Genomic DNA, 56,383 nt, shown 5'->3' with positions numbered 1-56,383 from the left:
CACCGCGTGAACGACCAGTGGCAGATCATGGCCGAGGTCACGCGCACGGCGTGGAGCAAGTTCGACCAGGTCACCGTCGACTATGACTCCAACCAGCCGGACAGCGTGCTGCCGTTCCACTACCGCGACACCACCTTCGCGTCGATCGGTACCGATTTCCGCGTGAACGACAAGCTGACCCTGCGTGGCGGCCTGGCCTACGACCAGACCCCGACCACCGACGCCCACCGTGACGTGCGCGTGCCGGACACCACCCGCAAGTGGCTGTCGCTGGGCCTGACCTACGCCGCTTCGGACAAGATGGAATACAGCGTGGGTTACACCCACCTGTTCACCAAGGATCCGAACATCACCTCGACCTCGGCCACTGCCAACACCGTGACCGGCAAGTACAAGGTGAGCGGCGACGTGCTGGCGGCGTCGATGCAGTACAAGTTCTGATTCGGGCGATTGCCTGAAGCAGTACACGGAAGGCCCCGCGTAAGCGGGGCTTTCTTTTTGCGGAGGGTATCCACGCATGGCATGGATCTGCTGGTCCGACGACGCAGGGCGCGGATCTACGCGACAATGGTGCGATGAATCTGTCCGACCCGAGCTTCCAGCTGGAGCTGGCCGCCAACATCGCCGTCGCCGGCTCGATCCTGCTGGCCGGCCGCAACAACGTGCACACCTGGTGGCTGGGCATCGTCGGCTGCGCATTGTTTGCTGCGGTGTTCGAGCGCTCGCACCTGTATGCGGACATGGTGCTGCAGTTCTTCTTCATCGCCATCAGCGTGCTGGGCTGGTGGCAGTGGCTGCGTGGCGACCATGGCGCGCCGCTGCCGATCACTGCGCTGCGGCCGCGTGCATGGGCCTGGCTGGCGCCGCTGGCGCTGGTGGCCACGTTCGGCTACGGCTGGATGTTGACCCGTCTGACCAACGCCTATGCGCCTTACATCGATTCGGCGGTGCTGGTGCTGAGCGTGATCGCGCAGATCCTGATGATGCGGCGCAAGCTGGAATCGTGGTGGGTGTGGCTGCTGGTGAACACCGTGGCGGTGCCGCTGTACTACAGCCGTGGCCTGCATCTGACCTCGATCCTGTACGTGGGCTTCTGGATCAACGCGCTGGTGGCACTGCGCCATTGGCGGCACCTGATGCGGGACGAGGCCAGGGCGGCCGATGCCGCTGCCTGAGCGTGTCGAGCGCGGCCTGGTGGTGGGCAAGTTCTGCCCGCTGCATCTCGGTCACGAACGCCTGATCGACTTCGCCGCCACGCGCTGCACGCAGCTGCTGGTGATCGGCTGGTCACAGCCAGGCTTTGCCGGCTACAGCGCTGCTCGCCGCGAACGCTGGTTGCGTGCGCGCTTCCCCCGGGCAACGGTGGCGGTGCTGGATGATGCGCGGCTGGCGGCCCTGTGTGCCGAACATGGCGTGCCGCCACGCGTGTTGCCGCACGACAGCAACAGCGAGCAAGTGCAGCGCATGTTCACCGCCTGGCTGTGCCAGCACCTGTTCGGTGGCCCGGTGCAGGCGGTATTCACCGGCGAGGACTACGGTGACGGCTTCGCGCAGGCGCTGGCCACGCACTTCGGTGCGCCGGTACGCCATGAGCGGCTCGAACGCGCATTGGACGCCGGGCAGGCGTGCGGCACCCAGCTGCGCGCCGATCCGCATGCGCACCGCCATGGTCTCGCACCGGAGGTGTACGCCGGATACGTGCAGCGCGTGGCCTTCATTGGTGGCGAGTCCAGTGGCAAGACCACGCTGGCGCGGGTGATGGCCGAGCGCCTGCAGACCGCCTGGGTGCCGGAGTATGGCCGCACGCTCTGGGAGCAGCAGGGCGGCGACCTGATGCCGGACGATCTGCTTCGTATCGCGATGACCCAGCCGCGGCATGAAGAAGAGGCTGCGCGGCGGGCACATCGCTGGCTGTTCTGCGATACCACGCCGCTGGTGACGCTGGGCTACAGCGGCTGGATGTCTGGTACGGCGCCGGAGGCACTGCGGCAGGCTGCATTGCGGCCATATGATCTGCTGTTCCTGTGCGCGCCGGATATTCCGTTCGACCAGGACGGCACACGGGTGGGGGAAGCATTCCGTGCGCAGCAGCATGCGTGGTACGTGCGCGAGCTGCAGGCGCGGGGCGTCGACCATGTGCTGCTGGAAGGCGATCTGGAGACGCGCATCGCGCGCGTACAGCGCGAGCTGGCTAAGCGTGCGGACAACCGGTTCAGTGTCGCCCTGCCTCTGTAGCGCCGAGCCCATGCTCGGCTGCGCCAGGAAAGCCGAGCGTGGGCTCGGCTCTACAGGAAGCAAAGCACAAGAAACCCCGCTTTCGCGGGGTTTTTCGTTCACTGCATGAGGCTGACGATCAGTCGCCCAGGGTCAGCAGCGAGGCGTTGCCGCCGGCGGCGGTGGTGTTCACCGTCACCGTCTTTTCGGTGGCAAAGCGCAGCAGGTAGTGCGGGCCGCCGGCCTTCGGGCCGGTGCCGGACAGGCCCTGGCCACCGAACGGCTGCACGCCGACCACTGCACCGATCTGGTTGCGGTTGACGTACACATTGCCGACGTGGACGCCGTTGCTGATGCGGTCAACGGTTTCGTCGATGCGCGAATGCACGCCCAGGGTCAGGCCGTAGCCAGTGGCGTTGATCTGGTCGATCACCGCGTCGAGCTGGTCGCCCTTCCAGCGGATCACGTGCAGGACCGGACCGAAGACTTCCTTGTGCAGCTGGCCCAGGTCCTTCAGTTCATACGCGCGCGGTGCGAAGAAGGTGCCGTTGGCGGCTTCAGCGGACAGCTCGGCGGCGGCGATCAGGCGCGCTTCGCGGTCCATGCGTTCGGCGTGTTCCTGCAGGATCTTCAGCGCGTCGGCGTCGATCACCGGGCCGACGTCGGTAGACAGCAGGCCCGGGTTGCCGACCTTCAGTTCCTTCATCGCGCCGGCCAGCATGGTCATCACCTTGTCGGCGATGTCGTCCTGCACGAACAGCACGCGCGCGGCCGAGCAACGCTGGCCGGCGGAGGTGAAGGCCGAACCGATCGCGTCCTTGACCAGCTGTTCCGGCAGTGCCGAGGAGTCGGCGATGAAGGCGTTCTGGCCACCGGTCTCGGCGATCAGCACGCCGATGGCGGCGTCACGCGCGGCCATCGCACGGTTGATCGCACGGGCGGTCTCGGTGGAGCCGGTGAAGGCCACGCCGGCCACGCGCGGGTCGGCGGTCAGCGCTGCACCCACGGTGGCGCCGTCGCCCGGCAGGAACTGCACCACCTCGGCCGGCACGCCGGCATCGTGCAGCAGCTTCACCGCGTAGTAGCCGATCAGGTTGGTCTGCTCGGCCGGCTTGGCGATGACGCTGTTGCCGGCGGCCAGTGCGGCGGCGACCTGGCCCAGGAAGATCGCCAGCGGGAAGTTCCACGGGCTGATGCAGACGAACACGCCGCGGCCGTGCAGCTGCAGCTCGTTGGATTCACCGGTCGGGCTGGGCAGCTTCTCGGCGTGGCTGAACTGCTCGCGCGCCTGCTTGGCGTAGTAGCGCAGGAAATCCACGGCTTCGCGCACTTCGGCGATGCTGTCGGGCAGGCTCTTGCCGGCTTCCTTCACGCACAGCGCCATGAACTCCGGCATGCGCGCTTCCAGCTGGTCAGCGGCGTGTTCGAGGATGGCGGCGCGGCTGGCGGCCGGGGTGCGGTTCCAGGCCGGTTGTGCGGCCACGGCGTTGGCCAGGGCCTTCTGCACGGTGGCGGCATCGGCGGCCAGCCACTGGCCGACCACTTCGCGGGTGTCGGCCGGGTTGGTCACCGGCAGCGCGGCGCCGGCCGGGTTGGCACCCGGTACCAGCGGCGAGGCCTGCCACGGCTTCACGGCGGCGTTGAGCTGCTCGGCCAGGGCGCGCAGTTCGTTGTCGTTGGCGAGGTTGGCGCCCATGGAGTTCTTCCTGTCGTGGTTCTGGCTGCGCAGCAGGTCAACCGGCAGCGGGATCTTGGGATGCGGAATCGATTCGAACGAGGCGACCATCTCGACCGGATCGCGGATCAGGTCGGCGATCGGCACGCGCTCGTCGGTGATGCGGTTGACGAAGCTGGAGTTGGCACCGTTTTCCAGCAGGCGGCGCACCAGGTACGGCAGCAGGTCTTCGTGCGAACCGACCGGGGCGTACACGCGGCAGGGCAGGTTCAAGCGATCGGCCGGCACCACTTCGGCGTACAGGTCGTCGCCCATGCCGTGCAGCTTCTGGTGCTCGTACACGCCGCCGTTGGCGATGCTGCGCACGGCCGCGATGGTGTGCGCGTTGTGCGTGGCGAACATCGGGTAGATCGCGTCCGCATGGGTGAACAGCCGCTTGGCGCAGGCCAGGTAGGACACATCGGTGTTCTGCTTGCGGGTGAACACCGGGTAGCCCGGGTAGCCTTCGATCTGCGCGCGCTTGATCTCGGCATCCCAGTAGGCGCCCTTGACCAGGCGCACCTGCAGGCGGCGACCGGCACGGCGTGCCATGTCGGCCAGGTGGTCGATCGTGTACGGCGTGCGCTTCTGGTAGGCCTGCACGACCACGCCGAAGCCATCCCAGCCAGCCAGCGAGGCGTCGGAGAACACCTGCTCGATGATGTCCAGCGACAGTTCCAGGCGGTCGGACTCTTCGGCGTCGACGGTGCAGCCGATGCCGTAGCTCTTGGCCAGCTGTGCCAGTTCCAGCACGCCCGGCACCAGGTCCTTCAGCACGCGCTCGCGCTTGGCGTGCTCGTAGCGCGGGTACAGCGCCGACAGCTTGATCGAGATGCCCGGCGCGTTGTTGACGTCGCCGTCCGGACGGCCACCGCGGGCCTTGTGATCGCCGCCGATGGCGTGGATCGCACGACGGTAGTCTTCCAGGTAGCGCAGCGCGTCCTTCATGGTCAGCGCGCCTTCGCCGAGCATGTCGAACGAGTAGCGGTAGCTGGCGTTGTCGCCCTTGTGCGAGCGCGCCAGCGCTTCGCTGATGGTGCGGCCCATGACGAACTGGTGGCCCATGATCTTCATCGCCTGGCGCACGGCCAGGCGCACCACCGGCTCACCGACGCGGCCGACCAGGCGCTTGAATGCGCTGGGCGCATCGGCGCGCGTGGCGTCGTTCATCTGCACCAGCTTGCCGGTCAGCATCAGGCCCCAGGTGGAGGCATTGACCAGCACCGAGTCGCTGCCGCCCAGGTGCTTTTCCCAGTCGGCATCGGCCAGCTTGTCGCGGATCAGCTTGTCGGCGGTGTCCTGGTCCGGAATACGCAGCAGCGCTTCGGCCACGCACATCAGCAGCACGCCTTCCTCGCTGCCCAGGTCGTACTGGCGCATGAAGGCTTCGATCGCGCCCTGGTCCTTGGCACGCACGCGCACGCGGCCGACCAGGTCGGCGGCCAGCGCCTGCACCCTGGCCTGTTCCTCGGCGGGCAGGCGCGCCTGCGCCAGCAGCTCGCGGACGTGGCTGGCCTCGTCCTTCAACCAGGCATCGGTGATGGCCTGGCGGAACGGGTTGGGGGGCGCCGGCAGTTCCGGCGACAGCAGCGCGCCCGGACGCGGGGCGTCGTGGGCGGCAGGGGAGGAGGAAGGTGCGTTCATGCCGGTCCGGCCAGTGGAAAACTTGGCGATTTTAATCATTTTTGAGGCCTTCGGAAGTGCCACGCAGACACCTTCATGAAGGGCTGATAGCCGCTAACGGTGGTGGATTCGGCGTGTTCAGCAAACCCGGCGATGTTTGTGCTGAATTCGTCATCCGTGCCGCCGACCGCATGCTGTGTTGCAGCATCGGAAAAAGTGTGAATGCACCCTTGCTACCGGCGAGAGGGCGGGGCTACCATCGAGACGTTTCCTGCGGCAGGAACGCGGTTGCGACATGATCGAGGTGCTTCCAGCTCCGGATGGGTCAGGTACGCAGCTGCGGCTGCGTCCCCCACGGGCGCTCGATGCCCGGCAGTTCGTCCTGTTGTTCACCGTGTTGTCGGGTGCGATGTGGCTGGTGTCCGCCCTCGGGTGGTGGGCCGGCAATGCATTCGCCCCCCTGTTCGCGCTGCTGTACAGCCTGGTGCTGGCGGCGGCGCTGCGTGCCTTGTGGCGCAGCGGTGAACGACAGGAGGAGATCCGGGTAGTGCCGGCGTACGTGGAGGTCATTCCCGTACCCGGTGGATCGCCGGTGTTCCGGGCCCACCCGCATTGGGTGCGCCTGCTCACCGACGATGAGAGGGTCCGGCTGGCATCCAGCGGCCGGCAGGTGGAGGTGGGGAGTTTCCTCGCGCCGGCCGAACGTCAGACGCTCGCAGAGACACTTGAAAGCTTGCTCGCCGCCAGCGATGGCGGCAACCGACGACGCTAAGGGTCTAGGCAATGAAGCAAAGCAGCAGGTGGGGCACGAAGTGCGTGAACGCGGTTGCCGCAGTGCTGGCGACCGGGGGACTGATGCCGGCGTTGGCCTGGGCCCAGGCGGCCGATCCCAAGCCGTGGCAGCTGAACATGGGCAAGGGGGTGACCCAGACCTCGCGCCTGGCCTGGGAATCGAACAACCTTTCGTTGATCATCTGCACGGTGATCGGCGTCATCGTGTTCGGCGCGATGGCCTACGCCATCTTCAAGTTCCGCAAATCCAAGGGCGCGGTCGCCGCCACCTTCAGCCATAACACCAAGGCCGAGATCATCTGGACGGTGATCCCGGTGATCATCCTGATCGTGATGGCGTGGCCGGCCACGGCCAACCTGATCAAGATGTACGACACCCGCGATGCCGAGATGACGGTCAAGGTCACCGGCTACCAGTGGATGTGGAAGTACGAATACCTCGGGGAGAACGTCACCTTCACCAGCCGCCTGGACCGCGAATCCGACCGCGTGCGGCAAAGTGGCATCGTGCCGACCCGCGAAAGCCATCCGCACTACCTGCTGGACGTCGACAACCGGCTGGTGTTGCCGGTCGATACCAAGGTCCGCTTCGTCATCACTTCCGATGATGTGATCCACGCCTGGTGGGTGCCTGCGCTGGGCTGGAAGCAGGACGCGATCCCCGGTTTCATCAATGAAGCCTGGACCAGCATCGAGCAGCCCGGGGTGTATCGCGGCCAGTGCGCCGAGCTGTGCGGCAAGGACCACGGCTTCATGCCGATCGTGGTCGAGGCGGTGTCCAAGGAGGACTTCAAGCAGTGGCTGGCGCAGCGCAAGCCTGCACCGCCGGCCGAGCCCGCCCCCCCTGCGGCACCTGCAGAACCGGCTGCCCCTGCGGGCGAAGCACCGGCGGCACCTGCTGCTGCCGAAGCCGGCAATGCACCTGCGGTTGCGGCCAGCGGCGCGTGATGTAAAGCCCGCGGCCGCTCGCGGCCGTGGTGACAACCGATTCTGAGAGGTGTTTTGCAATGGCGCACTCGGCAGTTGGGCACGACGATCACCATCACCACCAGAGTTTCTTCGAGCGTTGGTTCTTCTCGACCAACCACAAGGACATCGGCACGCTGTACCTGGGTTTCAGCTTCATCATGTTCATCATCGGCGCGGCGATGAGCGTGGTGATCCGCGCCGAGCTGGCGCAGCCGGGCCTGCAGTTCGTCAAGCCCGAGTTCTTCAACCAGATGACGACCGTGCATGCGCTGGTGATGATCTTCGGCGGCGTGATGCCGGCGTTTGTCGGCCTTGCCAACTGGATGATCCCGCTGCAGATCGGTGCGCCGGACATGGCGCTGCCGCGCATGAACAACTGGTCGTTCTGGCTGCTGCCGGTGGCCTTCAGCCTGCTGCTGCTGACGCTGTTCCTGCCCGGTGGTGCACCGGCCGGTGGCTGGACGCTGTATCCGCCGCTGTCGCTGCAGGGCGGCTACAACGTGGCCTTCAGCGTGTTCGCCATCCACGTGGCCGGCATCAGTTCGATCATGGGTGCGATCAACATCATCGCCACCGTGCTCAACATGCGCGCGCCGGGCATCGACCTGCTGAAGATGCCGATCTTCTGCTGGGCGTGGCTGATCACCGCCTTCCTGCTGATCGCGGTGATGCCGGTGCTGGCCGGTGCGGTGACCATGCTGCTGACCGACAAGTTCTTCGGCACCAGCTTCTTCAATGCCGCCGGTGGCGGTGACCCGGTGATGTACCAGCACATCTTCTGGTTCTTCGGCCATCCCGAGGTCTACATCATGATCCTGCCCGCCTTCGGCGTGGTCAGCGAGATCATCCCGACCTTCAGCCGCAAGCCGCTGTTCGGCTACCAGGCGATGGTGTACGCCACCGCCGCGATCGCGTTCCTGTCGTTCATCGTCTGGGCCCACCACATGTTCACCGTGGGCATGCCGCTGGGCGGCGAGATCTACTTCATGTTCGCCACAATGCTGATCTCGATCCCGACCGGGGTGAAGGTGTTCAACTGGGTCAGCACCATGTGGCGGGGGTCGCTGACGTTCGAGGCGCCGATGCTGTGGTCGGTGGCCTTCGTCATCCTGTTCACCATCGGTGGCTTCTCCGGCCTGATGCTGGCCATCGTGGCGGCCGACTTCCAGTACCACGACACCTACTTCGTGGTTGCGCATTTCCACTACGTGCTGGTGACCGGCGCGGTGTTCGCGCTGATTGCAGCGGTGTACTACTGGTGGCCGAAGTGGACGGGGCGGATGTACAGCGAGAAGTGGGCCAAGGTGCACTTCTGGTGGTCGATCGTGTTCGTCAACCTGCTGTTCTTCCCGCAGCACTTCCTCGGCCTGGCCGGCATGCCGCGCCGCATTCCGGACTACAGCGTAGCGTTTGCCGACTGGAACCTGATCAGCTCGATCGGTGCGTTCGGCATGTTCGTCACGCCGTTCATGATGGCCGCGATCCTGCTGTCCTCGCTGCGCAATGGCGAGAAGGCCGAGGCCCGTAGCTGGGAAGGCGCGCGCGGGCTGGAGTGGACGCTGCCGTCGCCGGCACCGGCGCATACCTTCACCACGCCGCCGACCATCCGCCCGGGCGATCTGGCGCATGACGACATCACGCATTGAGGTGGGGCATGCATAACGAGAGCCCACTGCAGACCTGTAGAGCCGAGCCATGCTCGGCTGACGTGGAGCAGCCGAGCATGGCTCGGCTCTACAACAGCCCGGGCGACGCCCCGGAAAACGGCATCGAACAGCAACGCCAGCGTGCCCGGCGCACGGCGATGTGGGTCGGCGCCATCGCGGTGCTGGTCTACGTCGGCTTCATCCTCAGCGGGGTGATCGGCCGATGAGCGAGGCACCGGCCAGCACGCGGTCACCCAGTGCCGGGCTGCCGCGCCTGATCGGCGTGGCAGTGGCGGTGTTCCTGCTGACCTTCTCGCTGGTGCCGCTGTACCGCATTGCCTGCGAGAAGGTATTCGGCGTGCGCCTGGAACGCGGCCCGGGTGGTGAAGCCAGTACGGGTGCCGCAGCTGGCAAGCGCACCGTGCGGGTGGAGTTCGATGGCGGCGTCAATTCGCGCCTGCCGTGGTCGTTCCATCCCGAGCAGCTGACCATGGATGTGGTGCCCGGCGAACTCAACGAGGCGCTGTACTTCGCCCGCAACGACAGCCAGCAGGCGGTGGTCGGCAGTGCGGTGCCTTCGGTGGCGCCGGCGCGTGCCTCGGGCTTCTTCAGCAAGACCGAATGTTTCTGTTTCACCGCGCAGACGCTGCAGGCCGGCGAGAAGCGCGACATGCCGGTGCGTTTCATCGTCGATCCGGACCTGCCGCCGGAGATCAAGACGATCACCTTGTCCTACACCTTCTACCGCAACGACGCGCTGTCCGATCGGCTGGCCCCGGCCGCCACCTCGGACGGCGCGCACGCCGCACCCTGACCCGGATACCGACATGGCCCAGACACCAACCGACGCCAACGTGTACTTCGTCCCGGCCCAGAGCAAATGGCCCTTCGTGGGGTCCATCGCGATGATGGTGACCATGGTGGGCGTGGCCAGCTGGCTCAACGATGCCAGCTGGGGGCGCTGGACGTTCTACATCGGCATCGCGATGCTGGTGTTGACCCTGTTCTGGTGGTTCAGCGACGTGGTGCGCGAATCGCAGGCCGGCAACTACAACCACCAGGTCGATGGCTCGTTCCGGATGGGGATGATCTGGTTCATCTTCTCCGAGGTGATGTTCTTCGGCGCCTTCTTCGGCGCGCTGTTCTACACCCGCAACCTGGGCCTGTCGTGGCTCAGTGGCGAAGGCCGCGGGGTGATGACCAACGAGCTGCTCTGGCAGGGCTACTCCGCCGGATGGCCGACCAATGGCCCGGCGGCGATCGGTGGTGCCTTCCAGACCATCCCGGCGTGGGGCCTGCCGCTGATCAATACGCTGATCCTGCTCACCTCAGGCGTGACCCTGACCATCGCCCATCACGCGTTGAAGGCCGGCAACCGCCGCCAGTTGCTGATCTGGCTGGGCCTGACCGTGGTGCTCGGCCTCGGTTTCCTGACCCTGCAGGCGGAAGAGTACATCCACGCCTACAAGGAGCTGAACCTGACGCTGGGCTCGGGCATCTACGGTTCGACGTTCTTCATGCTGACCGGCTTCCACGGTGCGCACGTGCTGCTGGGCACGATCATGTTGATCGTGATGTGGCTGCGTTCGGCCAAGGGACACTTCACCCGCGACAACCATTTCGGTTTTGAAGCGGCCGCGTGGTACTGGCACTTCGTCGACGTGGTGTGGCTGATGCTGTTCCTGTTCGTCTACGTGCTTTGACCACGCACGCATCGGTGGCCTCAGCCGCCGACGCCGTGCGGCTTGATCCAGCCCATGTAGATGCTCACGATCACCAGTACGATCAACGCCACCGACACCGCGATGCGACGTGTCAGTGCGTTGACCGTGCGCTTGGTCTGCCCGCGGTCGACCAGCAGGTAATACAGGCCGGCGCCCAGGTTCCAGACGATGACGATCAGAAACGCGATTACCAGCAGGGTCTTCAGCGAATCACTCATGCGCGGCTCGAGGGCAGGGTGGATGTGCCTATCTGACCGCGTTTGCGTGGACTTGTCATGATGCGCCAGCACACGCGCGTGCTCGGATGGCTGCTGGCCGTGCTGGCGATGGCCGGTTTCACTGCATTGGGGCTGTGGCAGCTGCAGCGCATGCATGCCAAACAGTCAATGTTGGATGCGCAGGGGCCAGCGGTGGCACAGGCGCTGCCGCTGGCCCAGGCTCTGGCAGCCCCCGGTGCGTTGCACGGTGTGGCCGATCACGGTCGCTTCCTGCCTGGCGTGGTGCTGCTGGACAACCAGACCCGGCATGGCCGTGCCGGCGTAAAGATCTATCGCCCGTTCCGCAGTGACGAAGGCAGCGTGCTGCTGGTCGATCTTGGCTGGCGCGCGCTGCCGCCGGATCGCACGCTGCCGGACATACCGGCGCCGCCTTCGCCGGTGGTGGTGCGCGGGTTGCTGGCGCCACCGCCTTCGGCGGGGCTGGTACTGGGTCCGCCGTTCTCGGCCACCGGTGAGGCGGGGCGCTGGCTGGCCAGCCGCTTGCCGGCCGAGGGCCTCGCCGCAGCGCTGGGCCTGCCAACACTGCCCGAGCGGGTCCTGCGACTGGACCCGGCGCTGCCCTTCGGCGACGAGCGTGACATGGACCTGCTGCCAAATACGCTGCCACCGCAGCGACACCTGGGCTACGCCGTGCAGTGGTTCGGCCTGGCCCTGACCGTGCTGGTGGTGGCGCTGGTGCTGGAGCGGCGCAGGAGACGGCCCATCGCCGGGTAGTGCCGGCCGCTGGCGGGCACGCACTCGGATTCCTGGATGCCGGCCAGCGGCCGGCACTACCGGCATCGTTTACCCAACCATGAGAAAATGCCCCACATGAACACTGCTACGTCCCCGCAGGCGCGCGGCTCCGGCCGCCGGACCCTGGTGCTGCTGTTTGCCGTGTTCTTCGGGGCGATGGCGCTGGCCGCGGTATTGCGCTTCTCCGGCTGGCAGCCCACCGGCCACCGCAATGCGGGACAGCTGCTGAAGCCGCCGGTCGATCTGCGCCAGCAGACGCCGACCCTGGCCAGCGGCCAGCCCTATCCCTGGAACCCCGAGGCCCGCACCTGGCGCCTGCTGGTGGCACCGGCCGGTGCCTGTGAGGCGCAGTGCGTCACTTTGTCGCAGGGACTGGGCAAGGTGTGGCAGCTGTTCGGCCATAACGCCGATAATGTCGAGATCCTGTGGCTGGGTACGCCACCGGCGTCGATCGCCTCGCTGCCCGCGCTGCGGCCGCTGGCTCCGTCGCCAGCCCTGCGCGCGGCGTTGCCGGGCGTCGATGATCCGGCGGGACTGCCGGTCTACGTGATCGATCCGAACGGCTTCGTGATCATGCGCCATGCCCCGGGTTCCGACCTGGGTGGCCTGCGCAAGGACATGGCCACGTTGCTGAAACTGAAGTGAGTCCCGTTTGATGAGCCTTTCCGCGCGTCCGGCGCTGCACCGCAATTTCCACCGCCTGGCGTGGTTCGCCATGATCATGACCGCGAGCACGATCATGTTCGGCGCGTTCGTACGCCTGTCCGATGCCGGCCTGAGCTGTCCGGACTGGCCGACCTGCTATGGCCAGGCCACCTGGCCGCAGCACGTGGAAGAGACCATCGGCCACCCGGCGGCGGAGATCCGCCCGCTGGAGACCCACAAGGCCTGGCGTGAGCAGGTGCACCGCTTCCTGGCCGGCGCGCTGGGCATCGAGATCCTGACCCTGGCCCTGCTGGCCACGCGCAAGCGCCGCTTTGGAACCACGGCAGTGGTGACCGCCTGCGTGCTGGTGGCCGCTGGCATACCGCTGTACATGATGGGCTGGCATGGCACCGCCAGCGCATTGGCTCTGGTCGGCGAGGCGATCCTGCTGATCGCCGCGCTGCGCTGGAGCAACATCGACCTGGCACGCGCTGCACTGCTGACCCTGGCGGTGGTGATCTTCCAGGCCCTGCTGGGCATGTGGACGGTGACCCTGCTGCTCAAACCCATCGTGGTGATGGGCCATCTGCTGGGCGGCATGCTGATGTTCGCGCTGCTGGCCTGGATGGCCTGGCGTGCGACGCACATGCCGATCACTCTGGCCGAGGCACCGAAGCTGAAGTGGCTGCTGCGCATCGGCCTGGCGGTGCTGGTCACCCAGATCGCACTGGGCGGCTGGGTCAGTGCCAACTACGCGGCGCTGGCCTGCGGCGGCGGCAGTGCATCGCTGGACAACTTCCCGCGCTGTGCCAACCAGTGGTGGCCGCAGCACAACTTCGTCGAAGGCTTCACCCTGTGGCGTGGCATCGGCGTGGACTACGAAGGCGGCGTGCTGGATGGCGCCTCGCGTATCGCCATCCAGATGGCGCACCGCCTGTTCGCGGCGGTGGTGGCCATCTACCTGCTGTGGCTGGGCGGGCGCCTGTTCCGGTTGCCGAGCATGCGCGGCTGGGCCAGCGCGCTGATCGCGCTGCTGGTGCTGCAGGTCACCCTCGGCATCCTCAATGTGAAGCTGGCGCTGCCACTGGAAGTGGCCGTGGCCCACAACGGCGTGGCCGTTGCCCTGTTGTTCGTGCTGGTCAGCCTGCTGGCCCGCCTGCGCGCCCCGGACTGATTCCATGTTTTCCAACTACCGCCAGTACTGGGACCTGACCAAGCCCAAGGTTGTCGCCCTCATTGTCTTCACTGCCCTGGTCGGCATGGTCCTGGCTGTCCCGGGCGTGCCCAGCTGGGAGCAGGTGCGCGCCGGCCTGCTCGGCTTCCTCGGCATCTGGCTGGCCGCTTCGGCGGCCGCTGCGATCAACCAGTTGCTGGATGCGCACATCGATGCGCAGATGGCACGCACGTCGTGGCGCCCGCTGGTGGTCGGCAAGGTCAAGCCATGGCAGGTGCTGGTGTTCGCCGGCGTGCTGATCGTGCTGTCGATGACCATCCTGGTGCTGTGGGTGAACCTGATCACTGCGGTGCTGACCTTCGCCTCGCTGATCGGCTACGCGGTGATCTACACCGTGTACCTGAAGCGTGCGACCTCGCAGAACATCGTCATCGGTGGCCTGGCCGGCGCGATGCCGCCGATGCTGGGCTGGGCTGCGGTGACCGGCATGCAGGGCTCGTCGGACTGGGCATACTCGTCGCTGCTGGTGCTGATCATCTTCATCTGGACGCCACCGCATTTCTGGGCGCTGGCGATCTTCCGCCGCGAGGACTATGCCAAGGCGGAGATCCCGATGCTGCCGGTGACCCACGGCGTGGCGCACACCCGCAAGCAGATCATGGTGTATTCGGTGGTGCTGGCGCTGGTCTGCCTGTTGCCCTACCTGGTGGGCATGAGCGGTGCGTTCTACCTGGGCGGCGCGATCGTGCTCAATGCCGTGTTCCTCTGGTACGCCTGGCGCATGCTCGACCCACCGGATGAGCTGTTCTCGATGAAGATGTTCTATTACTCCATCGTCTACCTGATGGCGCTGTTCGCCTTCCTGCTGGTCGACCACTGGATCCTGCCCTGGTTGTGAAGCACCACCTGTAGAGCCGAGCCCATGCTCGGCTGAGGGGGGATTGGAAGAGCAGCCGAGCGTGGGCTCGGCTCTGCACTTGATCTCTTCCAGCGGCGTCGCCATTGCTGTTCCTGACCCCAAGGAATGGAGCGAGCAGGGATGCATACGATCTTCCGTTGGACCACCGCGCTGATGCTGGCGCTGGGCATGGCCGTGACCGCGCATGCCGACGACACCGCCGCGCAGATCCGCCAGCACGCCGGTGATCACCGCCTGCTGGTGCTGGGCGAATTCCATGGAACCCGCGAGACGCCGCTGCTGGTGCGGCAGCTGGTGGATGACTACAGCCGCACCGGGCCGGTCCTGCTGGCGCTGGAACTGCCACGCGGGGAAACCTCCACGCTGCGCGATTACCTGGCTTCCGATGGCGGGGAGAAGGCACGCCAGCATCTGCGCGGGCGTGCGTTCTGGACCGTGCGCGATGACCAGCATGATGGCCGTCGCAGCCGCGACATGCTGGCAATGATCGAAAGCCTACGCGTGCTGAAGTCGCAGGGACGTGTGATCGACGTCGTTGGCTATGACGTCAACGCCAGCAAAGGCGGCAACCAGGTACGCGGTGACCTCATGGCAGCCGAGTTGCGGCGGCTCTATCGAGGCCTACCGGCCAATACGCGCATGCTGGTGCTGACTGGTAACGTGCACGCGATGCTGCAAAGGCCGCAAGGTATGCCGCCAGAAATGCAGATGCATCCGATGGCGTCGCAGCTGCGGGACCTGGATATCTACAGCGTACGGTTGGGCGCGCAACGTGGTCAGACGTGGGGATGCGCGGGCGGTTGCATGGCGCGGCCACTTCGAGAGCAGGTTGCCACGGGGCCGCGGGTCGCTGCCGGTGCGGAACGGCCGTACGACCTATGGGTATGGATGCAGGAACTGAGCGTCGGGACGCTGGTGGATCCGTAGCGTCAGGCAAACCCTCCACGCATGGCGTGGATCTACTCCGGATCACAGGTGTTGGCCGAGCGCGGGCTCGGCTCTACAGTAGATCCACGCCATGCGTGGATGTCCTCCCGTCGGGTCAGGGCGCGCGCTTCGCGTACCGCTGCGCGATCACGCCGCAGACGATGAGCTGGATCTGGTGGTAGATCATCACCGGCAGCACGATGGCGCCGAGGCTGCCGCCGGCGAACAGCACCTTGGCGATCGGCACGCCGGTGGCCAGGCTCTTCTTCGAGCCGCAGAACACGATGGCGATCTCGTCCTCGCGGTTGAAACGCAGGCGGCGGGCGATGAAGGTGATCAGCGGCATGGCGATGCCGAGCAGCACGGCGGCCACCACTGCTACGGCCAGCAACGAGAGCAGCGGCGTCTTGCTCCACAGTCCTTCGGTCACCGCCTCGCCGAACGCCGAATACACCACCAGCAGGATCGTGCCCTGGTCGGTGTAACGCAGCAGCGCGCGCTGCTTTTCCACCCAGCCGGCAATCCACGGCCGCAGCAGGTGGCCGGCCACGAACGGCACCAGCAGCTGCAGCATGATGCCGCCGATCGCATGCAGCGGGTCGTGCACGCCGCCGGAGGTGCCCGCCAGCGCGGTCAGCAGCAGCGGGGTCAGGAATACGCCGAGAATGCTCGACAACGAGGCACTGCACACCGCTGCGGGCACGTTGCCATGCGCCATCGAGGTGAACGCGATGGACGACTGCACGGTGGAGGGCAGGGTGCACAGGAACAGCACGCCCAGGTACAGCTCCGGGGTCAGCAGCCAGCCCGATAGCGGCTTGAACATCAGCCCGAGCAGCGGGAACAGGAGGAAGGTGCAGGCGAGGATGGTCAGGTGCAGCCGCCAGTGCAGCATGCCGCCAATGATCGACTCACGTGGCAGGCGCGCGCCATGCAGGAAGAACAGTGCAGCGATGGCGACGGTGGTGACATCGTCCAGGACGATGGCGGCGGCGCCCTTCATCGGCAGCAGGGAGGCCAGGCCGACGGTGCACAGCAGGGCGAGGGTGAAGTTGTCCGGTCGCAGGCGCGACCACCAGCGGGTCATGGTGGGCAGAGTCCTTGGTGCGGAGGGTTCAGGGTGAGGTGACCGGCGTGGCCAGGCGTTGGCGGGTGGCGGCTTCCAGCGAGGTCAGGCCAGCACGCTGGCCCAGCTGAAGGGCCTGTTCGGGGCTGGCATGTTCGTAGCGTGCGTTGACCAGGCCGAGCACGGCGCCGGCGCGGTTGCCGGACGCACAGTGCAGCAGCACAGGCCCCTGGCTCTGCCGCAGGGCCTGGTGCACGGCGCGCACGTTGGCGGCATCGAGCCCCTCGGCACCGGACACCGGAATGCGCACGTAGCGCAGGCCCAATGATTCGGCAACGCGCGTTTCGTCGAAACCCCGGTCCTCGCCGGGCTGGCGCAGGTCGATCACGGTGCGCACGCCCTGCGCGGCAAGTTCGCCCAGTTGTGCGGCGGAGGGCTGGCCGCCGGCATACAGGCCCGGCCGGACTTCCCTGAGCGGGCCATCTGCGGCCAGGGCCGCCAGTGGCAGGCAGAGCGACAACAACAGCAGGCAGGTCAGGCGCAGCAGCATGGTCCTCTCCGTGAAAACGTTCTGCCGCTACAGGCGCAGCCCGGCGCGGGCCTTCAGCAGCTCGCGCAGTTCGTATTTGTCAGTATCATCCAGGCCCTGCTGGCGCTGCTTTGCCAACAACTCCTCCAGACGTTGCACCAGCAGCTGTTTCTCCAGCTGTGCCACCGCGTCGTGCAGTTCCTGGGTCCAGCTGGCCTCGGTGCCAGGCAGGGTCTGTGCCGCCAGGGTGTGCAGCGACGCCTGTTCCTCGCGGCCGTCGAAGTGTTCCAGCAGGGCGCCGGTGCTGATGTCCGGGCGCTGTTCGACCAGCCCCAGCAGTTCCAGCAGCAGCTCCACGCCCGGCAGTCGCAGGCCCTGGAAGTGATGCTTTCCGCCCAGGGTCAGCGCCAGCGACGGCTGCTGCAGCAGCACGGCGATCGCGCCGCGCACCAGGCTGCGCTTGGCCACCGGCTGGATCGTCCGCTGTGGCTGGCGTTGCGGCATCGGCGCGCGCGTGGCCTGGGCAGTGCCGCCCAGGCCGGTCAGCTGCGCCAGCTGCTGCTTCATCAGGTCGCCGAAGGCACCGTCGGGAATCTGCGCCAGCATCGGCTTTGCGCGTTCGGCCAGGCGTGCCTTGCCGTCCAGCGTGCCCAGGTTGATCTCGCGGGTCAGTTCATCGAAGAAAAACTGCGACAGCGGCGTGGCCTGCTTCAGGCGCTCGTTGAAGGCCTCGGCGCCTTCCTTGCGCACGATGCTGTCCGGGTCCTCGCCATCGGGCAGGAACAGGAAGAACGCCTGGCGGCCGTCCTTCATGCGCGGCAGCACCGACTCCAGGGCCTTCCAGCCGGCTCGGCGGCCGGCGGCATCGCCGTCGAAGCAGAAGAACACGTCCGGCGCGTTGCGGAACAGCAGCTCGGCATGGTCCGGCGTGGTCGCCGTGCCCAGCGTCGCCACCGCCTGGGTGACCCCGAACTGGAACAGCGAGACCACGTCCATGTAGCCTTCGACCACGATCAACCGCTCGATCTTCTGGTTGGCCTGGCGCACCTGCCACAGGCCGTACAGTTCGCGGCCCTTGTGGAACAGCGCGGTCTCGGGCGAGTTGAGGTACTTGGGGCCGTCGTCCTTCTCGAACACGCGGCCACCGAAGGCGATCACCCGGCCACGGCGGTCGAAGATCGGGAACATCACCCGGTCGCGGAACTTGTCGTAGACGTGGCCGCGATCGTTCTTGGAGAACAGGCCGGCGCGGTCGAGCAGCTTCATGCGGCGCTCGTCCTTGCCCAGCGCATCGCGCAGGCCGCTGTAGCCATCCGGTGCGTAGCCGATCTGGAAGCGCGCGCGGTTCGCTTCGTCCACGCCACGGCTTTCCAGATACGCGCGTGCCTTCTCGCTGCCTTCCAGATTCTTCTGGAAGAACCTGGTGGCGGCGTCCAGCGCCGAGTACAGCTCGCGGCTGTCGTCCTGCTGCTGGGGGCTGCGCGGGTTTTCGTTGCGCGGCACGTCCATGCCGGCACGCTTGGCCAGTTCATCCACCGCGTCGAGGAACTCGAGGCGGTCGTAGTTCATCAGGAAGCTGATCGCGGTGCCGTGCGCGCCGCAGCCGAAGCAGTGATAGAACTGCTTGGTGGGCGAGACCGTGAACGAGGCCGAGCGCTCGTCATGGAACGGGCAGCGTGCGGCGTATTCCTTGCCCTGGCGCTTCAACGGCACGCGGCTGCCCACCACCTCGACGATGTCGGTGCGGGCCAGCAGGTCGTCGATGAAAGCGTCGGGGATACGGGCCATGGGCAACAGGGCAGGGCGCGGTACAGGACCACGCGACGGAACCGGGGGCGGTTGCCCTAGTTTACCCCCTGTCGGGCACCTGGCTGGCGGTGGCCGGATCGATGCCGGCGGCGGCCAGGTGATGGCGCGCGCGCAGGCGCTCATCGATCACCGCGGTCATCAGCGCGCCAACGAAGAAGACCACGGTCGCGTAATAGATCCAGACCAGTGAGATCACCAGCGCGCCCATCGAGCCGTAGGCACTGCCGGGGGCCACGGTGGCGATGTAGACGCCGATGCCGTAGCGGCCCAGTGCGAACAGTGCCGAGGTGATGACGCCGCCGATGAAGGCCTGGCGCCATGCCACGCGGCGGTCGGGCAGGTAGTGGTACATGAAGGCGAACCCCACCGCGTACAGCAGCAGGCTGGTGACGTAGCCCAGCGCGGGGAGGATCGAGGGCAGTTGCGCGAAGGCCACCTGCAGTACCGTGGTGGCAGTCATCGACAGGATCAGCAGGAAGCCCAGGGCCAGCACCACGCCGAACGAGAACACACGCTTGCGCAGCCAGGCCTTGATGCCCTCCAGGCGCTCGCCACTGGTGCGGAAGATCAGGTTGAGCGCGTTCTGCAGCTGCGCGAACACGGCGGTGGCGCCGACGAACAGCAGCAGCGTGCTCCACAGCCCCGCCAACGAGCCGACGTCGGGCTGGTTGTCGGCGTTCTTCAGGACGGTTTCGGCCACCGTAGCCGCGCTGCTGCCAGCCACCGAGCTGATCTGGTCGATCAGCGCCTGCTGTGCCGGCGGGTACAGCGAAGCGGTCAACCACAGCAGCAGCACCAGCAGCGGGGCCATCGACAGCAGGGCGTAGAAGGAAACGGAGGCGGCCTGGGTCAGCACGTCGACGTCGATGAAGCGCTTGGCCACCGCCATCGGAAAGCTGTCCTGCAGACGCTTGAGGTACTTGTGCAGGGACACGGGAACGTTGGGCTCGGGTTCAACCATGGGTGTGGTTGTAGCAGGCGAGCGACGAAGGTGCGGTGAAGCGGGTGCATCAATGGGGTCAGAGCCCTTTCGCGTTGCGAAAGGGATCCGACTCCGTGTACCGGATTACGCCAGCTGCTGCTTGACCAGCTTGGACACCAGGCCCATGTCGGCCTGGCCAGCGAGCTTGGGCTTCAGTGCGCCCATCAGCTTGCCCATGTCGGCCGGGCCGGAGGCGCCGGTCTCGGCGATGGCGGCCTGGATGGCGGCCACGATCTCGGCTTCGCCCATCTTGGCCGGCAGATAGGCTTCGATGACCACGATCTCGGCGCGCTCGATCTCGGCCAGGTCTTCGCGGTTGGCCGCTTCGTACTGGCTGACCGAGTCCTTGCGCTGCTTGACCATCTTGTCGAGCACGGCGATCACGGCGGTGTCATCCAGCTCGATGCGCTCGTCCACTTCGCGCTGCTTGATGGCGGCATTGATCAGGCGGATCACGCCCAGCTTGTGCTTCTCGCCCGCCTTCATGGCGGCCTTCATGTCTTCGGTGAGCTGCTGCTTCATGCTCATGAGGAACCTCGTGGTGGTAGGTGGGGCGGGGCGGATGCCCGAACCCGGAAACGCAAAAAGCCGGCGACGCTCGCGCGTGCCGGCTTCGGCTCCATCGCGACGGGCAGGCCCGCCGCAATGAAGATGCGTCCGATCAGTACAGGCGCTGACGCTTGGTGACGTCGCGCGACGAGCGGCGCAGCTGACGCTTCACAGCAGCGGCGGCCTTGCGCTTGCGCTCCTGGGTCGGCTTTTCGTAGAACTCGCGCTTGCGGGTTTCGGCCAGCACACCGGCCTTTTCGCAAGTGCGCTTGAAGCGGCGAAGAGCAAACTCGAAGGGCTCGTTCTCGCGGACTTTGACGCTGGGCATGGAATCTCCGGGACACAGTAGAACCGGGTCACGCCCGGCGAGCCGCACATTATAGCGGCGAATCGACAAACTGCAAGCGGCCAACCCTGAATGCGGGCCGGCGGTTCGAAAGCAGTGAGATCTGCACGTCCCCCGAGGGGGCGGCAGGGGCGTCATAATAGCAGGCATGCGAGTCCTTGGCATCGAATCTTCCTGTGATGAGACCGGCGTGGCGGTGTATGACACCGACCTGGCCGGCAGCGCGGCCCTGCGCGCCCATGCGGTCTACAGCCAGATCGCCCTGCACGCCGAATACGGTGGCGTGGTGCCCGAGCTGGCCAGCCGCGACCACGTCCGCAAGCTGCTGCCGCTGGTGCGCCAGACCCTGGCCGACGCCGGCCTGGGCGTGGGCGATATCGATGGTGTGGCCTACACCGCCGGGCCTGGTCTGGTCGGCGCGTTGCTGGTCGGCGCCGGCGTGGCCCGATCGCTGGCCTGGGCGCTGGAGGTACCGGCCGTCGGCGTACACCATATGGAAGGCCACCTGCTGGCTCCGCTGATGGAAGACGACCCGCCGGAAGCGCCGTTCGTGGCGCTGCTGGTGTCCGGTGGCCATACCCAGCTGGTGGCGGTGGACGCGATCGGCCAGTACCGCCTGCTGGGCGAAACCCTGGACGATGCGGCTGGCGAGGCCTTCGACAAGACCGCCAAGCTGATGGGCCTGCCGTACCCGGGCGGCCCGCAGCTGGCCAGGCTGGCCGAGCAGGGCACGCCGGGCGCGTACCGCTTCGCGCGGCCGATGACCGACCGCCCGGGGCTGGATTTCAGCTTCTCCGGCCTGAAAACCCAGGTCCTGATGGCCTGGCGCGACAGCGACCAGAGCGAGCAGACCCGCGCCAACATTGCCCGGGGCTTTGAGGACGCGGTGGTCGAGACCCTGTCAATCAAGTGCGAGCGCGCGCTGGAAGCGGCCGGGACCAACGTGATCGTGGTTGCCGGCGGTGTAGGTGCCAACAAGCGCCTGCGCGCCCGCCTGCAGCAGATGGCCGAGCGCCTCGGCGGCCGCGCCTGCTTCCCGCGGCCTGCACTGTGCACCGACAACGGCGCGATGATCGCCTTCGCTGGCGCACTGCGGCTGCAGGCTGGCCAGCACAGCCCGCCGAAGGTGGATGTGACCCCGCGCTGGGACATGGCGACCCTGCCGGCGGTCTGAGCCGGTAGCGCCGGGCCACGCCCGGCGGACGCTTTACGGACGCCCGGCCAACGGCGACGCCGCCCATACCGTCGTCGCCCGCTCATGGCGCTGCAGCCACCCCAGGGTGTGCGGGCAGCGCGCATGGATCAGCCGCCCGATCGCGGCCAGATCGGCGCCGATGTCGCGCTCGAGGATGGGCTCGTGATGGGCGATGCGGTTGCGCAGGTGGCGGATGCGGTCGAGGTCGGCATGGATGGACCGACGAAGGACGGACAGCGGCACCGAGGGTGCGTGTGGCAGCGCCAGGCCCATGGTCCCGGCCCAGATCGAATGCTCGAACCGTCGAGCGAACAATTGCTGCCAGAAGCCGAATCGCAGTTTGGCGATGACCTCCGGTACATCCCGCGGAGCTCCGGCGCTGCCGCGGACTTCGCATAGCGAGGCAAGGGCGCCTTCGGCAGGAAGGCTGCGCAGCAGCGCTGGATGCCAGGGCCAGCATCGACCATAACGATGCACCAGCGCCGTAGCGGCTGCATTGCGGATCACAACTTCACAGATGTGCAACGGTGGCAGGAGAGCAGCACACATCTGCATGTTCCAGGCATAGAGCGTGGCGGGATCGGATACGCAACGAGAAGCGATGCGCTCGTAGGTCGACCATCTCTGCCGGGATAGTGCTGCCTGCAGGATCCTGCTTTCCTTCATCAACTCACTCCCAGGGAACGTGGTTTCACGTTGACCCTGGGAACGAGGCAGGAACATCAGAAAACGGCATCATGATCGTCAGTGTTTTTTCGTGGATCGGCTCGGTTTTTCGGCCGGTCGTCTGCCGTGACGCATTTGCCAATTGACTGGTCTGGGGGGCACTCCTAACCTTGCGGCGTGTGCTCCGGGACTCGCGGCTGGATTCCAGCTTCCCCTGGGGACGTTGAGAGGTACCAAAGGGCCCCGCTAGCAGGGCCCTTTGTCTTTTGAGACACCGGCACAGTCGTAATCTCCTCTTGATCAGCAGGCCTGACCTGCTTCAATTTCAAAGCCTGCGCCACCGGACCCGCGGCTGTTCAACAGCCCCCCGGGGACAAACGGTAGTACCAAAGGGCCCTGCTAGCGGGGCCCTTTGTTTTTTCCGGGCCGCCCCGTGCCGGCCACCCGTCGCCCGTTCCGGGCAGGGTCACCGCCGTGCCGTTACCATGGCCGCCTGTATTGGCGCTGGTAACCGCAATGGACAAGGTTTTCATCGAGGGGCTGACGATCGACGCCCTGATCGGTATCTACGATTGGGAGCGACGGATCCGCCAGGACCTGGTGTTCGACCTGGAAATGGGCTTCGACAACCGTCGCCCTGCGGCCACCGACGACATCGCCCACACCCTGAACTACAAGGCGGTGAGCAAGCGCCTGGAGCAGTTCGTGCGCGAGTCGGAGTTCGGCCTGGTCGAGACGCTGGCCGAGCGTTGCGCGCAGATCGTGCTGGACGAATTCGACGTGAAGTGGCTGCGCCTGAAGCTGAGCAAGCCGGGCGCGGTGCGCGGCGCGCGCGCGGTGGGCGTGATCATCGAACGCTCGCGGGACTGACCCGGTCGTGCCGGCCGTTGGCCGACAACCCCGGTAGTGCCGGCCGCTGGCCGGCAACCTTGGCAACAACGAAACAGACAGGAGACAACTGATGGTGGATGCGGTGGTGGCGGTACAGTGGCTGGAACGGCTGCAGAACACACTGGAACCCTATCCCGGCGCCTACCTGGCGTTGATGATCTCGGCGCTGCTGATCGCGGCTGGCCTGGCCAACTGGGTGACCAAGCGCATCCTGCTGCGTGGCCTGCGGCGCCTGCTCAGCCGCCTCCCCGGCGCTGACACCGGCCGCGGCAGCCACCTGATGCGGGTGATCTCGCGCCTGTCCAACGTGGTGCCCAGCCAGGTGATCGCCTCGGGCATCCGCATCGTGCCGGACCTGCCGCCGGGCCTGGTCAGCTTCATCATCGGCGCCTGCCAGGCGTGGGCGATCCTGACCGTGGTGCTGGCCATCTCGCATGCGCTGGATGCGGCCAACGATCTGTACGAGCGCCGTCCCGAGGCACGCAACAAGCCGATCAAGGGCTACCTGCAGGTCGCCAAGATCGTCATCTTCGTGATCGCCGGCCTGTCGATCGTCGCTACCCTGGCCGGCGTCGACCTGCGCTATCTGGTCACCGGCCTCGGCGCGGCCACCGCGGTGCTGATGCTGATCTTCCAGGACACCATCCTGTCACTGGTGGCCAGCGTGCAGATCAGTGGCGATGGCCGCGTGCGCATCGGCGACTGGATCGAGATGCCCAGCCAGAACGCCGACGGTGACGTCATCGACATCGCCCTGCACACCATCACCGTGCAGAACTTCGACAAGACCATCACCACCATCCCGACCAAGAAGCTGGTGACCGAGTCGTTCAAGAACTGGCGCGGCATGCAGGAGGCCGGTGGCCGCCGGATCAAGCGCGCGCTGTACCTGGACCAGCACAGCGTCGGCTTCCTGGACGAGGGCGACCTGGCCTTCCTCGGCGAATTCGCGCTGCTGCGCGACTACCTGCGTGAGAAGGAACAGGAGCTGGGGCAGTGGAACGGGCGCCTGCGCGAGCAGGGCGTGGCCGAGGTCAACAGCCGCCGCGTGACCAACCTGGGCACCTTCCGCGCCTACGTGGAGCGCTACCTGCGCAGCCACCCGGGCATCCATACCGACATGACCCTGCTGGTGCGGCAGCTGCAGCCCACCACCGAAGGCCTGCCGCTGGAGCTGTACTGCTTCACCCGCAGCACCGCCTGGAGCGAGTACGAGGCCGTGCAGTCGGACATCTTCGACCACCTGCTGGCGATTCTGCCGGCGTTCGGCTTGCGGGTGTTCCAGGCCTCCAGCGATGCCATGTTGATGGCCGGGCAGCGCCAGATGGCCGGCTCGGAGTAAGCTGCGGTGCTCCCGGTGGGACCATACGGACCCCGCTGTTGGCTGAAACTGAACGAAGAAACCTCTCGCCAAATGGCTCGGGATCGCTAGAATGCTGGGCTTGTAAACGTTTTCATCAAGGACTGCCGGTGGCCTCCGATCGCATCGAATCCCTCATTGCCCAGATGACCGTCGAGGAAAAGGTCGGCCAGCTGGGTGTCTTCGCGGACATGGTCCGCCCGTTCGCCCCGGACGTGAACCCGGAAGCCAACGTGCGCAATGCCGACCAGGTACTGCAGCAGGTGCGCGAGGGCAAGGTCGGCTCGCTGTTCAATGGCGTGGGCGCCGAGTTGGGCCGCCGCATCCAGCAGGTCGCCACCGAGGAGAGCCGCCTGGGCATCCCGGTGATCCTGGCCGCCGACGTCATCCACGGCATGCGTACCGTGTTCCCGATTCCGTTGGGCGAGGCCGCCAGCTTCGAGCCGGACCTGGCCGAGCGCACCGCGCGCGCCACCGCCATCGAAGCCACCGCTGCCGGCCTGCACTGGACCTATGCCCCGGCCGTGGACATCGCCCGCGACCAGCGCTGGGGCCGGGGTGCCGAAGGTGCCGGTGAGGACGTGGTGCTGGGTTGTGCGTTCGCCGCCGCCCGCGTGCGTGGCTTCCAGGGCAGCGACCTGCGCGCCGCCGATTCGCTGCTGGCCACGCCGAAGCACTTCGCCGCCTACGGCGCGGTGATGGCCGGCATGGAATACAACATGGTGGACATCTCGCCGCAGACCCTGCGCGATGTGCACCTGCCGCCGTTCAAGGCCGCCTTCGAGGCCGGCGCGATCACCGTGATGTCCTCGTTCAATGACATCAACGGCGTGCCGGCCAGTGCCAACGCTGAACTGCTGACCGACATCCTGCGCGGCGAATGGAAGTTCCCGGGCGTGGTGATCTCCGACTACACCGCCGACATGGAGCTGGTCGCCCACGGCTATGCAGCCGACGACCGCGATGCCACCGCCAAGGCGTTCACCGCCGGCCTGGACCTGAGCATGCAGAGCGGCTTCTACGCCGAGCACCTGCCGGGCCTGGTCGAGAGCGGCGAAGTGCCGATGGCGGTGCTGGATGAAGGCGTGCGCCGCATCCTGTGGCTGAAGGAAACCATCGGCCTGTTCGACGACCCGTACCGTTCGCTGGACCCGTCGCGCGAAGCGGATACCTCGCATATCGCTGCGCATGATGAACTGTCGCGCGATGCCGCGCGCCGTTCGATCGTGCTGCTGAACAACCGCGACAACGTGCTGCCGCTGCAGAAGACCGGGCAGAAGATCGCGCTGATCGGCCCGTTCGTGCAGGACCGCGAGAACATCGAAGGCTGCTGGACGCTGTTCGGCGACAAACAGCGTTACGTCGACCTGGAAACCGGCGTGCGTGCCGCCATCGGCGACGAAGCGCTGCTGGAAATCGTGCCGGGCTGCGAACTGGAAGCGGCCATTCCGGGCGGTACCGAAGCGGCGGTGGCTGCCGCGCTGCGCGCCGATGTGGTGGTGCTGGCGCTGGGCGAACCGCAGCGTTACAGCGGTGAAGCACAGTCGCGCGTGGAGATCACCCTGCCGCCGGCACAGCAGGCACTGGCCGAGGCCGTGGCGATGACCGGCAAGCCGCTGGTGGTGCTGCTGCGCAATGGCCGCGCGCTGGCGCTGCAGGGCGCGGTGCGCAATGCGCAGGCCGTGGCGGTGACCTGGTACCTGGGTACGCAGACCGGCCATGCCGTGGCCGATGTGCTGTTCGGTGACTACAGCCCGTCCGGCCGCCTGCCGGTCAGCTTCCCGCAGGTGTCCGGCCAGCAGCCGTACTTCTACAACCACCCGCGCACCGGCCGTCCGGAGCTGCCGACCATGTCGGAGTTCAAGGCCCGCTGGCGCGAGATTCCGAACGAGCCGCTGTACCCGTTCGGCCACGGCATCGGCTACACCACCTTCGCCTACGGCGTGCCGCAGCTGAGTGCTGTGCAGCTTGGCTGGGACGACACCCTGACCATCACCACCACGCTGACCAACAGCGGTGATGTGGCCGGGGAGGAAGTGGTGCAGTTGTACATCCACGACCGTGTGGCCAGCCGCGTGCGTCCGGTGCGTGAGCTGAAGGACTTCCGCAAGGTGGCGCTGCAGCCGGGGGAGTCCGCCGACGTGGTGTTCACCCTGACCCGCGAGCAGTTGGCGTTCACCGGCCGCGATGGCGTGCTGCGTGCCGAGCCGGGCCAGTTTGACCTGTGGGTCTGCGCCTCGTCGGCCGCCGGCGAAGCCGTGCAGTTCGAACTGCTGAAGGCCTGATCAGAAAAAGGGGACGGAGGGGATTAAGTCGTTTGTGCCACTAACGACTTAATCCCCTCCGTCCCCTTTTTGTTGCCGTCACTGTGGCGGCGCTACCATCGGGCTTCCTGTTTCGATGGAGTGCGCGTATGCGCCGGATGGCCTACCTGATTCCCGCTCTGCTGCTGGCGGCCTGTTCGCAGCCTGAGCCGCCGGCGCAGCCTGCGGCGGATGCGCCGCCGCCGATGGAAGCGAACGCGGCAGCGACGCCTGCCGCTGAACTGGCGGCGCCGGCTGCCGAACCTGCCGCCGCCGCACCGGCCGCACCGGCCGCGGAGGCGCCCGCCGAGGACGCGCGTGCGCGCATCGAATCGCTGCTCGGCGATGCCGCGCAGTTCGAGAAGGTCTTCAACGCGTTCAAGACCGCCGTGGTCGGCGGTGATCGTGCCGCGGTGGTCGAGCAAGTGCGCTTCCCGTTGAACATCAGCGACGGAAAGAAGATCACTGGCCCCGGTGAGTTCCAGCGGAACTACGAGAAGATCATTACCCCGGCGGTGGTCAAGGCAGTGTCCGGGCAGGACTTCGGCAAGGTCTTCGTCAACCAGCAGGGCGTGATGATTGGCGATGGACAGGTGTGGTTGAACGGAACGTGCCTGGACAAGGCCTGCACGCAGACCGAGGTGAAGGTCATCACCATCCAGTGAACGCAGACGGCCCCCCCACGCGGGGCCGTTGCGGAGAAACGTGCCGGCCAGCGGCCGGCGGCACCTCATGCCTTCGGCGTGAGCTTCAGCAGGCGCGCCTTGCTGCCGTCTTCCAGCAGCCACAGGGCGCCATCCGGGCCCTGTTCCACTTCGCGGATGCGCTCGCCCATGTTGAAGCGTTCGGCTTCGCGCGCGCTGTCGCCATCAAAGGCCACGCGCACCAGCGAGGTGGACGACAGGCCGCCGATGAAGCCGCTGCCCTTCCACTGCGGGAACAGGCTGCCGCTGTAGATCACGAAGCCGGCCGGCGAGATCACCGGCGTCCAGGTCACCTTCGGGGCGGCGAATTCCGGGCGGGTGTCGTGGTCGGGAATCGGACGGCCGTCGTAGTGGTCACCGTTGGAAACGATCGGGTAGCCGTAGTTGGCGCCACGCACGATCAGGTTCAACTCGTCGCCACCGGCGGGTCCCATCTCATGCGCCCACAGCTTGCCGTTGGCGTCGAAGGCCATGCCCAGGATGTTGCGATGGCCCAGCGACCACACCTGTGCGGCAACCCCGCCCTGTGAGGCGAACGGGTTGTCGGCGGGCAGGCTGCCATCGTCGTTGAGGCGGATGATCTTGCCGAGGTTGCTGCCCATGTCCTGGGCCGGATCGAACTTCTGGCGCTCGCTGGAACTGATCCACAGCTTGCCGTCCGGGCCGAACGCGAGGCGATGCCCGTAGTGGCCCTCGCCGCTGACCTTGGGGCTCTGCCGCCAGATCACTTTCAGGTCCTTCAGCTGGCCACCCCCGTCGGCATCCAGTGCCAGCGTGGCCCGGGCCACCGCGGCACCGCGGGTGTCGAGCGTGCCTTCCTCGGCGTAGCTGACGTAAACAACATGATTCCGGGCGAAGTCCGGGTGCAGGATGATGTCGCCGAAGCCACCCTGGCCACCATAGGCGACCTTGGGAACGCCGGTGATTTCGTGCTTCTGCCCGTTGGCCGGGTCCAGGTGCTGCAGCGTGCCGCGCTTTTCGGTGACCAGCAGGCTGCCGTCGGGCAGGAAGGTCATCGCCCAGGGCTGGTCGAAGCGGCTGACTTCGGTGGCGGTGAACGGCCGCTGGTCGGTGGCGGTGGCTGCGGGCGCTGTGGCCTGGGCGGTACCCGAAGCCGGATCGGCGGCGTTGCAGGCGGAGGTGGCGAGGATCGGTACGAGGCCGAGGGCGAGCAGCAGGGGCGTACGGGTCATGGGTATCTCCAGGGCGGGGATGCGGATGGCCGGGCTGCTCCTTGTATACCACCGCAGCCGTTACCGTCGTGGCCCGAAGGTCCTGCGCCCCCTGTGCGGCAGCGGCGGGATCGTCTAGGGTGGGCACGCCCGGGCAAAGCATGCCCGTCTGCCTGCCAAGGACCTGCAATGAATACTGCCATGCCTCACAAGCCCTCCACCGCCTTCATCGCCGCCTCGTGGGTGGCCCTGCTGCTGGGTGCGGCGGCGTACCTGATCGGCCTGTTCAATGCCACGATGGCGCTCAACGAGAAGGGCTACTACCTGACCCTGCTGCTGTTCGGCCTGTTCGCGGCGGTGTCGCTGCAGAAGAGCGTGCGCGACCGCGTCGAAGGCATTCCGGTCAGCGGCCTGTATTACGCGCTGTGCTGGTTCGCGTTGTTGTCGGCGCTGATGCTGCTGCTGGTCGGCCTGTGGAACGCCACGCTGGCACCCAGCGAGAAGGGCTTCTACGGCATGGCGTATGCGTTGTCGTTGTTCGGTGCGGTGGCTGTGCAGAAGAACACCCGCGACCTGATCGCCGCCGGTGGTGGCGAGAGCAAGCGCAGCGCGATCGTGCCGCCGCTGCCGGAACAGGAATGATTCGGTAGCGCCGAACCCATGCTCGGCTCAGCCGAGCATGGCTCGACCCTAAACGTGGGGCGAGAGCCGAGCGTAGGCTCGGCTCTACAGCAGCCTGGTGCTATCGCTTCAAGCGCGGATCCGCCAGCTGCGCTTCGTCCCAGCCACGGCGCACGGCGTTGCGTGCCTGCGCCCAGTCCAGGCGACTGCGGCCACGTTCGCTGGCCCAGCGCGATTCGAGTTCGCGCTCCACTTCCTCGTAGGCGCGGATCATGTCCTGCGCACGCGCGGCATGGCCGATCCGGTAGGCCGGCTCGTAGTCCTCGAAGAACAGTTGGTCGTCGTAGTACGGCTCGGCGGTGTAGCGCTCGCGCCAATAGTCGCTGACCGCGTCGCGCGGCGTGCTGTCGTCCGGTACGCGGCCGGGAATCTGGTACTCGGTCATGAAAAGGCTCCGTTGTGGACGAAGCCTGATCGTGCCTGCGTGGCGGTTAACGGTCCGGTCCGACAGCGTGATCGCCAGATCAATCCGCCGGGCATGGCCCGGCGCTCCGTTCACCCGGCGTCCGCATCCTTGCGCGGCAGCGTGTAGATCACCGCGCCAATGACGAACGCGACCAGTGCAGCGGCGATGTTCTGCCAGCTGGCACTGGCGAACAGGGCCAGGCACAGCAGCAGCGCCAGCACCGGAATCAGCGGGCCACCGGGCAGCTTCAACGCGCCTGGGCGATCCGCGTAGCGCTTGGCCAGCACCAGGACGGCGGCAGCGGTGCCGATGTAGGCGAACAGGCGCGTGGTCATCGACAGCAGGGCGAGCTGCACGAACGAACCGGACAGCGCCAGTCCGAGCGCGATCAGGCCCTGGCACAGGATCGATGCGGCCGGCGTATGGAAGCGCGGATGCACCTGCGCCAGGATCTTCGGGCCGTAGCCATCGCGGGCCAGTGCGAACAGGAATCGCGGGCCCATCATCATCGTGTTGCTGTTGGTACCCAGGATGGAGATGGTCGCGCCGATGGTGAGGATCAGTGCCAGGGCCTCGCCGCCGAAACCGGCTGCGGCGTCGGCCAGCGGCGTGGCCGAGCTGGCCAGGCCGGCCAGCGTACCCTGCGCCACCACCTGCACCGCGCCATAGATGACGGTGACAGTGATGATCATGGTGATCAGCGCGAACGGAATATCGCGGCGTGGATTGCGGTACTCGCCGGCCGCGGCCGGGATGTTCTCGAAGCCGGCGTAGGCGTACAGCAGCAGCAGGGCGGCCTCGCCCATCCGTTGCAGGTCATGCGGGTCCGGGCGCTGGCCGGAGAAGGCCAGCTGTGGATCGATATAGAACGCGCCGATGGCCACGAACAGCAACAGCGGCAGCATCTTGCCGATCACCAGCACCACGCCGGTGCGCGCGGCCGAGCGCACGCCGATGATGTTGACGCCGGTCAGGAAGCCCAGCGACACCACGATCACCGCGATGCGACCCATGCCGGCGCCGGCCCACGGCCAGAAGCGCGCGACCGCATCGGCCAGCGCGTTGCTCAATGCGGCCGCCGAGCTGATGCGGGTCAGCCAGATCATCCAGCCGATCTCGAACCCTGCGAAGCGGCCGAAGGCCTCGCGTGCGTAGAGGTAGCTGCCCCCGGGTTCATCGAAGTAGCTGGCGGCCTGCGCGTAGCACAGCACCAGCAGCGCGACGACGATGCCAGCGGCGACCACGCCCCACAGGCTGAAGGGGCCGAGCAGGGCAACGGTGGCGGCCGGCAGCAGGTAGATACCGCTACCGATCACATCGTTGATCGACAGGCCGACGATCTGCCAGCGGCTGACCGCGCGCTGCAGCTGTGGTTCGTCCTGCGCGCTCAACGGGCGTCTCCGCTCAGCGCGGGCAGCTGCCACTGCACCTGCAGACGCTGGTACTCGGTGCGCGGCAGCAGCACGAAGCGCGGCGTATCCTGCGGCCGCAGCCAGTCCAGCAGCGCCTGCATGCGCGCTTGTGGCATGGCGGTACAGCCGGCGGTGGCCTCGCCGGGCGTGCGCCACAGATGGGCGAAGATGCAGCTGCCCTTGCCGGGCTGGTTGTGCGGGTTGTGGGCGATGACGAAGCCCTCCCGGTAGCGCACGTCGCCCTTGTTGTGCAGATCCAGCCGCATCGGCTCGGTGGAGCCCTTGATCGCTGCACTGCCGACCTTCTTCTCATCGACGATGCGGTTGTAGAACGGCGAACCGGGCACGTCCATGCAGTAGCTGCTGTCCAGCATCGGCTGGTAAGGCATTGCGGTGCCGGGGCGTGTGACGGCATAGCCGAACGCACTGCCGAGCGCGAACACGCCCGCAGGACTGCGGCCATCGCCTTCCTGCTTCTGCGGGCCGTCGGCCTGCGCCGGGTGCAGGCCCAGGCCCCAGGCACTGCCAGTGCGGCCGAGCGCCACCGGGAACGCCTGTCCATGCGCGTGCCAGCCCTTGCCATCGCGCACATAGGCCTGCAGCTGGCCCTCGGTGCTGTCCCAGCCATCGCTGGTGACCACGATCAGCTGGCGCGCGCCATCCAGCGGCGCCGCGTGAACGGACACCGTCGCAGCAAGCAGCAGCGCAGCGGTAGCGAGGCGAACCAGCGATTTCATCAACAGGTGCTCCGGTCAGGAATCCAGCAGGTGGTCGATCCGCTCCAGGTTCACCGCCAGCTGCTGCTGGCGGTCCGGATTGGTGTGGCAGAGCAGCACGAACAGGAAATCGAGCAGGGCGTGCATGGCGCTACGGTACAGCAGCTGCGCGACCTGCGGCGTGCGGTCGTGCGCGCAGACCGCCAGTGCCGCATCAGCATGCGCGCGCAGCGGGTTGGCAGTGTGGCGGGTAATGGAAATCACCTTGCCACCCATGTCCTGGAACTGCCGCGACAGCTGCGAAAGCTGCGGCAGGTTGCCGAATTCGGAGAACACCAGCAGCACATCGCCGGGGCGTGCGGCCGACAGGTTGGCCAGCATCAGGATCGGGTCGGTATGCGGCACGACCAGCAGGCCGAGCAGCGACAGCCGCATGGCGAACTCGCGGGCGAACAGGCCGTCGTCACCCAGGCCATGGACGAACAGCTTGGGTGCGCCGTCGAGCAGCTGCACGATGCGCTCGATCTCCTCGCGTGGATTGGCCTGGCGAGTTTCCTCCTCGGCCTGCGCCTTGCTGCGGCGCAGGGCCTCGCCCAGGCGCAGGTAGTCATCGCCGCTGTCGGGTTCGCTGGGCACCTGTTGTGGATCGGCACCGGCGCGGGCCACGTCCTGGCCGATCGAGTACTTCAGGTCCGGGTAGCCCTTGAAGCCGAGCTTCTGGCTGAACTTCACCACGCTGGACTGGCTGATGCCCAGCGCACTGGCCAGCTGCTGCGATGAGTAGTCGCGCAGCAGGTGGGCGTTGTCGAGGATGAAGTCGGCGATGCGGCGCTCGATGGCAGACATCTGCCCGCGCTCGGTGCGGATCTTCAGCAGGGGCGGCATGCGGGGCGTCCGGGCATGTGTAGGCGCGTTGCGGTTGGCAGCGTAGAGCAGATTATGTGGTGGGTCGGGCGGGTGGGGTTTGCGGGGGACGCCGTGAATCCGTCCATGGAGGCTTGGCCGCGCTTGCTCGTTTGCGCTGTCCTGCGCAAACGGCAAGACCGGGGTTGGGCGTCCTGCCCAACCCGCCCGAGGCATGCCTCGGGCCCATGGCGCGGACACCCCCGCAAGCCCCACCCGCCCGACCCCGGACAGATCGCGCGCGTGCCAGCTGCGAAGGGGTTACGAGGTAGGGCAGAAGCGGGAGCATCCACGCATGCCGTGGATCCACGGGGTGCAGTTGTTGCCTTTGACGTTGAGTCCGCCTTCAAGCGAGCCGAGTACCGCAGGTCCGGCGAGGGCGAAGAGGCGCGGGTGTCTGAGCGCAGCGAGTTCCGCGCCGTCCCTCGGTGGACCGAGGAGCGCAGGGCACCGACGTGCGCAGCACGTCGGCTCGCGGGCGGCGGAGCGTTTCTTTTGGTTACTTTTCTTTCCGCAGAAAGAAAAGTAACGCCCGACCAAAAGTCAGTTGTATGCCAGGCCAGCCGCAAGGCAGAGATCAACCCAGCATCTCCAGCCCACGCACTTCGGTGATACCCAGCCCCGGCACCTCGCTGATGCTGATCTCCGATTCGTTGAAATGCACGCCGCCGCTGACCGGATCGAACTGGCCCAGCGAGGGACCGTCGAGGTCGACCTTGGTGATCACATCGCTCTTGGCCACGGCCAGGTGCACGGCCGCGGCCACGCTGATGCTCGATTCGATCATGCAGCCGATCATGCACGGCACGCCGTAGATGCCGGCGATGTCGGCGATGCGGATCGCGTTGGACAGGCCGCCGGTCTTCATCAGCTTGATGTTGATGATGTCGGCCGCGCGCTGCTGGATCAGGTCCATCACCTGGCTCGGGCTGAACACGCTCTCGTCGGCCATGACCGGCGTGTTGACGCGGTCGGTGACGTACTTCAGGCCGCTGATGTCGGCGGCCTTCACCGGCTGCTCCAGCAGCTCCAGTACCACGCCGGCTTCCTCCAGCGTGCGCATCGCATGCACCGCCTGCTTGGCGGTCCAGCCCTGGTTGGCGTCCAGGCGCAGCAGGGCGCGGCCCTCCACGGCGGCGTGGATTGCCTTGACCCGTTCGATGTCCAGTCCGATGTCCTTGCCGACCTTGATCTTCAACGACTCGAAGCCGCGTTCGATCGCCGACAACGAATCGGCCACCATCTTGTCGATGTAGTCCACGCTGATGGTGATGTCAGTGGTGATCACCGGGTCGCCGCCACCGAGCATCTGGTACAGCGGGGCACCGTGCAGCTGCGCCCACAGGTCGTACAGCGCTATCTCCACCGCGGCCTTGGCGCTGGTGTTGCGCTCCATCGCGGTCTGCACCAGCGTGCACAGGTGGTTGAGGTTGACCACGTCCTGGCCGATCAGGCGCGGGGCGATGAAGTGGCGGATCGCTTCGATGATCGAGCCGTGCGTATCGCCGGTGATCACTGCGGTGGCCGGGGCTTCACCATAGCCGGTGTTGCCGCTGTCGGTGCGGATCAGCACCACCACGTCTTCCACGGTCTCCACCGTGCGCAGCGCGGTCTTGAACGGTGTCTTCAACGGCACGCGCAGCATGCCCAGTTCGATGGCGGTGATCTTCATTCAGGAGTCTTGGCCCGCAGGCGCTGGATGTTGGTGATGCGGTCGATGTAGCGGACGGTGTCGCTGGCCATCATCGGCTCCAGCGGCGTGACCGAAACACCATTGAGATGGGCCTGCACGCGTTTGCCGTCGGTACCGAACCAGCTGCCGCCCGCCGTATCGTGGATGACCCAGGTGCGGCCGTCGACGTGGCCGATGGCCATCATCACATGACCGGGAATGTAGACCAGGTCGCCCACCTGCAGGCTGGCGACGGCACGGTCGCGCACCGCCTTGCCGTCGTTGCCGGTGAACGGCAGGCGGTCCAGCGCCGGACTGACCGCCTGCGCGCTGGTATTGCGCGGCAGCAGCACGCCAAAGCTGCGGTAGATCTCGGCGACGAAACCGCTGCAGTCGCGGGTGTCGTAGTCGTGGCCCCAGCCGTAGCGTTCGCCGAGGAACTTGAAGCCCTGCTGCAGCAACAGGCGCGGGGTCAGCGGCAGGTAATCGGCGGCGGTGTCCTGCGAGCGCGGCAGCAGCGCCGGCACCAGCTTCAATCGGCCATCGGCCTCGCGTACCGGCAACTGCACCACCCACGAGGCGTGGGCCTGCTGGCCGTTCACCGGCTCTGACGCGGGCCAGTCGGCCAGCACCGGCAGGCGCACGCCCATGTCCAGCTGCAGGCGCGAGACGCGCGGCTCCTCCGGGGTATGGGCGGTCTGCGCGGTGGCGCCGGTGACGATCCGGTACGGTCCCTTCGCGCCGTAGCCGAGCACCGTGGCCTTGTCGCCGCTGGCGATGGCGTCGGCTTCGATCCACGCGCTGTAGCGCTCGCTGTGCACGAACAGCCAACGGCCATCGGTACTGCGATGGACCACGGCCACCTTGTCGCCGGGGAACAGTGCCGATTCCTGGAAGCGGTCGATGTCGGTGTCACCGACGCTGCTGAAGACGCGCTCGCGGGTGGGGAAGGTGCGCAGCGCGGCACGCTTCACCACCATCCCGTAGGCCGGTGCCACCTGGACGGGAATCGCATCGAGACCGAGGTTGGCTTCGATCGCGCTGCGCAGCGCGGGTGCGATCGCCTGGCCCTTGTCGTTGTAGAGGGCGCGGGTGGGCCAGCGCGACAGCGCGGTGATGCTGGCGCGCACCGTCGCCGCATCAAGCTGGGCGGGCAGTGCGGCGATGTCCTGGATGTGGCTGTCCTGCGCCCGCATCCGCGCGTTCTGCGCTGCGATCTGCGCGCGATCCAGAATCGGCGCATCGGCGTCGTCCAGGCGCGCGGCCCAATACTGCGGGGTCAGATAGGCCTCGTGCAGGCCGATCACATAGGGCAGCGGCGCACCCGGGTCGGGCGGTGGGGCCGCCTGTGCAAAGGCCGGGGCGGCCAGCAGGCACAGGGCCAGGGTCAAGCGGCGCGGCCAATGCCGGTGCCGTTCGCGGAAAGCCAGGCTCATGCGGTGCACACCCTCCTCGAATGCCTGTTGGAATATTTATTCCTTTTGGCCGCGAAAGCAAGAATAAATTATTGACCAGCGTCCCGGCCCGTGTTACACAGCCGTTACCACCCGCGCTGGGGAAGTGTCGCTGTGGATCCTGCCGTTCGCAAACCGCGTCTGACTGCCGCCGCCGGCCTGAGTGCCGCGCTGCTGCTGTGGGTGTCGACCGCGCACGCAGCAGGCGAGCGCAGCAGCCAGCAGCGCGCGCGAGGAGTGCAGGTGATCGACCTGGTCGACAGCGGCCGTTTCCACGACGCCGATGCGCTGCTGGCCACTACACCCGCCGCCACAGACGAGCCGTTCCAGCGCGAGCGCATGCGCCGCGTCCGCCTGGATTTCGCCCTCGACGAAAACGCCGCCAAAGACGCCGTACGGCGCGGCATTCCCGATCTGACCGACGAGGAATTTGCGCGCTGGGACCAACTCGGCCTGATCGAGCATTTCGATATCGATGGCGAGCGTTGGTACTTCAAGCGCGCACCCTCCAACCTGTTCCTGCTCAGCGACGAAGCACGCGCTCGCCGCCGCACGGATGCACCGGTGCCGCCTCCGGGCCCCAACGAAGTGCTCAACGCCCACCATGCAGGCGTGGTTGCCGCGGCCGAACAGAGTGGCCAGGCGTCGGTATTGCCGCAGCGCTATGAATTCACCCAGTCGCTTACGGTGAAAGCCGATGTGGTGCCCGCCGGTAAAACGATCCGCGCGTGGATTCCGTACCCCCGCGAGATCCCCGGCCAGCAGGAGCAGGTGCAGTGGCTGGGCAGCACCCCGGGCAAGGCGCGCGTGGCTCCGGCACATACCCAGCAGCGCACCGCCTACCTCGAAGCCAAAGCGGTTGCCGGGCGGCCAACCCGCTTCGAGATCCGCTACGCGGTCACGATCTTCGCCCGGCATACCGCGATCAACCCGGCCGTAGTGCAACCGACCCCGGCCGACCCGGCCCTGAAGCCCTACCTGGCCGAGCAGCTGCCGCATGTGCGCTTCACTCCCGCGCTGAAGCTGTTCTCCGACCAGGTGCTGCAGGGTGAAACGCGCCCGTATGAAGTGGTGCGCAGGCTGTTTGCTGCGGTCGACCGCATTCCCTGGGCCGGTGCGCGCGAGTACTCCACGATCAGCAACATCAGCGATTACGCGCTGCGGGCCGGCCATGCCGACTGCGGGCAGCAGACCCTGCTGCTGATCGCGCTGCTGCGCCTGAACGGTATTCCTGCACGCTGGCAGTCGGGCATGGTGTTCTCCGGCGACGGCAGCGGCTACAACAACCTGCATGATTGGGGGCAGGTCTACCTGGCGCCGTATGGCTGGCTGCCGATGGACGTGACCACCGGCGCACTGGCCAGTGATGTGCCGGCCCTCCGTGACTTCTATCTGGGTGGCCTCGATGGCTACCGCATCGCCTTCAACGACGATTTCGGCCAGCCCTTCGTGCCGGCCAAGCAGCACTTCCGCTCGGAAACGGTCGACTCGCAGCGCGGCGAGGCCGAGTGGGCAGGCGGCAACCTGTACTTCGACCAATGGAGCTACGACTTCCAGTGGCGGGTACTGCCAGCCAGGCAACGCTAGCGCGACACATCGCATTCCACACCATTCAATTCTTGCAGGAGAGAGCAGGGGATGAAGGCTTACAGCATCAAGCGGGCGGCGTTGTGCGTCGCCCTTGGGGCGTGTCTGGGCGTAGTGCTGCCCGGCATCGCGATGGCACAGAACGTGAGCGGCGCAGTTGCCGGCCGTGCAACCGCTGGTGACCAGGTGACCGTGGTCAGCAACAGTACGGGTCTGACTCGTACCGTTACCGTCGGCGCCGACGGCAGCTACCGCCTCGGCCAGCTGCCGGTAGGTGACTACCGGCTGCAGCTCAGCCGCGATGGCCAGAAGCTGGGCGATCAGGTTGCTGTCAGTGTGGCGGTAGGTGGTACCACCACGGTCAACCTGGCCAGTGGCGGCGGCGTCACCAATCTTGATGCCCTGCAGGTGGTCGGCACCCGAGTGGTCAACCGCGTGGACGTCTACTCCACCGAGACATCGTTCAACATCAACCGTCAGGAAATCTCGCGGTTGCCGGTGGCGCAGGACCTGTCTGCGGTCGCGCTGATGGCGCCGGGCGTGGTCGGCGGCAACTCGTCATTCGGCGGCCTGTCGTTCGCCGGTTCATCGGTGGCCGAGAATGCGGTCTTCATCAACGGCCTGAATGTCACCGACATGTACACCCGTCGCGGCTTCAGCACCGCGCCGTTCGCTTTCTTCAAGGAATTCCAGGTCAAGACGGGTGGCTACTCGGTCGAGTTCGGCCGCTCCACCGGTGGCGTGATCAATGCCGTGACCCGTTCGGGCAGCAACGAATTCGAGGGCGGCGTCGAAGTCACCGCCGAGCCCAGTGCGTGGCGCGCCAGTGGCGGCGACCACTTCCATCGTGATGGAACCCCGCATTCGTATGGCAGCCGCGACAACAACTCGTTCCTGAAGACGAACGTCTGGGGCTCGGGGCCGATCGTCAAGGACAAGCTGTTCCTGTTCGCGATGTACGAAGACCGCAACGACAAGGGACACAACACCTCGTCCGACGGCAGCACTTGGTTCAAGAATGATTCCGGCAACGGCTTCTGGGGCACCAAGCTGGACTGGAACATCAACGACAACCACAGCCTGGCGCTGCTGGCGTTCTCCGACGAGGGAGACGTCACCAATGCCTCCTATGGCTACAACTGGAACGCAGACGAGCTCGGTGCATGGGGCGGTGATTCGGTCACCGAGACGGGGGGACGCAACTGGTCGGCAACGTATACCGGCCACTTCGGGCAGAACTTCACCGCGCGCGCCATGGTCGGCCAGAACAACCAGCGTGCCTTCACCAATTCATCGCTGGATCAGGCCTGCAGCCCGGTGTTCACCGACAGTACCTACGGCCCGCGCCTGGGCAAACTGCAGGGCCTGCGCGCAGGCTGCCACCCTACGGGCACGGCAGTGGCCGAGCGTGACGATACTCGTGACGTGGCGCGACTGGACTTCGAATGGCAGCTGGGTGACCACCTGCTGCGCTTCGGTGTCGACCGTGAGCTGATGACCACAAAGCAGTCCACCCGCTACCCCGGCCCGACCGAACTGAGCTACACCGCCTACGTGGCGCGACCCGGCGATGAAGTCTGGGATGGTGCCAATGCCTACGTACCGGCTGGCGTTACCGAAATGCTGCGTGCGCGAAACCGCAAATCGGGCGGCACGTTCGAGACTGAAGCCAATGCCTTCTACGTGGAGGACATCTGGAACATCACGCCGAACCTGATGCTCAACCTCGGCGTGCGCTGGGACCGTTTCGAAAACCGCACCGCCGCCGGCAAGGCGTTCATCAAGATGGATGACCTGATCGCACCCCGCGTCGGCTTCTCGTGGGACATGCGTGGTGATGGCAGCACCAAGCTGTTCGGCAACGCCGGCCGCTACTACCTTCCGGTTACCAACAACATCAACGTGAACTTCGCCGGTGGCCTCACTGACGAATACAGCTACTACGTGCTCAACGGCTGGGAGCGGAAAACCTCGCCGACAGGCTCACCGTACATGGCACCGATCGTCGGCCAGCAGATCGGCCCGACCGACACCCGCATGAACACCGGCGGTGCCGACCTGCGCCTGAGTGTGGATCGCGACCTCAAGGCGGTCTACCAGGACGAGTACATCCTGGGCTTCCAGAACATGATCAACCAGGCATGGTCGTGGGGCGTCAACGCCACCTATCGACGGATGACCCGTGCGCTGGACGACATCCGTATCAATTACACCCCGTGCGGCCCGACCCCGAGCACGCTGTGGCCGATCGCCAACCCGGGCGAGAGCCTGACGATCTGGGGTGATAAGAGCATCGGCTGCGCCAACGAGGGCTGGATCACCATCGATACCGCCAACAGCGGTTATCGCAAGGGTGGCAGCGGTGAGGTGATCGGTTACTCCAAGCCCAAGCGCACCTACAAGGCACTGGAGTTCCAGATCGACCGTGCATGGGACGAGAAGTGGATGTTCAACGCGTCCTACCTGTGGTCGAAAAGCGAGGGCAATTTCGAAGGCCCTGTGAATTCCGATACCAACTACGGCGACACGGGCATGGTTCAGTTCTGGGACCATCCGGCCACCAACGAGCGCTATGGCGTGCTGTTCAACGACTTCCGCCACCAGTTCAAGCTGCGTGCCGCTTACGCGCTGAACAAGCAATGGTCGTTCGGAACCACGCTGCAGGTGCAGTCCGGTGGTCCCATCACGGCCTACGGCGTGATGTGGCCAAACGATTCCATCGCCGGTGGTAGTACCTCCAGCGAAGGTAGCGGTGGTGGCACCGGCTGGCTGTGCGTGGCCAACTGTTCCGGCCCGTACAACCAGCGGCAGTTCGAGTACAGCCCACGCGGTGCGTTCGGTCGCCTGCCGTGGACCTGGACCATGGGCGCCAATGTGACCTGGCGTTTGCCGGTGGAGGGCATCGACCTCAGTGCACGGCTGTCGGTGTACAACCTGTTCAACAACCAGAAGACCATCAACGTGCACCAGCGCTATGAAGCGCAGCCCGGCCAGTACCGCGAGGCGACGTTCGCCACCGGGACGCGCTGGCAGGCCCCGCGCTACACCCAGCTGGTGGTGACCTGGAACTTCTGAGGCCACGATCCGCGCCGTCCACCGTGACGGCGCGGGCAATGGAGGGGCTGCGCGCATGTACCACCTGCTGATCGTCGCGGCGGCACTGGCCGCACCGTCCGCTTCGGCGACCGACATCGCCTCCCTCGATGCCGACGTCGCCGCCGTGGTCCAGCACGAGCACCTGCCCGGGCTGGCCATGGCGGTGGTCGAGCAGGGGCGTGTGGTGTACCAGCATGCCGAGGGCGCGCGCGGCGACGGCGGCCGCATCGACCAGGACACGCTGTTCAAGATCGCCTCCAACAGCAAGGCGATGACCGCCGCGCTGCTGGCGCGGCTGGTGCAGCAGGGCAAGCTGCGCTGGGAGGATCCGGTGCGGCGGCATCTACCGGGCTTCCGCATGCACGATGCGTGGGTGGGCGAGCAGATGCAGGTGCGCGACCTGCTGATCCACAACAGCGGCCTGGGCCTGGGCGCCGGTGACCTGATGCTGTGGCCGGAGCCGAACGCGTTCACCCGTGCCGACATCATCGCGGGGCTGGCGCACCTGAAGCCGGTCAGCAGTTTCCGCAGCCGCTACGCCTACGACAACCTGATGTACGTGGTGGCCGGCGAACTGGCCGCTGCGACGGGTGGCAAACCGTATGACCAGTTGATGCGCGAGCAGGTGTTCGAGCCGCTGGGCATGACCCGCTGCCAAGTGGGGACGTGGTCGGTGAAGCGGGTCGGCAACGTGGCGCAGCCACATGCCTGGCGTGGCGACCACAATACGGTGGTGAACGCCGATGGTGCGATCAGCCCGGACCTGCCGTCGATGGCCGCCGGCGGCATCCGTTGTTCGCTGCGCGACATGACGCGCTGGATGCAGGTGCTGCTCGATCCCGCCCTGGCACCTGGCTGGTTGGATGCTGAGCAGCGCCGTACGCTGTGGACCCTGCACATGCCGATGCCGCTGGGTGAACGCCAGCGGCGTTGGGACAACGCGCATTTCTACGGCTACGGCTATGGCTGGCGCGTGTCGGACATGGATGGGCAGTGGAAGGTGGCGCACACCGGCACACTGTCGGGCATGTACTCGTCGCTGGCGCTGCTGCCTGAGCGCAAGGTGGGTGTGGTAATGCTGATCAACGGTGAAGGCGAGGATGCGCGCATCGCATTGATGCAGGCCGCACTGAAGCGCTTCACCGCCCCCGATGAGGCGCGTCCGGCGCTGGCGTACCTGGCCGAACTGAAGGCTGACCAGGCCATGCGGGCGGCAGGCGGCCATCAGCGGCCGGCGACGTCGCAGGCACGGCCGACATCGGACGCCGATCTGCCGGGCTGGCAGGGCCGCTACACCGATCCGTGGCTGGGGCCGGCCTCGCTGTGCCCGGGCAAGGACGGCCTGCGCTTCAGCGTGGACAAGTCGCCCCGGCTGGAAGGGGCTGTGCTGCAGCTGCAGGGGCGCTGGCTGCTGCGCTGGGATACGCTGGGCGAAGACGCGCAGGCGTGGCTGCAGCCGGGTGAAGGCCTGGCACCGACACTGGACCTGCGCGCCATCGATCCGGACATCGACTTCAGCTATGACTTCCAGGACCTGCATTTCACTCGTACTGGCGATTGCCCTGGCAGCGACCACCAGCGCCGCTGAGCCACCGCGCGTTTCACCGGCCACCGACGCGGCCAGCGCCGGGCTGGTGGAGATCCGTACGTTGTCGCCGCGCATCGACCTGGACATCCGCTATGCGGGCGCCAACAACTTCACCGGCGCGCGCGTGCCCGGCTACGAGGCGCCTTCGTGCTACCTGCTGGCGCCGGTGGCGAAGGCGCTGGCCGAGGTGGAACAGGACCTGCGCGCCGATGGCTTCGGCCTGCGCCTCTACGACTGCTACCGGCCGGTGCGTTCGGTGCAGGCCTTCGTGGCCTGGGTGAACGATCCGCGCGAGCTCTCGCGCAAGGCACAGCAGTATCCGGACCTGGACAAGCCGCGCCTGCTGGCCGATGGCTACATCGCCGAACGCTCCGGCCACAGCCGCGGTGCCACGGTGGATCTGGGCCTGCTGGATTGCCGAAGCGGTGCATGTGCGCCGTTGGACATGGGCACTGACTTCGACTTCTTCGGGCCACGTGCGCATACGCAGACGAGCGGGCTGAGTGAGACGCAGCACGCGAACCGGCGGCAACTGGTGCAGGCAATGGCACGGCGTGGCTTCGTGAACTATCCGCAGGAGTGGTGGCACTACACGTTCCAGCCGGAACCGGATCCCGGCACCGCGTACGACGTCCCAGTGCTTTAGCGTTTGTTGGCAGGGGGCGCCCTCGACAATTTCCCGCTGCTCTTGGTAGCTGTCGACCTTGGTCGACACGGTAGATCCACGCCATGCGTGGATGCTCTCCGTTCAACCCCGGAGATATTCGATCTCGATGGAGATTCATCCACGCATGGCGTGGATCTACCGGGGCCAGCGGATTGGGTCCGAAGCAGATCCCTTACACTGGCCGCCATCCCACCGTTGCCCATCCGATGAACCTTCCTCTGCACTTCGGCCTGCTCGGTACCCTGGAAGCCGGCGCCATCGCCATGCTGGTTGGGCTGCTGGTGTACTTCCTGTGGTCGCAGCTGTGCCGCCTGCTGCGGTGGTCGATGGGGCACGCGATCGGCTGGTCCTGCGTCATCGCCGTGATCATCGCCGCCGGCATCGATGCGTGGAAGCTGTTCTACATGGGCATCGTGCGGCTGGAATCGCCGCTGTACGCGCGCATCTTCCTGGCCACCATCCACGATCCGAACGAACTTGGCAGCCGTGTGGTGCTGGAAATCGCCGGTGCGCTCGCCGGTGTTGCTCTTGCATGGGTGTTGTTCAGTTCGCGGTCATCGGAAAAAACCGTCGACTGACGCAGGTTTTTCGTTGCCTGCCGGTTAAATGCAGAGGCGCTGAATGCGCATCTTATGAGCCACTCACTTCACCCTAACCACCGCGCTAAAGCATGCGTCGAGGCGAGTGGTTAATCGCATGTGTGCGGGCCGGTCGCGGCGCAAAATCGATTCAGAAACGCGGTGGCAGGGTAGGTGCCGTGCGGAATCAACACGCCGCGCAACACCACCCAATCGGTAGGAGACACCCCTGATGACTATTCGCAACCGCAAGCCCCTGATCGCCCTGATCGTCGCCGCTGGCAGCGTGCTGGCCATCCCGGCGATGGCCCAGTCGGCCAAGCAGCAGGCCGCACACGCGCAGAACGAGGCCGCTCAGGCCCAGCAGGCGGCTGCACAGGCCGGCCAGGCCGCCGACCAGGCGACCAATGCGGCCGCAGCGGCATCGGCACAGGCCAATGGCGGTGGCCAGACCTGGGCCAGCATCGATACCGATGGCAACGGCACCATCAGCAAGACCGAGGCGCAGGTGAACGCCGGCCTTGCCCAGGTGTTCGACCAGGCCGATACCAACAAGGACGGCGAGCTGAGCGCCGATGAGTACAAGGCCTACGTGGCCGCCCAGCAGGCCGGCGCCGGTGGCGCAGCGCAGGGTGCACAGGGCAGGTAAGTCCTGCGTCGGGGCGTATGGGAACCCGGGCGGCTTCGGCCGCCCGGGTTTTTTTCGTCACCATGGCCCCTGTATCCTTGCGCGATGAACACCCCCACGCCTGCGCCGTCGCGCGCCATCGGCCTGGTCGGTTTTGACGGTGACGATACGCTGTGGAAGAGCGAGGACTACTACCGCAAGGCCGAGCAGGATTACCTTGACCTGCTGTCGCGCTATGTCGACGTGCATGACACCCAGACCGCCCGCCACCTGCTGGAAGTGCAGCAGCGCCACCTGGGCACCTTCGGCTACGGCGTCAAGAGCATGACCCTGTCGATGATCGAAGCGGCCATCGACATCACCGGCCAGCGCATCGAGGCCAAGGACATCCAGCGCATCCTGGAGATCGGCCACGACACCCTGCGCCACCCGGTCGAGCTGATCGATGGTGTACGCGAAGCGGTGGCGGCCATCGCCGAGCACTACCCGGTGGTGCTGATCACCAAGGGCGACCTGTTCCACCAGGAAGCGAAGATCAAGGTCGCCAACCTGGGCGAGCTGTTCCCGCGCATCGAGATCGTTTCCGAGAAGGACCCGGAGACCTACGCCCGCGTGCTGGCCGAATTCGACCTGCCGATGCAGCGCTTCGTGATGGTCGGCAACTCGCTGCGCTCGGACATCGCGCCGGTGGTGACCCTGGGTGGCTGGGGCGTGCATACCCCGTACGCAGTGACCTGGGCGCACGAGACCCAGCATGGCGTGGCCGACGACGAGCCGCGCATGGTCACCGCCGATACCGCCCACTACTGGCCGGCCGCACTGGCGGCGATCGAGGCAAAGGCCGCTGCGGCCTGACAGGGCCCGTCGGCTGCGGCAGAATCGGGGCATGAACCACCGACTGCGCGCGCTGATGTTGTTCCTGTTGCTGGCGCCGGCCACCGTGCTGGCCCAGCAGACCGCCGAGCGCTCAAGCGCCTACGACGTGGACACCGGCGACAGCTGGGTCGATGCCCAGCTGCAGGACATCAACCATTACGCCGAACGCTACCCCGACGCCTTCCTCGACGAAGTGTCGCGCTATGCCGACGTGCCGCGCGGCTACATCAGCGCGCTGTTCACCACCCACGGCTGGCAGGCCGGAGACATCTATTTCGCCTGCTTCTGGGCCAAGGCCAGTGGCCAGACCTGCCGCGACAGCGTGCGTGCCTTCAGCCAGGACCCGGAGGGGGGCTGGGAGGCGGTGGTCAAGCGCATGCCCACCAAGCCGGACAATCTGCACTACCGGGCTGTGCGCCATGCCATCGTGGCCAGCTACCAGCACTGGGACCGGCCGATCACTCTGGATGCCGCGCTGAAGCGCCAGTTGAAGCGGTAGGGTCGGCCGCTGGCCGGCAATTGCAGCCTTTCCAGGCATCCGGGGTTGCCGGCCAGCGGCCGGCACTACCCGGTCATGTTGCTCTGCGTATCGCCGCCGCCGGGCGCTCCGGCGACAATACGGGTCCGAGCTGTTCCCCGTTCCCGTAATCGAGTGACTGATGAGCGCCTCTTTCGTTTCGCCTGATGTGATCCGCCGCCTGTTCGCGCAGGCCATGTCCCGCATGTACCGCACCGAAGTGCCGCTGTACGGCACGCTGGTGGAACTGGTGGAGCGGATCAACGCGCAGGTGCTTGCCCAGGACCCGGCGTTGGCCGCGCAGCTGCAGCGCAACGACGAGCGTGCGCGGCTGGATGAAGAGCGTCATGGCGCGATCCGCGTCGGTACCGTGCAGGAACTGGCGACGCTGCGCCGCCTGTTCGCGGTGATGGGCATGTACCCGGTCGGCTACTACGACCTGTCGGTGGCCGGCGTGCCGGTGCACTCCACCGCGTTCCGCCCGCTGACCGGCGCGGCGCTGGCGCAGAATCCGTTCCGCGTGTTCACCTCGCTGCTGCGCCTGGAGCTGATCGAAGACGAAGCCCTGCGTGCCGAGTCGGCGAAGATCCTGGCGCGCCGTCGCATCTTCACCGACGGCGCGCTGGCGCTGATCGACCAGGCCGAGCGCGACGGTGGCCTGTCGCAGGCCGATGCCGAGCGCTTCGTCCAGCAGGCGCTGGAAACCTTCCGCTGGCACGGCGATGCCACGGTCGATCTGCCGACCTACCACGCACTGCACAACGCGCACCGCCTGGTGGCTGACGTGGTCAGTTTCCGCGGCCCACACATCAACCACCTGACCCCGCGCACGCTGGACATCGACGCTGCACAGGCGGCAATGATCGAGCATGGCATGGCGGCCAAGGCCGTGATCGAAGGCCCGCCGCGCCGTGCCTGCCCGATCCTGCTGCGCCAGACCAGCTTCAAGGCGCTGGAAGAAGCCGTGCATTTCCCGGATGCCGAAGGTGGCGATGCCGGCACCCATACCGCGCGCTTCGGCGAGATCGAACAACGCGGCCTGGCGCTGACCCCGAAGGGCCGCGCGCTGTACGACCAGCTGTTGTCGCAGGCCCGCGACGCCGGTGGTGAAGGCAGCACCGGCGGCGACTACGGCCAGCGCCTGCAGGCGGTGTTCGCCAGCTTCCCGGATGACCATGACACCCTGCGCCAGGAAGGCCTGGGGTATTACCGCTACCAGCTGACCGACGCTGGCCGCGCCGCGCCGGAGCGCGTGGCCGATCTGCCCGCTGAAGTGCTGGTGGCCGCCGGCCTGGCCACGGCTGACCCGATCGTCTACGAGGATTTCCTGCCGGTCAGTGCCGCGGGCATCTTCCAGTCGAACCTGGGCGGCGAAGAACAGCGCGCCTATGCCGCGCATGCCAACCGCGAAGCCTTCGAGCAGGCCTTGGGCGTGGCGGTGAACGACGAGTTCGAGATCTACGAGCGGCTGCAGGCCGAATCGCTGGCGGCGCTGCGCGGGTAAACCGCTTGCCGTGGAGCCGAGCGTGGGCTCGGCTCTACAGGGATTCTGCGGAGCGGCCCCTTTGTAGAGCCGAGCCATGCTCGGCTGCACGGGGAAGGAGAGTCGAGCATGGCTCGACTCTACAGACGCGGGCCTCAGCCCTTCATCGTTCCGGTATCCAGCCAGCGCTGGTGCCACGACAACGCTTCCGGCAGCAGGTGCGGGGTGTGCTTGCCGTAGCTCTCACGGCTGGCACGGTCGAAGTAATCCTGCAGCTGCGGGCGGAAGTCCGGGTGCGCGCAGTTGTCGATCAGCACCTGCGCGCGCTTGCGCGGGGTCAGGCCGCGCAGATCGGCCAGGCCCTGTTCGGTGACGATCACCGACACATCGTGCTCGGTGTGGTCGACATGGCTGGCCATCGGCACGATCGCCGAGATGGTGCCGTTCTTGGCGGTGGACGGGCTCAGGAACGCCGACAGGAAACCGTTGCGGGCAAAGTCACCGGAACCGCCGATGCCGTTCATGATCCGCGTGCCCATCACGTGCGTCGAATTGACGTTGCCGTAGATGTCCACCTCGATCATGCCGTTCATGCCGATGCAGCCCAGGCGGCGCACCAGTTCCGGGTGGTTGGAGATTTCCTGCGTGCGCATGATGATGCGCTCGCGGTAGAAATCGATGTTCTCCTTGAACGTCTCATTCGCCTGCGGGCTCAGCGCGAAGCCGGTGCACGAGGCGTAGCTCAGCACGCCGTCGCGCAGCAGGTCGAGCATGCCGTCCTGGATCACTTCGGTGAACGCGGCCAGGTCGCGGAAACCGCTCTTGGCCAGGCCAGCCAGCACGGCGTTGGGGATGTTGCCCACGCCCGACTGCAACGGCAGCAGGTTCGGCGGCAGGCGGCCCTTCTTCACCTCGTGCTTGAGGAACTCGATCAGGTGCGAGGCGATCTGTTCGCTGGTCGCATCGATCGGGCTGAACGGGCTGTTGCGGTCCGGCCCGTTGGTACGCACCACGGCCACGATCTTGTCCGGGTCGCAGCGCAGCGCGGTATCGCCGATGCGGTCGTTGGCGTTCACCAGCGGAATCGGCTTGCGGTGCGGCGGCAGCGCGGTGCCGTAGTAGATGTCATGCATGCCGTCGACGCCGGCCGGCTGCCATTCGTTGACCTCGACGATCACTTTCTTCGCCAGGTCCAGCCAGGTCTTGTTGTTGCCGACCGAGGTGGAGGGCACCAGCGAGCCATCTTCGCGGATGGCCGAGACCTCGATCACCGCGGTGTCGATCTCGCCGTAGAAGCCGAACCACACGTGCTGGGCAACGTGGCTGAGGTGGATGTCGATGTAATCCAGCTTGCCCTCGTTGATGCGGTTGCGCGCATCCGGGTCGCTCTGGAACGGCATGCGCATGGCGATGCCATCGGCCTTGGCCAGCGCGCCATCGAGTTCCGGCGCGGTCGAGGCGCCGGTCATCAGCTTGATCTGGAAGGGATTGCCCTGGGCATGCACCGCTTCGATGCGGCGGGCCAGTTCGACGGGAACGGCCTTGGGATACCCGGAGCCGGTAAAGCCGCTCATGGCCACGGTTTCACCGGGCTGGATCAGCGCGGCTGCGGCCTCGGCGGAGACCACGCGGTCACGGAGACGCGCGTTGGCGATGCGATCAACAGACATGACGACAGTGTTTCTGGGGGGAATCCCGATTATCGGCCATCCTCATCCGTACGGGGGGTTCTACCTTCGTGGAATGGCTTTTCCCCCAGGGGCTCACCCATACCCACCGGTTCTGTTTTGCAGTGCAGCGTGCAAAGTGCTTTCGCAGCCCGCACGATGGCCCTGCATCCCGACGTGGGGGAGGGAGCAGAGCCCGCTGGCAGTTCGCTGCAAGCGGGCTTTTTTATTGCCTGTCGCCCAGTGTGAATGCGCAGTTCCCATTATCGGTAGTGCCGGCCGCTGGCCGGCAACTGCAGCAACCTTCGGCAGGATCATGGGATCTGCCGGCCAGCGGCTGGCACTACCGGGTCCGTCGCGTCCCGACCGGGTCGATACAATCCGCCCATGACCCTCGCCCCCGCTGACCTGCCCGCCCCGCTGCAGCCCCTTGTCGACCGCGCCCTGGCGCGCCTGGCCCAGGTCCTGCCCGAGCCCGTTCCTGCCGAACTGCTGCCGCTGCTGACCCGACTGGCGGTGGCCAGCGACTTCGCGCTGGACACCCTGGTGCGGCAACCGGCGCTGCTGGCGCAGCTGGCTACCCCCGGCTGCCCGCCGATCCCGCCACCGGTGCTCGATCCGCTGCAGCCCAGCGACTGGCCGGCGCAGATCCGGCGCTGGCGTACTGCCATGTCGACGCGGCTGATCTGGCGCGACCTGACCGGCCTGGACGACGTGGCACAGACCCTGGCCGGCGCCACCACCCTGGCCGAGGACTGCCTGCGGCTGGCGCTGGACGCGCTGCAGCAGGAATTCGCCCAGCGCCACGGTGTGGTCCGCGATGGCGAAGGCGCCGCGCAGCAGCTGGTGGTGTTCGGCCTCGGCAAGCTTGGCGGCGGCGAGCTCAACTTCAGTTCCGATATCGACCTGGTCTACGCCTATCCGCACGGCGGCGAATCCGACGGCGCGCGCGCGCTGGCCGCCGAAGAGTATTTCGCACGCCTCGGCCAGCGCCTGGCCAAGCTGCTGGACGAAACCACCGTCGATGGCTTCAGCCACCGCGTCGACCTGCGCCTGCGCCCGTTCGGCAGCGCCGGCCGCGTCGCGCTGTCGTTCGCGGCGATGGACCAGTACTTCCAGCGCGAAGGCCGCGACTGGGAGCGCTATGCGTGGCTGAAGGCGCGCGCGGTCGCCGGTGATATCGAGGCCGGTGAAGCGTGGCTGCAGACCCTGCGCCCGTTCGTGTACCGCCGCTACCTGGATTTCACTGCGCTCGATGGCCTGCGCGAGATGAAGGCGGCGATCACCGCCGAAGTCGCGCGCCGCGAGCTGCACGAAGACATCAAGCGCGGCGCCGGTGGCATCCGCGAGATCGAGTTCCTGTGCCAGGCGCTGCAGCTGATCCGCGGTGGCCGCGAACCTGCGCTGCGCGAGCGCCGCCTGCTGGTGGCGCTGGACGCGCTGGTGGCTGCGGGGCAGATCGCGCCCGAGGACGGCAGTGCGCTGCGCGAGGCCTACCTGTTCCTGCGCAGCCTGGAGAACCGCCTGCAGATGCTGCGCGATGCGCAGACCCACGTGCTGCCCAGCGATGCACTGGACCGCGAGCGCATCGCCGTCGGCCTCGGCTACCCGGACTGGGACGTGCTGCGCGCGGCGCTGGCCGAACAGCAGCAGCGGGTCAGCACCGAATTCGCCGCGCTGCTGGCACCGCGCAAGGGCCAGGCCGCGCCCGACGCGCTGGCCAATTACTGGCGTAGCCTGCCCGAGGGCAGCAACGCGCCGTTGCTGGCCGAAGCCGGTTTCCTCGATGCCAATGGCGCCGACCAGTCATTGCGTGACTTCGCGCAGGGCACCGGCGTGAAGTCATTATCCGATGCGGCGCGTGCGCGGCTGGATCGCGTACTGCCCGCGTTGCTGCATGCGGCCACGCGTTCGCCGCAACCCGACGCCGCGCTCAAGCGTGTGCTCGGCCTGTTGCAGGCCGTGCTGCGCCGGACCAGCTATCTCGCGCTGCTGGACGAACAACCGAGCGCGTTGGCGCGTCTGGTTGATGTGCTGGCGCGCAGCGCGCTGCTGGCCGAGCGGCTGGCCGCGTACCCGCTGCTGCTGGACGAACTGCTGGACGTGCGCGTGTCCGGGCCGATGCCCGATGCGGCCGGCATGCTGGCCGAGTGCCAGCAGGTGCTGGCGGTGGAAGATCCCGAATCCGCACTGCGCTGGCTCAACGAGACGCGGCTGGCGCTCAGCTTCCGCATGGCGATGGCCACGCTGGATGGCCGCCAGGGTGCGGTGGACAGCACGCGGCAACTGGCCGAGCTGGCGCAGGCGGTGGTCACCACCGTGCTGGCGATGGCCGAGGCGGACATGCGCGCCGCGCACGGCGGGATTCCCGGTGGACGTTTCGCGATCATCGGCTACGGCAGCCTCGGCGGCCTTGAGCTGGGCTTCGGTTCCGACCTGGACCTGGTGTTCCTGCACGACAACCCGGCTGGCGTGGAGGCCAGCGATGGCGCACGTCCGCTGGAACCGGGGCGCTGGTATGCACGGCTGGCACAGAAGGTGATGGCGCTGCTTGGTGCGGTCACCGCCGCCGGGCGCCTGTACGACATCGACGTGCGCCTGCGCCCGGACGGTGGCAAGGGTTCACTGGTGTCTTCGTTGGCCAGCTACACCGAATACCAGCGCGAACGCGCGTGGACCTGGGAACACCAGGCCCTGGTGCGCGCACGCGGAGTGGCCGGTGATGCCAGTCTGCTGGCCGATTTCGAACAGGTGCGTGCACAGACACTGGGTCGTGAGCGCGATCCGGCCACGCTGTATGCCGATGTGCTGAAGATGCGCGGCCGCATGCGCACTGAACTGGACCGCAGCGATGCCGCGCGGCTGGACCTGAAACAGGGTGCTGGTGGCGTGGTGGACCTGGAGTTCCTGCTGCAGACCGGCGTGCTGGCGCGTAGTGCGCAGCATGCGGCGTTGCTGCAGCCACGCGACACGCCGTCGCTGATCGATGCGCTGGCGGTTGCCGGTTTCCTGCCGGAAGACACTGCGCAAGCACTGCATGGCGCGCATGCCACGCTGCTCGACGTGGGCCTGGCCTGCACACTGGACCGTCGCCCGCGACTGGCACCGACCACGCCCGCGATTGAAGACGCGTGTGCGGCGATTACGGCGGCGTGCAGAGCGGCAGAGCTGCCGTTCGCCTGAGGGCCGGATGGCGGAGGACTGCCGTTGGTAGATGCCAACCTTGGTTGGCATGAATGCCAAGCGCCAACCGAGGTTGGCGACTACCGGCTCAATGGCCCTGCGAGGGCCCGCTGTTGGTAGGTGCCGAGCTTGGTTGGCATGAATGCCAAGCGCCAACCAAGGTTGGCGACTACCGGATCAATGGCCCTGCGATGGCACGCCGTTGGTAGGTGCCGACCGTTGGTCGGCACAATCTGTCAGCGGTGATGAACTCTGATGGAGCGTGCCGACCAACGGTCGGCACCTACCAGAGCATGTGCGTTCAGCTGGCGGCGCGCAGCGGCGCCATCTTCCACAGCAGCGCGCGGAACGGGGCCAGCAGGCAGACGCCGATCGCCAGCTTCACTGCCAGGTCGCCGGCGGCCCAGCTCACCCACGGCAGGGTGGAACCGGCAAATGCGATCGACCAGAAAATGGTGGTATCCACCGTCGCGCTGCAGGTCGTGGCCACCATCGGTGCGCGCCACCAGCTGCCGCGGCGCAGGCGGTCGAACACGGTGATGTCCAGCAACTGCGCCACGATGAAGGCCGAGCACGAGGCAACGGCGATGCGCGGGGTGGCCACCCAGATCGACAACAGCACCGCCACCGCGAAGCCGATCCACGCCACGCGGCGCGCCGGGCCCGGGCCGAAGCGGCGGTTGATCAGGTTGCTGACCAGGAACGCGACCGGATAGCTGAAGGCGCCCCAGGTCAGCCAGTCATTGATCGGGTACTGCACCAGCACGTTGGACAGCAGCACCACCGCGCCCATCGCCAATACCGCCAGCACCAGGGCGCGGGCGGTCAGCGGGGCAAACACAGGGGCAGGACGCACGGACATGGCGAGCCAGGGGGACAAAGGGGATCGCCCATTATCCGCCCGGCCCGCGGCAAAGCCAAAACCGCTTGTTCAGCTTTACAACGCTTCGCTCATCACATCGCCCGCGGCGTAGGCGGTGGGGACGTAAGCCAGCGCTTGGCCCTGTGCGCTCTTCACGGTCCAGCCGGCACCGGCCTCGGTGGGGTCGAAATGTACCTGCTGGCCGACCACGAAGGCCGCCGTCTGGTCTTCATGCACGCGCGCCGGCCAGCGCAGGGTGGCGGTCTGATCGGCCTTGTCGGGCACCTGCAGCTGCACCTGGCGCTCGCCGGCCGCCGTGATCTCCACCTTCTTCACTTCCATCGGCGGCAGTGGCACCGCCTTGGTGCGGGCAACCCTGCCATTGCGTTCGCTGGCCTTGAACGGCGCCTTGGACAGTTCGGACAGGCCCGCCGATGCAGCGAGCGGCACCGAGACCACGATCAGCGAGGTGATCAGCACGCTGGCCTCGCTGCTGTTCAACTGCGGCGCGGCGCCGGCATGGACGGTGGGCACCAGCAGCGCGGAGAGCAGCAGGGCAGAAGCGGGAACGCGCAGGCAGCGGAACATGGAGACCTCCTGGTCAGCGTGGGGACGGCGGCTCAGCGCCGGGTATCGAAGATATCGCGCGGGCCGGTGGCCTCGGGCAGGTATTCCAGCGGGCGGCCCTGGTTGTCCTTCAGCTGCCAGCCCTGGTCGGCGCCGGTCGGCTCGAAGTTCACGGTCTGGCCCACGGTGAACTGCACGGCCGGGTCGCCGACGCCGCGCGGATACTGCATCGATGCGGTGTTCTGCGGATCGTTGGCATCACGCAGCAGCACTTCGCGGCGGCCATCGACGGTGGTGGCGATTGCGCTCACCTCCATCTGCGGCAGCTTGATCTGCTGCGGGCGGGCCAGCGGCTGGCCGGCATCGGCCGCATCCTGGGCTTCCTTCGCTGCTGCGGCGCGGGCCGAGGCCACCATCTGCGTGGACATTTCCAGGCTCGGTCCCTGCGGGCCCGGGTCATGGATGATCACGATGCGGCGTTCGGCGTGGGCGGCCGTCGACCACGCCAGGCCGGTGACGATCACCGTCGACAACACAGAGGTAAGCAGCGGACGCATGTCGTTCTCCTTGCGGGATTCAGGGCGTGGCGGCGGTGGCACCGGCCACCGGCACATGGGGGATCACCAGTTCCTGCTGCAGCTGGCTGCGCTGGTGCAGGAAGTCGAACACCGATTCCACGGTCACCACCGAATAGTTGCCGGAGATGCGTTCGCCGGCTGGATGGTCGGTGGTGGTGGCGTTGGCTACGAACAGGCGCGCACCCACGCGCTTGCCGAGGCCGATATGCAGCACGCTGGGCTGGTACTTCTGCTGGCGCAGCCACTGCTGTGCCTGTTCGCGCTTGACGATGGCCGGCGCGCCTTCGGTCTGCGCCATCGCCGCCGCCAGCACTTCCAGCACCCACTGGTTGGAGTTCTGGTAGTCGGTGGCGAACGGGTAGGCGACCACGTTGTACCTTGTTTCGTGCAGCGCCTTGGGCTGGATCGAGGGCGGCACCAGCATCGCGCGCAGCGCTGCACGCAAGGGGGCCGACGGCACGCCGATGCGCAGGTCGGTATGGCCGCCGCTCTCGCCGACGAAGTTGCCGAGGCCCTCGTGGTACAGCTGCGAGCTGTCGGTCTTGCAGCGGTTGAGCAGGTGCATCGCGCGCCAGCGGCCGTCGTCCTCGCGCAGCAGGAAGGCCAGGTGGCTGTGGCGCAGGCCGTAGCGGCTCAGGTCCTGGCCACCGCGCGCGGCCACCACCACGTCCACATCGGGCAGCGCGTCCAGGCGTTCGGCGGTGGTCCAGGCCACGTCCAGCATCGCCGCCTGCGACGCCACGCTCGGGTAGCGCTCGCGGCAGGCGGTGCTGTCGGCCCAAGCCGGTGCGGTCGCCAGCAGGCTGGCGATCAGCAGCGCGGCGCGGCGCAGGCGGGAAAAACGATCCATGTCGGTACCTTCAACGGCGGGCAGGCCCGCGCGCCGATCATACGCTGCTCAGCGCAGCGGGCGATCCACGCCCTTGCGCTGGAGTTCCCTGTCGCAGGCATCGCTGATCGGGGCGATCGGCAGCGGCGGGCGCTCGCCCGTCTTCGGATCGCGCAGCGCCGGCTGTTCGCGGTACGCATCCAGCTGCTGCTGGCATTGATAGGAGATCGGGTCCAGCTCGGTGGGCGCGGTCGAACACGCGGCGAGCAGGGCCAGGGGCAGCAGGAGCAGGGTACGCATGAAGGCATTCGATCCGGTGGGGGACACCGGACTCTAACGGTATGGGCAGATTGAAATGTTCAGAAATCGCTGTGCATCCCGGTAGTGCCGGCCGCTGGCCGGCATCGGCAGGATGTCCGGTAATGCGCACAGCGTTGCCGGCCAGCGGCCGGCACTACCCCAAGGCCAGGCGCTGCTTCACTTCCGCCGCCACCCGAGCGGTCTCGCGCAATGGCTCGATGCGGTCGTACTGCCAGTCCAACCAGTGCGGCTGCAAGCGCCCGCTTTCGCGCAGCTGCTGCTGGAACCGGGCCAGCCGGCCCTGCGCGGTATCGGCCAGCGCCACCATCACCGGCATGCGCGTGGCGCAGGCTTCAGAGAGCAGGTTCACCGAATCGGGCGAGACCACCACGCGGTTGGCCCAGCCGAGCAGGCCACCATAGGGATTGGTACCGTCGCCACCGTCGCCCCAGATCACGTGCGGCAGGTCGGCGAACTTCGCGCGCAGGATCTCGGCCAACGCCGGCGGCGTGCGGCGCGAGGTGGTCGCCAGCAGGCTGCCGCCTTCGCTGCGGATCTGGTCGGCCAGCGCCTGGAAAACACCGACCATCGCCGTCTCGTCCCACGGCGCCAGCGGCGTCGGCCCGCCCACCAGCAGTGCGGTGCGCGGACCGGGCAGGGTGCTGAAGCCGGCGAACGCGGCGCGGCCCCAGGCCAGCCAGTCGTCGTCCACCGGGTTGAGGCTGCCGAGCAGGGTCAGCACATTGCTGCCGCGCAGGGCGTCGTGTTCGGGCACCACCACCACGTCCCAATGGCGGGCGCCGATGCGCGGGTCGAGGATCTGCACCACCTGGCTGCCGCGTGCACGCAGCACGCGCAGGGCACCGGCCGCCTGGCGACCACAGCCGATCGCCAGTGTCGGCGCCTCAGCCGCCAGCGTCGCCAAGGCCTCGCCGTAGCCATTCACATCGCCGGGCAGGCGCCGGGGCGACAGCCAGCGCCAGGGTGCGCGCGGTTGCAGGAGCAGCGGTCGGTGGGTGCCCTGGCGCAGTGCCGAGGCCAGCGCGACCGCCTGGCGGACATTGCCCGCACGGCCGTCAGTGACCGTCCATGGCGCGCTCGATCGTTTCACCATTGGCATTAATTCGTTTCAGCCCTGCTGGGTGTTGCAACAGTCGCGACACTCTACACTGCGGCTCGTCGTTTCGCCCCGCGCCGCCCG

53 protein-coding genes (1 of these 53 cut by a window edge) are annotated in these 56,383 nt (G+C 67.0%); 30 read left to right on the top strand and 23 right to left on the bottom strand.

The genetic code is table 11. From position 1 onward, the window contains the following. The 3 genes from AC5P74_RS17330 to AC5P74_RS17320 all read left to right on the top strand — a co-directional run. On the top strand, positions 1-441 hold the 3' end of the coding sequence (locus tag AC5P74_RS17330) for an outer membrane protein transport protein (RefSeq protein WP_053498726.1). Its footprint begins 987 nt before the window's first position; 441 of the gene's 1,428 nt are visible here — the last part of the coding sequence; its start codon lies beyond the left edge, outside the window; the stop codon is at positions 439-441. A gap of 134 nt (positions 442-575) precedes the next feature. Next, positions 576-1,175 carry a nicotinamide riboside transporter PnuC gene (pnuC, locus tag AC5P74_RS17325; RefSeq protein WP_346608110.1) on the top strand — a complete coding sequence of 200 codons (600 nt, stop codon included), beginning with the start codon at positions 576-578 and terminating at the stop codon, positions 1,173-1,175. After that, positions 1,162-2,235, top strand: coding sequence for an AAA family ATPase (locus tag AC5P74_RS17320; RefSeq protein ID WP_346608111.1), 1,074 nt, complete (start codon positions 1,162-1,164; stop codon positions 2,233-2,235). The genes pnuC and AC5P74_RS17320 overlap by 14 nt, the downstream gene beginning before the upstream one ends. Positions 2,236-2,353: 118 nt before the next feature. On the opposite strand, the gene putA is transcribed toward AC5P74_RS17320, so the two are convergent. Next, positions 2,354-5,572, bottom strand: a complete 3,219-nt coding sequence (gene putA / locus AC5P74_RS17315; protein ID WP_346608112.1) for a bifunctional proline dehydrogenase/L-glutamate gamma-semialdehyde dehydrogenase PutA — start codon at positions 5,570-5,572, stop codon at positions 2,354-2,356. A gap of 274 nt (positions 5,573-5,846) precedes the next feature. On the opposite strand from putA, the gene AC5P74_RS17310 reads away from it, so the two are divergent. Genes AC5P74_RS17310 through AC5P74_RS17285 form a run of 6 tightly spaced genes read left to right on the top strand, consistent with a single transcriptional unit; the run spans position 5,847 to position 10,661 of the window. Further along, the gene (locus AC5P74_RS17310) at positions 5,847-6,323 is read left to right on the top strand and encodes a DUF2244 domain-containing protein (RefSeq protein WP_021202927.1); all 477 of its coding nucleotides are present in this window, start codon (positions 5,847-5,849) and stop codon (positions 6,321-6,323) included. Positions 6,324-6,334: 11 nt separating this feature from the next. Continuing rightward, positions 6,335-7,291 (top strand): cytochrome c oxidase subunit II, encoded by a 957-nt coding sequence (gene coxB / locus AC5P74_RS17305; RefSeq protein ID WP_053498721.1) that lies wholly within the window; start codon positions 6,335-6,337, stop codon positions 7,289-7,291. Positions 7,292-7,350: 59 nt separating this feature from the next. Then, a complete protein-coding gene (ctaD, locus tag AC5P74_RS17300; protein WP_005407790.1) occupies positions 7,351-8,958 on the top strand; it encodes a cytochrome c oxidase subunit I in 1,608 nt (535 codons plus the stop codon). Positions 8,959-8,966: 8 nt separating this feature from the next. Continuing rightward, the gene (locus AC5P74_RS17295; protein WP_053498719.1) at positions 8,967-9,185 is read left to right on the top strand and encodes a hypothetical protein; all 219 of its coding nucleotides are present in this window, start codon (positions 8,967-8,969) and stop codon (positions 9,183-9,185) included. Next, a complete protein-coding gene (locus tag AC5P74_RS17290) occupies positions 9,182-9,772 on the top strand; it encodes a cytochrome c oxidase assembly protein (protein ID WP_053498717.1) in 591 nt (196 codons plus the stop codon). Before AC5P74_RS17295 ends, AC5P74_RS17290 begins: the two co-directional genes overlap by 4 nt. 13 nt (positions 9,773-9,785) lie before the next feature. Beyond that, positions 9,786-10,661, top strand: coding sequence for a cytochrome c oxidase subunit 3 (locus AC5P74_RS17285; protein ID WP_005407793.1), 876 nt, complete (start codon positions 9,786-9,788; stop codon positions 10,659-10,661). A gap of 20 nt (positions 10,662-10,681) precedes the next feature. On the opposite strand, the gene AC5P74_RS17280 is transcribed toward AC5P74_RS17285, so the two are convergent. Then, on the bottom strand, positions 10,682-10,900 hold the full coding sequence (locus AC5P74_RS17280) for a twin transmembrane helix small protein (protein ID WP_049416782.1): 219 nt from the start codon (positions 10,898-10,900) through the stop codon (positions 10,682-10,684). Positions 10,901-10,957: 57 nt separating this feature from the next. On the opposite strand from AC5P74_RS17280, the gene AC5P74_RS17275 reads away from it, so the two are divergent. From AC5P74_RS17275 to AC5P74_RS17255, 5 genes are all read left to right on the top strand, one after another. Then, positions 10,958-11,674 (top strand): SURF1 family protein, encoded by a 717-nt coding sequence (locus AC5P74_RS17275; RefSeq protein ID WP_065179435.1) that lies wholly within the window; start codon positions 10,958-10,960, stop codon positions 11,672-11,674. A gap of 96 nt (positions 11,675-11,770) precedes the next feature. After that, complete coding sequence (locus AC5P74_RS17270; protein ID WP_053498714.1) at positions 11,771-12,340, top strand: redox-active disulfide-containing membrane protein; 570 nt, start codon at positions 11,771-11,773, stop codon at positions 12,338-12,340. Between the two features lie 10 nt (positions 12,341-12,350). Beyond that, the gene (locus AC5P74_RS17265) at positions 12,351-13,514 is read left to right on the top strand and encodes a COX15/CtaA family protein (RefSeq protein ID WP_053498712.1); all 1,164 of its coding nucleotides are present in this window, start codon (positions 12,351-12,353) and stop codon (positions 13,512-13,514) included. 4 nt (positions 13,515-13,518) lie between these two features. Beyond that, complete coding sequence (cyoE, locus tag AC5P74_RS17260) at positions 13,519-14,412, top strand: heme o synthase (RefSeq protein WP_053498710.1); 894 nt, start codon at positions 13,519-13,521, stop codon at positions 14,410-14,412. Between the two features lie 141 nt (positions 14,413-14,553). Continuing rightward, on the top strand, positions 14,554-15,360 hold the full coding sequence (locus tag AC5P74_RS17255) for a calcium-binding protein (protein WP_346608014.1): 807 nt from the start codon (positions 14,554-14,556) through the stop codon (positions 15,358-15,360). Positions 15,361-15,475: 115 nt separating this feature from the next. Here the strand turns inward: AC5P74_RS17255 and AC5P74_RS17250 are convergent, their stop codons facing one another. The 6 genes from AC5P74_RS17250 to rpsU all read right to left on the bottom strand — a co-directional run bounded on the left by AC5P74_RS17250 (position 15,476) and on the right by rpsU (position 20,623). Beyond that, on the bottom strand, positions 15,476-16,447 hold the full coding sequence (locus tag AC5P74_RS17250) for a bile acid:sodium symporter family protein (RefSeq protein ID WP_065179432.1): 972 nt from the start codon (positions 16,445-16,447) through the stop codon (positions 15,476-15,478). A 28-nt stretch (positions 16,448-16,475) separates the two neighbouring features. Beyond that, positions 16,476-16,976, bottom strand: a complete 501-nt coding sequence (locus AC5P74_RS17245) for a protein tyrosine phosphatase family protein (protein WP_253136919.1) — start codon at positions 16,974-16,976, stop codon at positions 16,476-16,478. A gap of 27 nt (positions 16,977-17,003) precedes the next feature. After that, positions 17,004-18,743, bottom strand: a complete 1,740-nt coding sequence (gene dnaG, locus AC5P74_RS17240) for a DNA primase (protein ID WP_005415011.1) — start codon at positions 18,741-18,743, stop codon at positions 17,004-17,006. Between the two features lie 61 nt (positions 18,744-18,804). Further along, positions 18,805-19,725: a YihY/virulence factor BrkB family protein gene (locus tag AC5P74_RS17235; protein WP_005415012.1), complete on the bottom strand. Its 921-nt coding sequence runs from the start codon at positions 19,723-19,725 to the stop codon at positions 18,805-18,807. Between the two features lie 105 nt (positions 19,726-19,830). Further along, the gene (locus AC5P74_RS17230) at positions 19,831-20,274 is read right to left on the bottom strand and encodes a GatB/YqeY domain-containing protein (RefSeq protein WP_005415013.1); all 444 of its coding nucleotides are present in this window, start codon (positions 20,272-20,274) and stop codon (positions 19,831-19,833) included. A gap of 133 nt (positions 20,275-20,407) precedes the next feature. Continuing rightward, positions 20,408-20,623 carry a 30S ribosomal protein S21 gene (rpsU, locus tag AC5P74_RS17225; RefSeq protein ID WP_002808376.1) on the bottom strand — a complete coding sequence of 72 codons (216 nt, stop codon included), beginning with the start codon at positions 20,621-20,623 and terminating at the stop codon, positions 20,408-20,410. A gap of 166 nt (positions 20,624-20,789) precedes the next feature. Between rpsU and tsaD the strand changes: the two genes are divergently transcribed. Then, complete coding sequence (gene tsaD, locus AC5P74_RS17220) at positions 20,790-21,815, top strand: tRNA (adenosine(37)-N6)-threonylcarbamoyltransferase complex transferase subunit TsaD (protein ID WP_005415014.1); 1,026 nt, start codon at positions 20,790-20,792, stop codon at positions 21,813-21,815. A gap of 33 nt (positions 21,816-21,848) precedes the next feature. Here the strand turns inward: tsaD and AC5P74_RS17215 are convergent, their stop codons facing one another. After that, positions 21,849-22,502, bottom strand: coding sequence for a hypothetical protein (locus tag AC5P74_RS17215; RefSeq protein WP_206620657.1), 654 nt, complete (start codon positions 22,500-22,502; stop codon positions 21,849-21,851). Positions 22,503-23,018: 516 nt separating this feature from the next. On the opposite strand from AC5P74_RS17215, the gene folB reads away from it, so the two are divergent. The 4 genes from folB to AC5P74_RS17195 all read left to right on the top strand — a co-directional run bounded on the left by folB (position 23,019) and on the right by AC5P74_RS17195 (position 27,721). After that, positions 23,019-23,372 carry a dihydroneopterin aldolase gene (gene folB, locus AC5P74_RS17210; protein ID WP_005415016.1) on the top strand — a complete coding sequence of 118 codons (354 nt, stop codon included), beginning with the start codon at positions 23,019-23,021 and terminating at the stop codon, positions 23,370-23,372. 91 nt (positions 23,373-23,463) lie between these two features. Next, the gene (locus AC5P74_RS17205; protein WP_346608015.1) at positions 23,464-24,735 is read left to right on the top strand and encodes a mechanosensitive ion channel family protein; all 1,272 of its coding nucleotides are present in this window, start codon (positions 23,464-23,466) and stop codon (positions 24,733-24,735) included. 128 nt (positions 24,736-24,863) lie between these two features. Next, on the top strand, positions 24,864-27,038 hold the full coding sequence (locus AC5P74_RS17200) for a glycoside hydrolase family 3 N-terminal domain-containing protein (RefSeq protein WP_346608016.1): 2,175 nt from the start codon (positions 24,864-24,866) through the stop codon (positions 27,036-27,038). A 128-nt stretch (positions 27,039-27,166) separates the two neighbouring features. Then, entirely contained in the window at positions 27,167-27,721 is a 555-nt protein-coding gene (locus AC5P74_RS17195; protein ID WP_495205004.1) for a hypothetical protein, read from the top strand. A gap of 65 nt (positions 27,722-27,786) precedes the next feature. Here AC5P74_RS17195 and AC5P74_RS17190 read toward each other — a convergent pair whose 3' ends face one another. Continuing rightward, entirely contained in the window at positions 27,787-28,953 is a 1,167-nt protein-coding gene (locus tag AC5P74_RS17190) for a PQQ-dependent sugar dehydrogenase (RefSeq protein ID WP_346608018.1), read from the bottom strand. A gap of 168 nt (positions 28,954-29,121) precedes the next feature. Here AC5P74_RS17190 and yiaA point away from each other — a divergent pair, with 168 nt between their 5' ends. Beyond that, positions 29,122-29,574, top strand: a complete 453-nt coding sequence (gene yiaA / locus AC5P74_RS17185) for an inner membrane protein YiaA (RefSeq protein WP_014645710.1) — start codon at positions 29,122-29,124, stop codon at positions 29,572-29,574. A 100-nt stretch (positions 29,575-29,674) separates the two neighbouring features. On the opposite strand, the gene AC5P74_RS17180 is transcribed toward yiaA, so the two are convergent. From AC5P74_RS17180 to AC5P74_RS17155, 6 genes are all read right to left on the bottom strand, one after another. Beyond that, positions 29,675-29,998 carry a hypothetical protein gene (locus AC5P74_RS17180; protein WP_005415023.1) on the bottom strand — a complete coding sequence of 108 codons (324 nt, stop codon included), beginning with the start codon at positions 29,996-29,998 and terminating at the stop codon, positions 29,675-29,677. Between the two features lie 110 nt (positions 29,999-30,108). Continuing rightward, positions 30,109-31,410: an APC family permease gene (locus AC5P74_RS17175; protein WP_065179423.1), complete on the bottom strand. Its 1,302-nt coding sequence runs from the start codon at positions 31,408-31,410 to the stop codon at positions 30,109-30,111. Next, positions 31,407-32,168, bottom strand: coding sequence for a L,D-transpeptidase family protein (locus AC5P74_RS17170; RefSeq protein WP_053498692.1), 762 nt, complete (start codon positions 32,166-32,168; stop codon positions 31,407-31,409). The genes AC5P74_RS17175 and AC5P74_RS17170 overlap by 4 nt, the downstream gene beginning before the upstream one ends. A gap of 15 nt (positions 32,169-32,183) precedes the next feature. After that, positions 32,184-33,032, bottom strand: a complete 849-nt coding sequence (locus tag AC5P74_RS17165) for a MurR/RpiR family transcriptional regulator (protein WP_053498690.1) — start codon at positions 33,030-33,032, stop codon at positions 32,184-32,186. A 595-nt stretch (positions 33,033-33,627) separates the two neighbouring features. Further along, the gene (locus AC5P74_RS17160; protein ID WP_070489695.1) at positions 33,628-34,722 is read right to left on the bottom strand and encodes a dipeptide epimerase; all 1,095 of its coding nucleotides are present in this window, start codon (positions 34,720-34,722) and stop codon (positions 33,628-33,630) included. After that, entirely contained in the window at positions 34,719-36,158 is a 1,440-nt protein-coding gene (locus tag AC5P74_RS17155; RefSeq protein WP_346608054.1) for an SH3 domain-containing protein, read from the bottom strand. The genes AC5P74_RS17160 and AC5P74_RS17155 overlap by 4 nt, the downstream gene beginning before the upstream one ends. Positions 36,159-36,290: 132 nt before the next feature. Here AC5P74_RS17155 and AC5P74_RS17150 point away from each other — a divergent pair, with 132 nt between their 5' ends. The 9 genes from AC5P74_RS17150 (at position 36,291) to hglS (ending at position 47,217) form a co-directional block, all read left to right on the top strand. After that, positions 36,291-37,763: a transglutaminase-like domain-containing protein gene (locus AC5P74_RS17150; RefSeq protein ID WP_346608055.1), complete on the top strand. Its 1,473-nt coding sequence runs from the start codon at positions 36,291-36,293 to the stop codon at positions 37,761-37,763. Positions 37,764-37,814: 51 nt separating this feature from the next. Beyond that, positions 37,815-40,838 (top strand): TonB-dependent receptor, encoded by a 3,024-nt coding sequence (locus tag AC5P74_RS17145; RefSeq protein ID WP_495205003.1) that lies wholly within the window; start codon positions 37,815-37,817, stop codon positions 40,836-40,838. Positions 40,839-40,893: 55 nt separating this feature from the next. Then, positions 40,894-42,447, top strand: coding sequence for a serine hydrolase domain-containing protein (locus AC5P74_RS17140; RefSeq protein WP_346608057.1), 1,554 nt, complete (start codon positions 40,894-40,896; stop codon positions 42,445-42,447). Next, positions 42,380-43,093, top strand: a complete 714-nt coding sequence (locus AC5P74_RS17135) for a M15 family metallopeptidase (protein WP_346608058.1) — start codon at positions 42,380-42,382, stop codon at positions 43,091-43,093. The genes AC5P74_RS17140 and AC5P74_RS17135 overlap by 68 nt, the downstream gene beginning before the upstream one ends. Positions 43,094-43,320: 227 nt before the next feature. After that, entirely contained in the window at positions 43,321-43,692 is a 372-nt protein-coding gene (locus AC5P74_RS17130; RefSeq protein WP_065186625.1) for a hypothetical protein, read from the top strand. Positions 43,693-43,924: 232 nt separating this feature from the next. Then, entirely contained in the window at positions 43,925-44,341 is a 417-nt protein-coding gene (locus AC5P74_RS17125; RefSeq protein WP_005407824.1) for an EF-hand domain-containing protein, read from the top strand. 84 nt (positions 44,342-44,425) lie between these two features. Continuing rightward, on the top strand, positions 44,426-45,175 hold the full coding sequence (locus AC5P74_RS17120) for an HAD family hydrolase (protein WP_495205002.1): 750 nt from the start codon (positions 44,426-44,428) through the stop codon (positions 45,173-45,175). Positions 45,176-45,206: 31 nt separating this feature from the next. After that, complete coding sequence (locus tag AC5P74_RS17115; RefSeq protein WP_005415036.1) at positions 45,207-45,695, top strand: hypothetical protein; 489 nt, start codon at positions 45,207-45,209, stop codon at positions 45,693-45,695. Between the two features lie 160 nt (positions 45,696-45,855). Next, complete coding sequence (gene hglS, locus AC5P74_RS17110; RefSeq protein WP_053499040.1) at positions 45,856-47,217, top strand: 2-oxoadipate dioxygenase/decarboxylase HglS; 1,362 nt, start codon at positions 45,856-45,858, stop codon at positions 47,215-47,217. Positions 47,218-47,351: 134 nt separating this feature from the next. Here hglS and scpC read toward each other — a convergent pair whose 3' ends face one another. Beyond that, positions 47,352-48,866 (bottom strand): succinyl-CoA:acetate CoA-transferase ScpC, encoded by a 1,515-nt coding sequence (gene scpC, locus AC5P74_RS17105; protein WP_005407828.1) that lies wholly within the window; start codon positions 48,864-48,866, stop codon positions 47,352-47,354. A gap of 384 nt (positions 48,867-49,250) precedes the next feature. On the opposite strand from scpC, the gene glnE reads away from it, so the two are divergent. Further along, entirely contained in the window at positions 49,251-52,046 is a 2,796-nt protein-coding gene (glnE, locus tag AC5P74_RS17100) for a bifunctional [glutamate--ammonia ligase]-adenylyl-L-tyrosine phosphorylase/[glutamate--ammonia-ligase] adenylyltransferase (RefSeq protein ID WP_346608061.1), read from the top strand. A 301-nt stretch (positions 52,047-52,347) separates the two neighbouring features. Here glnE and AC5P74_RS17095 read toward each other — a convergent pair whose 3' ends face one another. From AC5P74_RS17095 to AC5P74_RS17070, 6 genes are all read right to left on the bottom strand, one after another. Beyond that, positions 52,348-52,908, bottom strand: a complete 561-nt coding sequence (locus tag AC5P74_RS17095) for a queuosine precursor transporter (protein WP_065179558.1) — start codon at positions 52,906-52,908, stop codon at positions 52,348-52,350. A 75-nt stretch (positions 52,909-52,983) separates the two neighbouring features. Next, positions 52,984-53,496 carry a hypothetical protein gene (locus AC5P74_RS17090; RefSeq protein ID WP_235642966.1) on the bottom strand — a complete coding sequence of 171 codons (513 nt, stop codon included), beginning with the start codon at positions 53,494-53,496 and terminating at the stop codon, positions 52,984-52,986. Between the two features lie 32 nt (positions 53,497-53,528). After that, entirely contained in the window at positions 53,529-54,032 is a 504-nt protein-coding gene (locus AC5P74_RS17085; RefSeq protein WP_053499060.1) for a hypothetical protein, read from the bottom strand. Between the two features lie 19 nt (positions 54,033-54,051). Next, entirely contained in the window at positions 54,052-54,903 is an 852-nt protein-coding gene (locus tag AC5P74_RS17080) for a DUF2145 domain-containing protein (RefSeq protein WP_206620646.1), read from the bottom strand. Positions 54,904-54,951: 48 nt separating this feature from the next. Continuing rightward, entirely contained in the window at positions 54,952-55,182 is a 231-nt protein-coding gene (locus AC5P74_RS17075; RefSeq protein ID WP_005415044.1) for a hypothetical protein, read from the bottom strand. Between the two features lie 154 nt (positions 55,183-55,336). Next, positions 55,337-56,296: a mitochondrial fission ELM1 family protein gene (locus tag AC5P74_RS17070; RefSeq protein WP_346607782.1), complete on the bottom strand. Its 960-nt coding sequence runs from the start codon at positions 56,294-56,296 to the stop codon at positions 55,337-55,339. Positions 56,297-56,383: the final 87 nt, after the last annotated feature.

Source organism: Stenotrophomonas sp. YJH_SMC_94-11 (assembly GCF_059370435.1).
The sequence above is the reverse complement of the archived record's forward strand: the minus strand, read 5'-3'. Positions and strand labels throughout refer to the sequence as shown.

Coding starts and splice junctions, on each gene's coding strand:
- pnuC (WP_346608110.1), top strand. CDS start 576: ATGAATCTGTCCGACCCGAGCTTCCAGCTGGAGCTGGCCGCCAACATC.
- AC5P74_RS17320 (WP_346608111.1), top strand. CDS start 1,162: ATGCCGCTGCCTGAGCGTGTCGAGCGCGGCCTGGTGGTGGGCAAGTTC.
- putA (WP_346608112.1), bottom strand. CDS start 5,572: ATGAACGCACCTTCCTCCTCCCCTGCCGCCCACGACGCCCCGCGTCCG.
- AC5P74_RS17310 (WP_021202927.1), top strand. CDS start 5,847: ATGATCGAGGTGCTTCCAGCTCCGGATGGGTCAGGTACGCAGCTGCGG.
- coxB (WP_053498721.1), top strand. CDS start 6,335: ATGAAGCAAAGCAGCAGGTGGGGCACGAAGTGCGTGAACGCGGTTGCC.
- ctaD (WP_005407790.1), top strand. CDS start 7,351: ATGGCGCACTCGGCAGTTGGGCACGACGATCACCATCACCACCAGAGT.
- AC5P74_RS17295 (WP_053498719.1), top strand. CDS start 8,967: ATGCATAACGAGAGCCCACTGCAGACCTGTAGAGCCGAGCCATGCTCG.
- AC5P74_RS17290 (WP_053498717.1), top strand. CDS start 9,182: ATGAGCGAGGCACCGGCCAGCACGCGGTCACCCAGTGCCGGGCTGCCG.
- AC5P74_RS17285 (WP_005407793.1), top strand. CDS start 9,786: ATGGCCCAGACACCAACCGACGCCAACGTGTACTTCGTCCCGGCCCAG.
- AC5P74_RS17280 (WP_049416782.1), bottom strand. CDS start 10,900: ATGAGTGATTCGCTGAAGACCCTGCTGGTAATCGCGTTTCTGATCGTC.
- AC5P74_RS17275 (WP_065179435.1), top strand. CDS start 10,958: ATGATGCGCCAGCACACGCGCGTGCTCGGATGGCTGCTGGCCGTGCTG.
- AC5P74_RS17270 (WP_053498714.1), top strand. CDS start 11,771: ATGAACACTGCTACGTCCCCGCAGGCGCGCGGCTCCGGCCGCCGGACC.
- AC5P74_RS17265 (WP_053498712.1), top strand. CDS start 12,351: ATGAGCCTTTCCGCGCGTCCGGCGCTGCACCGCAATTTCCACCGCCTG.
- cyoE (WP_053498710.1), top strand. CDS start 13,519: ATGTTTTCCAACTACCGCCAGTACTGGGACCTGACCAAGCCCAAGGTT.
- AC5P74_RS17255 (WP_346608014.1), top strand. CDS start 14,554: ATGCATACGATCTTCCGTTGGACCACCGCGCTGATGCTGGCGCTGGGC.
- AC5P74_RS17250 (WP_065179432.1), bottom strand. CDS start 16,447: ATGACCCGCTGGTGGTCGCGCCTGCGACCGGACAACTTCACCCTCGCC.
- AC5P74_RS17245 (WP_253136919.1), bottom strand. CDS start 16,976: ATGCTGCTGCGCCTGACCTGCCTGCTGTTGTTGTCGCTCTGCCTGCCA.
- dnaG (WP_005415011.1), bottom strand. CDS start 18,743: ATGGCCCGTATCCCCGACGCTTTCATCGACGACCTGCTGGCCCGCACC.
- AC5P74_RS17235 (WP_005415012.1), bottom strand. CDS start 19,725: ATGGTTGAACCCGAGCCCAACGTTCCCGTGTCCCTGCACAAGTACCTC.
- AC5P74_RS17230 (WP_005415013.1), bottom strand. CDS start 20,274: ATGAGCATGAAGCAGCAGCTCACCGAAGACATGAAGGCCGCCATGAAG.
- rpsU (WP_002808376.1), bottom strand. CDS start 20,623: ATGCCCAGCGTCAAAGTCCGCGAGAACGAGCCCTTCGAGTTTGCTCTT.
- tsaD (WP_005415014.1), top strand. CDS start 20,790: ATGCGAGTCCTTGGCATCGAATCTTCCTGTGATGAGACCGGCGTGGCG.
- AC5P74_RS17215 (WP_206620657.1), bottom strand. CDS start 22,502: ATGAAGGAAAGCAGGATCCTGCAGGCAGCACTATCCCGGCAGAGATGG.
- folB (WP_005415016.1), top strand. CDS start 23,019: ATGGACAAGGTTTTCATCGAGGGGCTGACGATCGACGCCCTGATCGGT.
- AC5P74_RS17205 (WP_346608015.1), top strand. CDS start 23,464: ATGGTGGATGCGGTGGTGGCGGTACAGTGGCTGGAACGGCTGCAGAAC.
- AC5P74_RS17195 (WP_495205004.1), top strand. CDS start 27,167: ATGCGCCGGATGGCCTACCTGATTCCCGCTCTGCTGCTGGCGGCCTGT.
- AC5P74_RS17190 (WP_346608018.1), bottom strand. CDS start 28,953: ATGACCCGTACGCCCCTGCTGCTCGCCCTCGGCCTCGTACCGATCCTC.
- yiaA (WP_014645710.1), top strand. CDS start 29,122: ATGAATACTGCCATGCCTCACAAGCCCTCCACCGCCTTCATCGCCGCC.
- AC5P74_RS17180 (WP_005415023.1), bottom strand. CDS start 29,998: ATGACCGAGTACCAGATTCCCGGCCGCGTACCGGACGACAGCACGCCG.
- AC5P74_RS17170 (WP_053498692.1), bottom strand. CDS start 32,168: ATGAAATCGCTGGTTCGCCTCGCTACCGCTGCGCTGCTGCTTGCTGCG.
- AC5P74_RS17165 (WP_053498690.1), bottom strand. CDS start 33,032: ATGCCGCCCCTGCTGAAGATCCGCACCGAGCGCGGGCAGATGTCTGCC.
- AC5P74_RS17160 (WP_070489695.1), bottom strand. CDS start 34,722: ATGAAGATCACCGCCATCGAACTGGGCATGCTGCGCGTGCCGTTGAAG.
- AC5P74_RS17155 (WP_346608054.1), bottom strand. CDS start 36,158: ATGAGCCTGGCTTTCCGCGAACGGCACCGGCATTGGCCGCGCCGCTTG.
- AC5P74_RS17145 (WP_495205003.1), top strand. CDS start 37,815: ATGAAGGCTTACAGCATCAAGCGGGCGGCGTTGTGCGTCGCCCTTGGG.
- AC5P74_RS17140 (WP_346608057.1), top strand. CDS start 40,894: ATGTACCACCTGCTGATCGTCGCGGCGGCACTGGCCGCACCGTCCGCT.
- AC5P74_RS17135 (WP_346608058.1), top strand. CDS start 42,380: ATGACTTCCAGGACCTGCATTTCACTCGTACTGGCGATTGCCCTGGCA.
- AC5P74_RS17130 (WP_065186625.1), top strand. CDS start 43,321: ATGAACCTTCCTCTGCACTTCGGCCTGCTCGGTACCCTGGAAGCCGGC.
- AC5P74_RS17125 (WP_005407824.1), top strand. CDS start 43,925: ATGACTATTCGCAACCGCAAGCCCCTGATCGCCCTGATCGTCGCCGCT.
- AC5P74_RS17120 (WP_495205002.1), top strand. CDS start 44,426: ATGAACACCCCCACGCCTGCGCCGTCGCGCGCCATCGGCCTGGTCGGT.
- AC5P74_RS17115 (WP_005415036.1), top strand. CDS start 45,207: ATGAACCACCGACTGCGCGCGCTGATGTTGTTCCTGTTGCTGGCGCCG.
- hglS (WP_053499040.1), top strand. CDS start 45,856: ATGAGCGCCTCTTTCGTTTCGCCTGATGTGATCCGCCGCCTGTTCGCG.
- scpC (WP_005407828.1), bottom strand. CDS start 48,866: ATGTCTGTTGATCGCATCGCCAACGCGCGTCTCCGTGACCGCGTGGTC.
- glnE (WP_346608061.1), top strand. CDS start 49,251: ATGACCCTCGCCCCCGCTGACCTGCCCGCCCCGCTGCAGCCCCTTGTC.
- AC5P74_RS17095 (WP_065179558.1), bottom strand. CDS start 52,908: ATGTCCGTGCGTCCTGCCCCTGTGTTTGCCCCGCTGACCGCCCGCGCC.
- AC5P74_RS17090 (WP_235642966.1), bottom strand. CDS start 53,496: ATGTTCCGCTGCCTGCGCGTTCCCGCTTCTGCCCTGCTGCTCTCCGCG.
- AC5P74_RS17085 (WP_053499060.1), bottom strand. CDS start 54,032: ATGCGTCCGCTGCTTACCTCTGTGTTGTCGACGGTGATCGTCACCGGC.
- AC5P74_RS17080 (WP_206620646.1), bottom strand. CDS start 54,903: ATGGATCGTTTTTCCCGCCTGCGCCGCGCCGCGCTGCTGATCGCCAGC.
- AC5P74_RS17075 (WP_005415044.1), bottom strand. CDS start 55,182: ATGCGTACCCTGCTCCTGCTGCCCCTGGCCCTGCTCGCCGCGTGTTCG.
- AC5P74_RS17070 (WP_346607782.1), bottom strand. CDS start 56,296: ATGGTGAAACGATCGAGCGCGCCATGGACGGTCACTGACGGCCGTGCG.